Here is a 54,410-nt window from a genome sequence, read left to right as displayed (position 1 = left end):
GCCCGACCTGCTGACCGCGCTCTGCTCGGCCTGGGCGGTGCTGCATCTGCGGGACGATTCGGCCGCGATGAGCGAGGACGGCCAAGGCCAGATCACCATGCCCGTCTGGCTGCCCTATCTCAGCCGGATGGGCAGCGTCGCGATGGGCGTACCCGCGCTGGTCGTGAACATCCTGCCCTTTGCCGCCTCGCTCGACCCCGCCGAGGGGTTGGAGACCACGATCAGGCGCCTCGCGACCGGGTTGCGCCGCCTGCGCCGCCACGGCCGCTACCGGATCGAGCAGATCGGCGCGGATTGGAGCCTTGGCAAGTCCGAGCGCTTCTTCTTCTCGCCCCTGATCAATGTCCTGCCCTTCGACCCCGCCCGCTTCACGGGCTGCGAGACCCGGCGCCACGTGCTTTCGAACGGGCCGGGCGACGGGTTCAACATCACCATTCGCGGCGATGCCGGGGCGGGCGGGCTGGAGCTGCGCGTCGACGCCGATCCGGCCCTGACCCCGCGCGCGGATTTCGCCCGGCATCGCGCGACCCTGCCCCGCTTCCTGCGCGCAGCACTTCAGGCCGGGGCCGGCGACCGTCCGGCCGGCCGCCTGATCCCGGCGCTGGAGACCTTGTGAGCGGGGATCGCAGATTTTTCACGGAATGCGTTTTTTCCCCTTGCGCCTCCCGGCGCGGTCCCATAAATGACCGCTCACCGGCGGCGACGAGCCAAGGGTATGGAGTGCGGGCGTAGCTCAGGGGTAGAGCATAACCTTGCCAAGGTTAGGGTCGTGAGTTCGAATCTCATCGCCCGCTCCAATATCTTCCCTCGCGGAAGAAAACGAAAAGCGGCCTTCGGGCCGCTTTTGTTTTTCAACGGCTTCACCATCGAAACCATCGTCACACGGGTCTTGACCCGACCCATGCGCCTGCGCTTAACCTAGGCTCGTATGGCAGGAACGGACCCCCGCAGGTCCGCGTTTCGCAAGACGAGGTGCGCCATGACCGCCGTAGATCGCATGATTCAATCCAAGCTTGACCAGCTTCAGGTGCCGCTGAGCGTCCGCCTTCCATCGGGCGAGAAGATCGGCCGCAAGGATGCCCCGGTCGAGGTCGTCTTCCACGACCTGACGGCGCTCGGCCAGCTCGCATCGGGCAATCTGGGCGGGCTGGGGGCCGATATCGTCTCGGGCCGGGTTTCGATCCAGGGGGGGATGCGCGATCTGATGCAGGTCGTCGCGGCCCTCGTCCCGGACGAAGGGCAGCCCCAGCGCCCCCGCCTCTGGCAGCGGGTCTGGTGGAGCCTCGGCTCCGTCCTGCACCACAGCCGCGCCCGCGATGCGGCGCAGATCCGGTTCCACTATGACGTCTCGGACGAATTCTACCAGATCTGGCTCGATCCGCTGCGGGTCTATTCCTGTGCCTATTTCCGCGACCCGAACATGAACCTCGCCCAGGCGCAGGTCGCCAAGCTTGACCATATCTGCCGCAAGCTCGATCTGCGCCCCGGCGAGCGTTTCGTCGATATCGGCGCCGGCTGGGGTGGGTTGCTGTTCCACGCGGCCGAGAATTACGGCGTGGACGCGACCGGAATCACCCTGTCGCAGAACCAGTTCGATCACGTCTCGCGGTTGATCGAGGAAAAGGGGCTGGGGGACCGGGTTCGCGTCCTCCTTTGCGACTATCGCGACCTGACGCCCGACCAGCCCTTCGACAAGCTCGCCTCGGTCGGCATGTTCGAGCATGTCGGGCGCGCCAATATGGCAACCTATTGCCGCCGCATCCATGACCTCTTGCGACCGGGCGGCATGGCGCTGAACCACGGCATCAGCGTGACCGGCCTTGACGAGGCGATGGTCGGCGGGGGGCTTGGCGACTTCATCGAGAAATACATCTTTCCGGGCGGAGAACTGATCCATGTCAGCCAGGCCATCCGGCAACTCTCGCAAGCCGGCCTCGAGATGGTCGATACCGAGAACCTGCGCCCGCATTACGCCCGCACGCTCTGGTGCTGGTCCGACCGGCTCGAGGCGCATCTGCCCGAGGCCGAGACCGTGCTGCAAAAGACCCTCGCCCCCGAGCGCGCGGCCGAGGTTCTGCGCGCCTTCCGCCTCTACCTCGCCGGCTGCGCGCTGGCCTTCGAGGAAAGCTGGACGGCGCTTTACCAGATCCTGCTGACCCGCCCGGACGGAGTGGGCGCGGCCTCCGACCTGCCAGGGACCGGCTCCTCCTATCCGTTCCGCCGCGACTATATCTATACGTCCTCACCCGGCTGAGTTCGCGAAACGCCGTCTTGCACCCCGCCGCCGAAGCAGCTAAACCCGCTGCCAATGCTACGGCAACGGCGGGTTGGCGGAGAGGTTACGCAGCGGATTGCAAATCCGTGAAGACCGGTTCGATTCCGGTACCCGCCTCCACTTCCCTTATTTCCGTCCCGACGTCCCACCTAGCATCGCGACGACCGATGACGCGGTGAAGGCTGTCCCTTCCGCGCCTGCTGACCCCCTACTCCACCGGGCGGATCAGCTTGCGCTCCAAAATGCGCAGGACGTTGGCGAGGTCGTGGCCGCGTTTCAGGATGCGGCCGTCCATGGCGATGACGGCATATTGGCCCTGCGCGGCGCGCAACTTCGGGCGCTTCTCGATCCGGTAGAGCGGATGCTCGGCCGCGCGGCGGAAGATCGAGAAGACCGCGACTTCGCGCAGGAAGGACATGGCATAGTCGCGCCACTCTCCTGCGGCGACCATCCGGCCATAGACCGACAGGATGAGCCCAAGCTCGGACCGGTCGAAGGCGACCCGGTCATGCTGCGAGGAAATGCCGGAGGGCGCATTCATCATGAAGGAATGGTGACACCTCGCTGCCCCGCGATCAATCGAAAACGCGCGGCCTCAGGCCCGGCGCCGGCCCGCCATCCGCGACAAGGTGCCGTCGCGCCACATGCCCTCGTGCAGCCCGACCATCACGACATGACCGGCGATCAGCGCCAGCAAAAGCCAGGCCAGCTCGCCATGCAGCGCATCGCCAAGCCCGACCATCCAGCCGATCGGGGGCTGCTGCGCGGCGAAAATCTGGAAGCCGAAGGGGGCGAAGGGGCGCTCGGAGCCATAGGCGCGCAAAAGCGCAAGAAAGGGCACCAGCGCCATCGCCGCATAAAGGGCGAGATGACCAAGACGCGCGGCAAGGCCCAGAAGCCCCGCGCCATGGCCGGGACGGTTGCGGCGGTTCGCGAAAGCCCAGACCACCCGCAGCAGGATCAGCAGGAAGAGGACCGTCCCCACCTTCTGATGCGAGCCGACGAAGAAGGAAACCAGCGGCGTGCGCCCGAGGGCAAGGCGCAGCCCCATGCCCAGGAACTGCCACAGCACCAGCGCCGCAATCGACCAATGCAGAAGCCGGGTGAGCCGCCCGTAGCGATCCGAAGTATCGCGCAAAGGCAGGCTCTCGGTGCTGTTTTGTCCCTGCGCCATGCGCCCCGTCCCTAAAGTTGACTAAATCTGTCCGCCACCGTAAGCCGGGCGACGCAACCGGGACAAGGGTCCGGCAGCCCATCTCACGCCAATTTGGTCTACCGAAAGTGCATGTCATGTCTTGTCTTTTGCCTCCAGCAACGCCGAACTGGGTTGAAATGACAAGCACCACCCCCGCGCCGAAAATCTGCCTGCCCCTGACCGAGGCGCAGGAGGGGCTTTGGTTCGCGCAGGCGCTGGACCCGGCCAATCCGCTGCTGAATACGGGGCAATATCTGGACCTCGTGGGGCCGCTCGACCGGGACGCGCTGGCCCGCGCCGTCAGCCTGACCATTGCCGAGACGCCCGCGCTGAGCCTGCGTTTCGTCGATCATGGCGACGGCCCGAGGCAGGAGGCGGGGCTGCCGCCGATGCTGGGCTTTGCCGATCTCTGCTCGCAGCCCAATCCGATGGGGCAGGCGCTGGCCCTGATGCAAAGCGACAGCAACCGTCCGCTGCGGCTGGCCGAGGAGCCGGCGGCGGCCTTTACCCTCTTCATGGTCGCGCCGGACCGGCACCTGCTTTACGAGCGGATCCACCATCTCGCGACCGACGGCTACGGGATGGTGCTGGTCACGAACCGGATTGCCGCCCATTACGCCGCGCTGACGGCTGGTGCAGCGCCCCCCGAGCCCTTCGGCCCGCTGACCCTCGCGACCGAGGAGGACGCGGCCTATCTCGCCTCGCCGCGCCGGGCCGCGGATCGCGACTGGTGGCATGGCGAGCTTGCCGGCCTGCCCGAGGTCACGGGGCCTGCCGGGGGCCGGGCGGTCAGCGACCACAGTTTCCATCGCGACTCGCGCCAGATGCCCCGCGACCTGCTGGCCGCGCTGAGCGCCTATTCGACCCAGCATCGCCTTGGCTGGCCGGATGTGCTGAACGCGCTTTGCGGCGCCTATCTTGCGCGCTGGACCGGGGGCGAGGTAGTGATCGGCCTGCCCTTCATGGCGCGCATGGGCCGCAAGATCGCGCAGCTTCCCTGCATGGCGATGAACGTCCTGCCCTTCCGCCTTGCCCCGGACGAGGACCAGCCTTTGCCGGAATGGCTGGCCGCGCAGTCGCGCCGCATGGCGCGGGCGCGTCGCCACGGGCTTTACCGCAGCGAGCATCTGCGCCGCGAACTGGGCCTGATCGGCATGACCCGGCGGCTTTACGGCCCGATCGTCAATGTGCAGCCCTTCGACCGCCCGCCGGAATTTCCGGGGATCGAGACGCGGCTCAATATCCTCTCGGCCGGCATGGTCGATGACCTGACCCTAACCTTCCGTGGCGACCCGGAGGCGGGGATGCTGTTCGAGGTCGACGCCAACCCCGCGCTCTATTCCGCCGAGGAGGTCGCGGCACATGGCGCGCGCATCCTCTCGTTTCTCGCCACCGCACTCGGGGCCGGAAGCCTTGCGGCGGTGCCGACCGCAAGCCCCACCGAGATCGCCGGGATCGAGGTGCGGCGCCGTGCCGCCCGGCACGAGGTTCCCAACACGACGCTGACCGCCCTGATCGCCGGGACAATCGCCCGGACCCCGGATGCGCCCGCCGTCAGCTTCGGCGACCGGACCCTCAGCTTCGCGGCGCTGGACCGGCAAAGCCAGGCGCTGGCGCGAAAGCTTCAGGATCTGGGCGCGGGCCCGGACGGGATCGTCGCGGTGGCGCTCGAACGCTCGCTGGAACTGCCGGTGGCGTTGCTGGCCTGCATTCAGGCGGGGGCGGCCTATCTGCCGCTCGACCCCGATCACCCGCCCGAACGCATCGCGGGGATCCTTGCACAGGCGCAACCGGTTGCTGTGCTGACCAGCGCGGATCTTGCCGATCTTTTCCCGGCGGATGCCCCTCTCCTCCTGACCGGGGACTGGCCGCAGCAAGGCCGCGCCGAGGGAAGCGCGGGGCCGGGCGATCTGGCCTATGTCATCTTCACCTCCGGCTCGACCGGCGCGCCCAAAGGCGTCGCGATCGAGCATCGGGCGATCGTGAACCGGCTGATCTGGATGCAGGCGCGCTACGGCGTCGATGCCAGCGACCGCATCCTGCAAAAGACCCCCGCGACCTTCGATGTCTCGGTGTGGGAGTTCTTCCTGCCGATGATCGCCGGGGCAGAGCTGGTCATGGCACCGCCCGGCGCGCATCGCGACCCGGCGGCCATTGCGCGGCTGATCCGGGATCGCGGGATCACGACGGCGCATTTCGTTCCCTCGATGCTCTCGGCCTTCCTCGCCTCGCCCGCCTCGCAGGGGCTAACGCTCAGCCGCGTCTTCTGCTCGGGCGAGGAATTGACGGCGGACCAGCGCGACCGCTTCCACGCGCGGATCGGGGCGGAGTTGCACAACCTCTATGGCCCGACCGAAGCCGCAGTCGATGTCAGCGAATGGGCCGCGACGCCCGAGGACCGATCGAACCCCATCCCGATCGGCTTTCCGGTCTGGAACACCTCGCTCGAAGTGCTGGACGACCGGCTGCGGCCGGTCCCCGCCGGGCTTGCCGGGCATCTTTATCTGGGCGGCGTGCAGCTTGCCCGCGGTTATCTGGGCCGCCCCGACCTGACCGAGGAGCGTTTCGTCACCGTCGCGGGTCGTCGCCTCTATGCGACCGGGGATCTGGCTCGGCTCCGGCCTGATGGGGCGACGGTCTATCTGGGCCGTTCGGACCATCAGGTGAAGATCCGCGGCCTGCGCATCGAGCTGGGCGAGATCGAGGCCGCGATCATGGCCACCGGCCTTGCCCGCGAGGCGGTCGCCATCGCGCGCGAGGATCATGGCGGAGACAAACGGATCGTCGCCTATCTGGTCCCGGCCGAGGGTTGGCAGCCCGGCCTCGTCAACGAGCGGCTGGCGACGACGCTGCCCGTCTATATGATCCCGCAGGCGGAGGTCGCGCTGGAGGCGCTGCCGGTGACCGCGAATGGCAAGCTTGACCGCAAGGCCCTGCCCGCCCCGGATTTCGATGCCACGGGACGCGCGGCCGACAGCCCGACCGAACGCCGCCTTGCCCGGCTTTACGCGGAAATCCTGCATCTCTCTGCCCCTGCCCCGGCCGAGGCTGATTTCTTCGCGCTCGGGGGCGACTCGCTCAGCGCGGTGCGCCTCGCGCAGGCGATCGAGGCGGAAACCGGGCGCGATCCCGGCCTTGGGACGATCTTCGAGCATCCGGTATTGGCCGCGCTGGCCAATGCGCTTGACCAGCATGTGCCGCAGGGCGACGGCCTTGGCCCGGTCCTGCTGCTGGCCGAGGGGAACGCGGATGCAGCACCCCTTTTCCTGATCCATCCGGCGGGCGGCCTCGGCTGGGGCTACCGCAGGCTCGCGCGTGCGCTGGCCCCCGGCCGGCGGGTCTATGGCCTCCAACATCCGGGCCTCGATCCCGAGGTGGCGATACCCGACGACCTCGCGGGCCTTGCCGAGGACTACGCCGCGCGTATCCTTGCCCTTGCTCCGGGTGGGGCGGTCCATCTGGCCGGCTGGTCGGTGGGCGGCATCCTCGCGCAGGAGATCGCGGTCAACCTCACCGCGCTAGGCCACAAGCCCGGCCTTGTCGCGCTGCTCGACAGCTATCCCTGCGACGTCTGGCGGGATGAGCCAGAACCGGACCCCGCCGCCGCGCTTCGGGCGCTCCTCGCCATCGCGGGCCACGACCCCGAGGCGCATCGCGACCTGACGACGCCCGAGGCGGTGGTGAGCTTCCTGCGACAGGGCGGCTCGGCGCTGGGGTCGCTGCCGGAATCGGTGCTGCATGGCGTGGTGCGGGTGGTGACCGGGACGAACCGGCTGATCCGCAACCACCATCACCGCCGCTATGAGGGCGTGCTGACCCATTTCCGCGCCGCCCGCGACCATCAGGACCGCGACCTTCAGGCCGCGATGTGGGAACCCTATGCGGCCGCGGTCGATACCGTCGAGGTGCCCTTCCTCCATGCCGAGATGGTCTCGCCCGAGGCGGTCGCGATGATCGCGCCCGAGATGGCCCGGCGGCTCAGCTAGCCGCGAAAGGCAGCGCCAGCGGGAAAGAGCCGGCCAGCGTCTCGATATGGACATGGCCCGCCAGCACATGCGGATCGGCGCGATGGCCGGGATGCCGGGCCAGATCGGCGATAAAATTCATTGTCGCGGGCGCCGGCCCGTCCGGCGGCGGACCCGATGAGCCGCTGCGCTTCTCGCGGTCGCCAAGCGCGACCAGCAGAGGCAGCGAGGCCGGGGCGGCCGCGGCGGCGATGCGGCGCATCAGGGCCTCATCCCACCAGATTGAGGGGCTGATCGCGGCATAGCGCGCGAAGGCCTCTGGCCGGGTCAGCAGCGCATAAAGCGTGAAGAGCCCGCCGAAGCTGTGCCCCCAGAGCGTGCGCCGCGCCGGATCGACCGGCAGGCCCGCCTCGGCCTCGGTCCGCAGAATCCCGGTCAGCCGGTCGTGAAAGATCTTCGCGCCGCCGACCGTCCGGGTCGCATCCACGTGATCGGGGCGCAGGCCATCCCCCGGCCCATCGGGCGGGGTAAAGTCCAGAATCCGCTGGGTCCGGGCGAACTGCCGCTCGGTATCATGGCCGATACCGACGATTGCCAGACCGGGGACCAGCGCCAGATGTTCGGGCGTCAGGAAATCGAAGGCGGCATTGCCGTCCAGCATGTAGAGCAGCGGATAGCCCGCAGCGGGCGGCGGGGCTTTCGGCATCGCGATCAGCAGCCGATAGCCCGAACCGGTCGCCACCGTCTTTTGCGTCAGGCTATGGGTCGGCGCGCCGGTCTGCAAAATCCGCAGCAAGGCCGGGCGACGGGCGTGATCCGGCCCCACGCGGCCATGAACAGCAGGATCGGGTTGCGACATTTCAGAACCATCGATTAGTTGACAAGGGCAGTCAGGAATATAGGTTGCGCGCTCAGCGACGCCAGCCGAAAAATCGGTCAGCCCGCCGCGCCCCCGCCCCTGTTCCAGAGACGCCCATGCAACTGCCCCGCCTTCTCATCGCCGTTCTCGGCCTCGCCGCCGCGCTGCTGGGTCAGGCCGGCGCGGCACAGGCCGACATCACCGTTACCGACATCCTCGGGCGCGAGGTTACCCTTGACCAGCCCGCCCATCGCATCGTGCTGGGCGAGGGGCGGCATCTCTCGGTCCTCGGGCTGATCCATGATGATCCGGTCGCGCTGGTCGCGGGCTGGCGGCTCGACAAGCCGCTGGACGAGCCGACGATGGCAGCCTATGGCGCGAAATTCCCGGCCATCGACCAGATCCGCCCGGTGGGCGCCGGCAATCGCGGCCTTTCGGTCGAAAGCGTGATCGCCCTCGACCCCGATCTGGTGGTGCTGAGCCTGATCGACGAGAAGGACACGGCGATGAAGGTCGCCGAAGCGCAGCTTGCCGCCGCCGGCATCCCGGTCGCCTATGTCGATTTCTTCTCGCATCCGCAGGAAAACTCGATCCCCAGCCTTCGCATCCTGGGCCAACTGACAGGAGCGGAGGCGAGGGCCGAGGAGTTTGCCGAGTTCTACGACACCCGCCTCAACCGCATCCGCGAGCGGCTAGCCGATCCGGCGATTCCCCGGCCGCGCGTCTTTTTCCACGTCCATGCCGCGCCGGTGAATTGCTGTTCGACCGTGGGCACGGGCGTTTTCAATGATTTCATCACCACCGCGGGCGGCCAGAATATCGGTGCCGATCTGGTCAAGGGTGTGCTGGGCAACAGCTCGCTGGAATTCCTGATCGGCGCCGACCCCGACATCTATATCGCCACCGGCGGCACCCATATGGCGGCGCGGGGCGGGCTGGTTCTGGGCTCGGGCGTCGATGCGAAAACCGCCGGGGCGAGCTTTGACAAGCTGATCTCGGCCCCCGGCTTCGCCTCGCTGCGCGCGGTCGAAGAAGGGCGCGCCGCCGGGGTCTGGCATCTGTTCAACGACTCGCCAGTCCATATCGCGCTGATCGAATACCTCGCCAAGACCTTCCACCCCGATCTTTTCGCCGATATCGACCCGGCCGCGACGCTGGCCGAGATCGAGGCCCGCTTCGCCCCGGTCAGCGTGCCGGGAACCTGGTGGGTCAGGCAGGAACCATGACCGAAGCGACGCTCGCCCTCTATCACCGGCAAGGCCGGCGCCATGCGGCGCTGGTCGGCGCGCTGGTTCTGGCGGCGCTGGCCGCGCTGCTGCTGGACCTCGTCACCGGCCCCTCAGGCCTGCCCTTGTCGCAGACGCTCAGCACACTGGCCGGGGCCGAGGCTGGACGCGCCGCGCAGGTCATCGTCTGGGACGTGCGCCTGCCGGTCGCGGTCATGGCGCTGCTGGTCGGGGCGGCGCTGGCGCTGGCCGGGGCCGAGATGCAGACGGTCTTGGAAAACCCACTGGCCGAGCCCTTCACGCTCGGCGTCTCCTCGGCCGCCGCATTGGGTGCGGCGACCGCCATCGTCCTCGGCCTGACCCTGCCCGGCCTTCCCCCGGTCTGGAGCGTCTCGGCCAATGCCTTCGTCTTCGCGGTCGGCGCGCTCATGCTGCTGCAACTTCTCGGCCGCCTCAGGGGCGGCGGGCCCGAGGTGCTGGTGCTGTTCGGCGTGGCGCTGAACTTCACCGCCGCCGCGCTGCTGGCGCTGGTGCAATTCGTGGCCTCGGCCGATGCGCTGCAACAACTGGTCTTCTGGTCGATGGGCAGCCTTGCCGCGACGCAATGGCCGGGTGTCCTGCTGATCGCGGCGATCCTTGCTGCAACCGTGCCCTTCTCGTTCGGCGCCGCATGGCGGCTGACCGCGCTGCGGCTGGGCGAGGATCAGGCCCGCAGCTTCGGCGTCGACGTGACCGCGCTGCGGCGCTGGACATTGCTGCGGGTCAGTCTGCTTTCGGCGGCCGCCGTGTCGATGGTGGGGGTGATCGGCTTCGTCGGGCTGGCCGGGCCGCATATCGCGCGAATGCTGGTGGGCGAGAACCACCGCGTCTTCCTGCCGGCTAGCGTGCTGACCGGGGCGCTGGTCATGTCGCTGGCCTCGACGCTTTCCAAGACCGTGGTGCCGGGCGTGCTGCTGCCGGTCGGGCTGGTCACGTCGCTGATCGGCCTGCCGATCTTTTTCGCGCTGATCCTGCGCGGGCGGCGGCGCGGATGAACGAGGGGCTTTCCGTCACCGACATATCGGTCCGCTATGGCAGCCGCCCGGTGCTGTCCGGGCTGACCCTGCCCCGCATGTTGCCGGGCGAGGTCACGGTCCTTGCCGGACCCAACGCGGCAGGGAAATCGACCCTGCTGCGCGCCATTGCCCAGATCGCCCCCTATCAGGGCAGCGTCACGCTGGACGGCCGCGACCTTCGGCACCTGCCCGCGACCGAACGGGCCGGGCTGATCGGCTTCATGCCCCAGACCCTGCCCTCCGCCACCTCGCTCATCGCGCTCGAGGCGATCATCGCCGCCCTGCGCGCCGGGCGCACCCTGCCCGCGCGCGAGGCGGATCACGCGGCCATGTCGATCATGGAAAAGCTGGGCATCGCGGCCCTCGCGCTGGAACCGATCGAGGCGCTCTCGGGCGGGCAGCGCCAGATGGTCAGCCTTGCGCAGGCCATCGTCCGCGATCCGCGCCTGCTGCTGCTGGACGAGCCGACCAGCGCCCTCGACCTCGCCCGTCAGGTCCGGCTTCTGTCCGAGCTTCGCCGCCTTGCGGCCGAGGGGCGGATCGTCGCCGCCGTTCTCCACGACCTCGCGCTGGCGGCGCAGTGGGCCGACCGGATCGTGCTGATCCATGACGGCCATGTCCATACGCATGGCCGCCCCGAGGAGGTGCTGACCCCCCGCCTTCTGGCCGAGGTCTACGGCGTCAGCGCAAGGGTCGAGCGCTGCTCGAAAGGCCGGCTGATGGTGCTGATAGACGGAGAGATCGCCTGATCTCAGTTCGCCCGCTGGCGAGAGCGGAAGGGCAGCGGCGCGACGGGAATCCCGTCCTCCAGCAGCTTCTTCGCGTCGTCGAGCCTCGCCTCGCCGTGGATCGCGCGCGAGGGGACCGCCCCCTCATGCATCGCCCGCGCCTCCTCGGCGAAGGACATGCCGACATAGTCCGAGTTTTCCTCGACATGGCGGCGCAGTTTCTCCAGCGCGGCCTCCTGCTCGTTTCTCGGGGAATGCAGGTCGCGGTCAGGGCGCGGCGAGGTGGCGACGCCGGGCGCCATCAGGACCTTTTCGACCGCGACGGAACCGCAATGGGTGCAGGCAACCTGCCCCGCCTTCCTCAGGGTCTCGAAACCCTCGGAGGAGCGGAACCAGCCGTCAAACTCATGCTCATTGTCGCAGCGCAGATCATAGCGGATCATTTTTCGTTCCTTTCCCGCCAGATATCGGATCTGGCAGGGTCTTTCGCAAGGCCACCCCGCGCAAGGTCGAGGATTCGTGCGACGAGCGGTTGCGGATTCCCGGCGCGCGACAACAGCATCTCGCGCGCCCCCTTGCCCATCCGGTGCTGCCGGCGGGCATCCCCGGCCAGCGCGGCAAGCCGGCGGGGCAGATCCTCGGCCGTGCAGGCCTCGGCGGCGCCCGCCGCGTCCAGATCGGCATAATCCGCCGCATGGTTCGCGACATGGGGGCCGTGCAGGATCGCGCAGCGCCAGCCCGCCGGCTCCCACGGCGTATGGCCGCCATGGTCCGAGAACGAGCCGCAGGTGATGCAGATCCCCGAGGCCGCATACCAATCCGCCATCTCGCCCAGCGTATCGGCCAGCAGAACGGGTGTATCGAGCCCGCCGCCCTCGCTCCTGCGGCGAAAATCGACCCCCTTCTCGCGCAGCAATGCCGCGACCGCACCGCCGCGCACCGGATGGCGCGGCGCAAGGATCAGCCGCAGGCCGGGAACCTCGGCCCGCGCCGCAAGATAGGCGTCGATCATGGCCGCATCCTCGCCCTCATGGGTCGAGGCGGCCAGCACGGTCAGGGCGCGCGCCGGGCTGTCCGCCGGCGGCTCGACCCGCGCGGGGTCCAGAAGCTTCAGGTTCAACCGCGTGCCCACCGCCTCCTCCGGCAGCCCCAGCCGCAAAAGCCGCGCCTCGCTCTCGGCATCCTGGGCCGAAAGCAGGTCGATCCGCTCCAGCATCGGCCTGATCAGCCGGGGCAGCTTCGCCCAGCGCTCGGCCGAGCGCGCCGAAATCCGCGCGCCGACCACGACCTGCGCCACGCCAAGTTCGGCCGTCATCGCCGAACGGTTGGGCCAAAGCTCGTTCTCGACCGTGACCAGAACGGCAGGCTCCACCCGGTCGAGAAAGCGCCGCACCGCCTGCGGCAGGTCAAGGGGCGCCAGCATCGCGGTATGGCCCAGCTTTCGCGCCAGCGCCCGCCCGGTCGTGCTGTTCGTGGTAACGACGACCCGCGCCTCGGCCGCAAGCGCGGCGACCAGCGAACGCGCCGAGGTCAGTTCCCCAACACTCGCCGCATGCAGCCATATGCTGCCCGGAACCACCTCCGGCCCGGTCAGGGCCAGACGCTCGCGCCAATCGGCACCGGAAAGCGGCGCGGCCAGCCGCAATGCCGCGCCCGCAAGAGCTGTCGCCCCGCGCCAGATCATCGCCGGTGTTCCAGTTTCGGTGTCAGGGCGCGCCTCCGATCGGATCGAAGCCAGCCTAACCCCGCCTCCCGCGGGGATCAACGCAGGGCAGACTCGGCAGCCGACCGGATCGCCCGGATGTTCTCGCCATAGGGCGCGCTGTTCGAAACCGAGCCGCCCTTGAATACGGCGGAGCCCGCGACCAGCACGTCGGCGCCCGCCTCGACGACCAGCGGCGCGGTGGTCGGATCGACGCCGCCATCGATCTCGATATGAACGGGACGGTCGCCAATCATCGCGCGCAGGGCGCGGACCTTCTCGATCTGGCTTTTGATGAACTTCTGCCCGCCAAAGCCGGGGTTCACGGTCATGACGCAGATCAGGTCCAGATCGTCGATCAGCCCCTTCGCCGCCTCGGCCGGAGTGCCGGGGTTCAGCGCCAGCCCCGCCTTGGCGCCACTCGCCCGGATCGCCTGCAAGGTGCGGTGGATATGCGGCCCGGCCTCAAGATGCGCGGTGATGAAATCCGCCCCCGATTCCGCGAAGGCGTCGATATACTGGTCGACGGGCGCGATCATCAGGTGGACGTCCATGACGCCCCGGATATGCGGGCGGATCGCCTTGCAGGTGGCGGGGCCAAAGGTGATGTTCGGGACGAAATGCCCGTCCATCACATCGACATGGACCCAGTCGGCGCCCTGATCCTCAACGGCGCGGATCTCCTGTCCGAAATTGGCGAAATCGGCGGAAAGGATCGAGGGGGCGATCTTGATGCTGCGGTCGAAGCTCATGGCACGTCCTTCCTGCGGCTGCCGTCAATGTCGAGCCCGCCGGAAAAGACGCGGCTCGCGCGGATATCGGCCTCCGTTATCGTGGAAAGCGTTTGGGCGTCAACCACGGCCCCCGCGGAAAAAAGCCGGTTCGCCTGACGTAACTTCGCCCGGTCCAGCGCATTGCGGATGCTGCGGGCATTGGCGAAATGCGGCTGGGCACGGCGCAGCCGGACATATTCCTCCATCGCTTCCGCCCCCGCCGTATCGAACGCATATCCCTGCCCCTCAAGCATGGTGCCCGCGATGCGGCCAAGCTCGTCGTCGGTATAGTCGGGAAACTCGATGTGATGGGCGATGCGCGACCGGAAGCCCGGATTGGCGGCAAAGAAGCGGTCCATCCGGTCGGCATAGCCCGCCATGATCACCACCAGATCGTCGCGATTGTTCTCCATCACCTGCAACAGGATCTCGATCGCCTCCTGCCCGTAATCGCGCTCGTTATCGGGCTTGTAGAGGTAATAGGCCTCGTCGATGAACAGGACGCCCCCCATGGCGCGCTTCAGCACTTCCTTGGTCTTGGGCGCGGTATGGCCGATATACTGCCCGACCAGATCGTCCCGCGTGACCGAGACGAGATGCCCCTTCCTCACATAGCCCAGCCGGTGCAGCAGCCCGGCCATCTTCAGCGCCACCGTCGTCTTGCCGGTGCCGGGATTGCCGGTGAAGGACATGTGCAGCACCGGCGCCTCATGCGCCAGCCCAAGATCGCGCCGCGCCCGGTCGACCAGCAGCAATGCCGCCGTTTCCCTGATCCGCTCCTTCACCGGCGCCAGCCCGATCAGCTCGCGATCCAGCTCGTCCAGGATCTCGCGCACGCCCGAGGATTCATATTCGGCCTGCAGATCCACGGTCTGCGGCTTTCCGGTTGCCAGCGTCTCGCCCACATCGCCATCCATCGGGCTTTTCTCCGTTTTCCAAATACCCTCGGGGGGTCCGGGGGGCCGAAAGCCCCCCGGCTCTGCCTCAGCCGGTCAGCTCATGGGTATAGCGGATATGCCGGCCATCAGCTTCCATCCGCCATGTCCTGAACGACGGCTCGGTCTTCGGGCGATTGACGATGAAGGACATCATCACCGTCTCCCATCCGCGGGTGCTGTCGAAGGCGTTGATGCGGATATAGGCGTCGCCATGCGCCTTTCGGCAGGCGTCCAGCTCCATCATCACGCCCTTTGCGTCCTTCAGGTCGAACATCGGATTGCCCCACATCTCCCAATAGGTATTGCGGGGATGGGGTTCGTCCGTGAACTCGATCCCGACCGCCCAATCGCGCCTCAGGATATATTCCACCTGATCGCGGACCTGCTCGTCGGTCAGGTCGGGCAGGAACGAGAAACAGCCTTGGGTGATACGCATCTTTTCTCTCCTCAGCTGACGGATGCGGTCGGAACGAAGTCCGAGGTGTCGGTGGAGGTGTAGTTGAAGGTGATGTTCCCCCAGGTATCCAGCGCGGCCTCCAGCGGCTTGCACCATTTCGCGGCCTTGCGCAGGACTTCCGGGCCTTCGGTCGCGATGTCGACGCCCTCGTTGCGGGCGAGGACCATCGCCTCCAGCGCCACGCGGTTCGCGGTCGCCCCGGCCTGAATGCCCATCGGATGCCCGATGGTGCCGCCGCCGAATTGCAGAACCACATCATCGCCAAACAGGTCGATCAGCTGGTGCATCTGCCCGGCATGGATCCCGCCCGAGGCGACAGGCATGGTCTTTTTCAGGTTGGCCCAGTCCTGCTCGAAGAAGATGCCGCGCGGCAGGTCGACCTCGTTCACCGTCTCGCGGCAGACATTATAGAAGCCCTGCACGGTCATCGGGTCGCCCTCCAGCTTGCCGACGGCGGTGCCGCAATGCAGGTGGTCCACCCCCGCCATGCGCAGCCATTTCGCGATCACGCGGAAGCTGATGCCGTGGTTCTTCTGGCGGGTATAGGTGCCGTGGCCTGCGCGGTGCATGTGCAGGATCATGTCATTCTGCCGGCACCAGTTCGAGATCGACTGGATCGCCGTCCACCCCACGATCAGGTCGACCATGACGATGACCGAGCCAAGCTCCTTGGCCAATTCGGCGCGGCGATACATCTCCTCCATCGTGCCGGCGGTGATGTTCAGGTAATGGCCCTTGACCTCGCCGGTGACGGCGGTGGCCTTGTTCACCGCCTCCATGCAATAAAGGAAGCGGTCGCGCCAATGCATGAAGGGCTGCGAGTTGATGTTCTCGTCATCCTTCATGAAGTCGAGGCCGCCCTTCAGCCCCTCATAGACCACCCGGCCATAGTTCTTGCCCGAAAGCCCCAGCTTCGGCTTGGTCGTCGCGCCCAGCAGCGGACGGCCGAACTTGTCCAGCCGCTCGCGCTCGACCACGATACCGGTGGGGGGACCGGCAAAGGTCTTCATATAGGCCACCGGGAAGCGCATGTCCTCGAGGCGCGCGGCCTTCAGCGGCTTGAAGCTGAAGACGTTGCCGATGATCGAGGCGGTGACGTTCGCGATCGAGCCTTCCTCGAACAGGATCAGGTCATAGGCGACATAGCAGAAATACTGCCCCGGCGTGCCGGGCACCGGCTCGACCTTGTAGGCCTTGGCGCGATACTGGTCGCAGGCGGTCAGCCGATCGGTCCAGACCACCGTCCATGTCGCGGTCGAGCTTTCGCCAGCAACGGCAGCTGCCGCCTCGATGGGGTCCACGCCCTCCTGCGGCGTGATGCGAAACAAGGCCAGGACATCGGTGTCCTTCGGCTCGTAATCGCCGTCCCAATAGCCCATCTGGGCATATTTCAGCACGCCCGCGGCATAGCGCTTCTTCTTGTCGGTGATTTCGGATTTGCTCATCTCGTTCATAGCGTCCTCCCGTTAAGCGGCGCGCGCGCCGGTGATTGCCGGGTCCAACGCCCCCGACGCGTAGCGTCTGGCCATCTCGTCCATCGGGATGACCCTGATCTTGCCGGCATGGCCCGCCGTGCCGAAGCGTTCGAACCGGTCGCGGCACAAGGCGGTCAGTTCCTCCATGGCGGGGACCATGAATTTCCTCGGATCGAACTCCTCCGGGCGCTCGCGGGCGACCTTGCGGAAATGGCCGGTCATGGCCATGCGGCAATCGGTGTCGATATTGACCTTGCGGACGCCGTGGCGGATGCCGCGCTCGATCTCCTCGACCGGGACGCCATAGGTCTGGGGCATCTCGCCCCCCGCCCCGTTGATCAGATCCTGCAGATATTGCGGCACGCTGGAGGAGCCATGCATCACCAGATGCGTGCCGGGCAGACGGTGGTGGATCGCCTCGATCACATGCATCGCCAGAATGTCGCCATCGGGCTTGCGGCTGAACTTGTAGGCGCCGTGGCTGGTACCGCAGGCGATCGCCAGCGCGTCGCAGCGCGTGCGCTGGACGAAATCCACCGCCTGATCGGGGTCGGTCAGAAGCTGGCTGTGATCCAGCTTGCCCTCGGCGCCCGAACCATCCTCGGCCGCCGCCTCGCCGGTTTCCAGCGACCCCAGCACACCCAGCTCGCCCTCGACCGATGCCCCGACCGCATGGGCGGCTTCCGAGACCTTGGCCGTCACCGCGACGTTGTAGTCGTAATCGGCGGGGGTCTTCATGTCCTCGAGCAGCGAGCCGTCCATCATCACGCTGGTGAAGCCGTGCCGGATCGCCGACATGCAGGTGGCAAGGTTGTTGCCGTGGTCCTGATGCAGGCAGATCGGAATGGTCGGGTTCATCTCGGCCAAGGCCTCGACCATGCGGCGCAGCATGATGTCGCCGGCATAGGACCGCGCGCCGCGGCTGGCCTGCAGGATCACCGGGGCGTCGGTCTGCGCCGCCGCCTTCAGGATCGCGAGCCCCTGTTCCATATTGTTGATGTTGAAGGCGGGCACGCCATAGCCATGTTCGGCGGCGTGGTCGAGAAGCTGTCGCAGCGTGATGAGGGCCATCACTTTCCTCCCTGGATCAGTTGATGGGCAAGCTCCGCCGTAGCCTCGGCGGTGATGCCGAAATGGCGGTAAAGCGCGGGGGCCGGGGCGGATGCGCCAAAGCCCGTCATGCCGATGAAGCCGTCGCCGGGGCGCAGGAAAAGCCCGTCCCAGCCCTGCCGGATCAGCGCCTCGATCCCGACGCGGGGGGCGGTGCCCAGCACCGCCTCGCGCTCGGCCTCCGGGCGGGCGGCGAAAAGCTCGAACGAGGGGGCCGAGACCACCGCCGCCCGTATCCCCTGCCCGGCAAGAAGCTCGGCGGCGGCCAGCGCGATCTCGACCTCGGAGCCGGTGGCGATCAGCGTCGCGTCGCGCGGCCCGTCAGTCCCGCGCAGCAGATAAGCCCCCTGCCTGGTCAGGTTTTCGGTTGCACCGTCCCGAACGGTCGGCAGGTTTTGCCGCGACAGGCACAGGACCGAGGGGGTCCGGGGCGTGGTCAAGGCGATCTCCCATGCCTCGGCAGTCTCGATTGCGTCGGCGGGGCGAAAGACCAGCAGGTTCGGGATGGCGCGCAATGCCGCGACATGCTCGACCGGCTGGTGAGTCGGCCCGTCCTCGCCCAGCCCGATGCTGTCATGGGTCATCACATGGACGACCGGCACCCCCATCAGCGCCCCCAGCCGGATCGCCGGGCGGGAATAGTCGCTGAAGGCCAGGAACGTGCCGCCATAGGGGATCAGCCCGCCATGCAGCGCGATGCCGTTCATCGCCGCCGCCATGCCATGCTCGCGGATGCCATAGTGGATATAGCGCCCCGAGCGATCCTCGGCAGTCACGGCAGTCATGCCCTTGGTCCGGGTATTGTTCGATCCGGTCAGGTCGGCCGAGCCGCCGATGGTGTTCGGCAGGACCGCGTTCACCACCTCCAGCGCCATTTCGCTGGACTTGCGGGTCGCGACCTTGGGCCGTTCCTCGGCCAGCCTTGCGCAGTGATCCGCGGTGGCACGGCGCAGCGCGTCGGCGTCGGGCGCGGCCAGCATGGCAGTAAACATCGGCCTCAGAGGGGAACGGGTCAGCCGCTCCTGCCATGCCGACCGCGCCGCTGCCCCTCGCGCCGAGACCGCGCGCCAGGATTCGGGGATATCCGGCGGCAACGCGAAGGGATCGTGGGTCCATCCCAGATGCTCACGGGCGGCCGCGATTTCAGCCGCGCCCAAGGGTGCGCCATGGACATCGTGACTGCCCTGCTTGTTCGGTGCGCCAAAGCCGATCACCGTGCGGCAGGCGATCAGTGAGGGGCGCGCGTCCCCCTGCGCGGCCTCGATCGCCGCCGCGACCGCCTCACGGTCATGGCCGTCGACGGCCTGCACATGCCAGTTCGATGCCGCGAACCGCGCCTTCTGGTCGGTCGAGGTCGAAAGCCCGGTCCCGCCGTCGATGGTGATGCGGTTGTCGTCCCAGAGGACGATCAGCCGTCCCAGCCGCTGGTGGCCCGCGAAGTCGATCGCCTCCTGGCTGATCCCCTCCATCAGGCAGCCATCGCCGCAGATGACATAGGTGCGGTGATCGACCAGATCGTCGCCGAAGCGCGCATTCATCATCCGCTCGGCCAAAGCCATGCCGACGGCGGTGGCGATCCCCTGCCCAAGCGGGCCGGTCGTCGTCTCGATCCCCTTGGCATGGCCGTATTCGGGATGGCCGGCGGTGCGCGAGCCGAGCTGGCGGAAGGCCCGCAACTCCTCCATCGGCATGTCGTCATAGCCGAGCAAGTGGTTGATCGCATAGACCAGCATCGAGCCATGGCCCGCCGACATCACGAAACGGTCGCGGTCGGGCCATTTGTCATCCGCCGGGTCGATGCGCATGAAGCGGTTGAAGAGGACCGCCGCCACATCGGCCATCCCCATCGGCGCGCCGGGATGGCCGGATTTCGCGGCCTCGACCGCATCCATCGCCAAGACCCGGATCGCGGTCGCCATGCGGGCTTCGGCGTCGGTTTCCATGCGCGTCATCTGGTTCATGGTGGCCCCTCCCTCAGGCGCGTTTCGCTTCGCTGACCATCCGCGTGACCATCGGCGTCAGGATCAGTTGCATCGCCAGATCCATGCGCGGACCCGGAATGACGATGGAATTCGCCCGGCTCATCCACGAGCCCTGGATCATCGTCGTCAGATAGGGAAAATCGATCCCGCGAGGATTGCGGAAGCGGATCACGACAAGGCTTTCGTCCGGCGTTGGGATCCAGCGCGCGATGAACGGGTTCGAGGTATCGACCACCGGCACGCGCTGGAAGTTGATGTCGGTATGGGTGAATTGCGGGCAGATCACATGCACATAGGCGTGCATCCGGCGCAGGATCACATCGGTCACGGCCTCGGTCGAATAACCCCGGCTGGCCTTGTCGCGGTGGATCTTCTGGATCCATTCGAGGTTGATGACCGGCACCACCCCGATCTTCAGATCCGCCTGCCCGGCAATGTCGATGCCGTCGCTGCGGACCGCGCCATGCAGCCCCTCATAGAAGAGCAGGTCCGAGCCAGGCTCGAACGCGGCCCAGGGGGTGAAGGTGCCGGGCGCCTGACCCCAGGTCTCGGCCTCGCGGTCGTCGTGGATATAGTGACGGGTGCGGCCGGTGCCGGTTTCGCCATAGTCGCGAAAGACCGATTCCAGCGTCTCCAGCTCATTCGCGTCGATGCTGAAATGGCTGAAGGTATGGTCCCCGGCCTCGGTCCGCCGGGCCAGCTCTGCCTTCATCGCGGCGCGGTCATAGCGGTGGAAGGCATCGCCCTCGATCGAGACCGCGTTGATGCCCTCGCGCCGGAAGATCTGGTCGAAAGTGTTCTTGATCGTGGTCGTGCCAGCGCCGGAAGAGCCGGTGACGGAAATGATGGGATGTCGCTTGCTCATGGTCTCGCTCTCACGCTCGGAATAGGCCGCGGTTGCCGAAAAGGGCCGAGATCTCGGTCTCAGGCAGGTCGTGATAGGCGGCGATGCGCGCCACCTTTTCGGCGGAACCGAAGACGAAGGGCGTGCGCTGGTGCAGCGCCCGGACATGCTGGTCAAGGATCGGCTCGCAACTGTCGGTTGCTCGCCCGCCCGCCTGTTCGACAAGGAAGGCGATGGGACCGCATTCATAGAGCATCCTGAGCCGGCCCCGCTCATAGCCCTTGCGGCCGTCGGACGGATAGAGGAACACCCCGCCCCGAATAAGGATCCGATGGGTCTCGGCCACCAGAGAGGCGATCCAGCGCATGTTGAAATTCGTCTCGCGCGGGCCTTCGATGCCAGCGAGGCAATCGTCGATATAGGCCCGGACCGGCCGCGACCAATGGCGGTAGTTCGAGGCATTGATCGCAAATTCGAAGGAACAGTCCGGCATCACCTGCCGGGGCGTCACGAGGCGGAAGACATTGGTTTCCGGCTCGAGCGCGTAATGCTGCACCCCGTCGCCGAAGCTGACCATCATCGCGCAGCGCGGGCCATAGATGATATAGCCTCCGGCAAGCTGCTGGCTGACCGGGCGCAGGAAGCTGGCCTCGGCCGTCGCCTCGGCCGGATAGATCGAGAAGATCGTGCCGATCGAGATATTCGCGTCGATATTCGACGAGCCGTCGAGCGGGTCGATCGCGACCGCAAGCGTGCCTTGCGGGTCCAGTTCCAGCGCCTCCTCCTGCTCCTCCGAGGCGAGCCAGCGCACCCCGGCGCCGGCCAGCGCCTTGCAAAACAGGTCATCCGCGATGACGTCGAGAGCTTTCTGGCCGTCCCCGTCGCTGTTCGTCCCGACCAGCCGGCCGAGGTCGCCACCGCGCCGGATCAGTTGCTCCAGCGCGCCACCCGACGCGGCAAGGGCCTGCATGACGGGCAGAAAAGCGGACGGAATGGATGCGGCATCGATGTTTGTGGCGGTCATCGGCCCCTCCCTTGGCGCGGTTCCCGTCTTCTTGTTGACATGCCAGGACTTTCGGGAACATTTAATAATACAAAACGTCTCTTCAGGATTTCCGAATGTCGCGCATCGATGCCGCCACCTTGCGCCAGTTCCGCGCCTTTCGCGCGGTGGTTGAGACCGGCTCGCTGACCGCTGCCGCCGGCGACCTTGGTCTGAGCCCGCCGGCGGTTCATGGCCAGCTTCGCACGCTCGAGGATCTGCTTTCCGCGCCTCTGGTCATCCGGGGCGAGCATGGCGCCTTCCTGCCCACCGAGGAGGGCAAGGCGGTGCTGGAGGCAGAGGCCCAGATCGCCGTGGCGCTGGATGCCTGCGCCCGCCGGATCGCCGCGCTGCAAAGCGGCCATATCGGCAGCGTCTCGCTGGGCGTGGTCTCGACCGGCAAATATTTCGCCCCCCGCCTCGTCGCGGAACTGCGCCAGAGGCTACCCGAGGTCGAGGTTGCGCTGCGCATCGGCAACCGCGATGCCGTGGTCCAATGGCTGACCGCCCGCGCGGTCGATCTGGCCATCATGGGCCGCCCGCCGCGCAGTCCCGCCGTCATCGCCGAGCCGGTCGGCCCCCATCCCCATGTCATCGTCGCCCCGCCCGACCATCCGCTGGCCGCGGCCGATCCCGCCCTGCCGCAAGACCTGCTTGCCGAAACCTTCCTCGCGCGCGAGCGCGGCTCAGGCACGCGGATCCTGATGACCCGGTTCCTCGACCGGATCGGCGACGGCACGCCCTGGCGCATGGTCGAGATGGGCACGAACGAGACGATCAAGCAGGCCGTGATCGCCGGCCTCGGGATCGCGCTGATCTCGCTTCATACCGTGACCGAGGAACTGCGCTCCGGGCGGCTGGTCTCGGTCCGGGCGATCGGGCTGCCGATCCAGCGCAGCTGGTTCCTGATCCGGCGCGAGGATACCGCGCTTTCGCCCGCCGGGCAGCGGGTGCATGACCATATCCGCGACCGGAAAGGCTCGTTCCTGCCGCAGGTCTGACCGCGGCCCCTTGGGGTTTTTTCCGCAGGGCTTATATTGGTGGCAACGCGCGTCGCCGAGCGGCCGGATCGCGCCCACCATTCCGAAGGAAAAATTGATGGCTCAGACAAAGGACCTTTCCTGGGACGACTGCGTGTTGCCCTTTCAACTGGAAGCCTCGGGCGTGCGCGGGCGGATGGCCCGGCTGGGTCCGACCCTCGAACATATCCTGTCGCGGCACGAATATCCGGTCGCGGTCAGCGCCATGGTGGCAGAGCTTGTCACCCTGACCGCCCTGATCGGCCCGACGATCAAGCTGCGCTGGAAGTTGTCGCTGCAGGTGCGCGGCAATGGCGCGATCCGCACGATCGCGACCGACTATTACGCGCCCGAGACCGAGGGCGGCCCCGCCCGCATCCGCGCCTGGGCCAGCTTCGACGCGGACCGGCTGGTCTCGGACCAGCCTGCCTTCGACCAGATCGGGCAGGGCTATTTCGCGGTGCTGATCGACCAGGGCGAGGGCATGACCCCCTATCAGGGCATGACGCCTCTTTCCGGCGGCTCGCTCTCGTCCTGCGCGCAGACCTATTTCGAGCAGTCCGAGCAGCTTCCGACCCGGTTCGAGCTGACCGTCGGCCGTTCGCGGCTGGCCGGGGACAGCGCCGAACATTGGCGGGCGGGCGGCGTCATGCTGCAAACCCTGCCCGCACAGGCGCAGTTCATCCCCGAGGACGGGCAGGAGCTCGAAACGGCCGACATCCTGCAAGGCGCGCAATCCGAGGACTGGACCCGCGCCAATATGCTGATGTCCACGGTCGAGGCGATCGAGCTGGTCGATGCCAGCGTGCCACTGCCCAATCTGGTGTTCCGCCTGTTCCACGAGGAAGAGCCGAGCGCCTTCGAGCGGCAGAACCTGCATTTCGGCTGCTCCTGCACCCCTGACCGCGTGCGCGGCACCTTGTCGATCTATTCGGCCAAGGACATCGCCCATATGACGAACGAGGACGGCATCGTCACCGCCGATTGCCAGTTCTGCGGCGCGCATTACGAGTTCGACCCGCGCAGCCTCGGCTTCGAGGCGACGGTGGACGCGCAGGGAAAGCCCCTGCCGCCCGCCCGGCAAGCGGCGCAGTAAGATGCTGAACGCGCCGCAAACCCTGCTGCGCGATCGGCTGATCGGGGCGCTGTCGGTTCCGGCGGCGCCCTCGTCCGACTATGACTTCGAGGTCGTTCCACCTGCCGAGACGCCTTTGCGTCCCGCAGGCGTCCTTGCCGCCTTTGACGGGCGGGGCCGGCTGATCCTGACCAAGCGCGCCAGCAGCCTGCGCCACCATCCCGGCCAGATCTCGCTGCCGGGCGGCAAGGTCGAGCCCGACGATGCCGACGAGACCGCCGCGGCGCTGCGCGAGGCGCATGAGGAGATCGGCCTCGACCCCGCGCAGGTCGAGGTTCTGGGTACCCTGCCCGCGCATCGCACCGTCACGAACTTCGCCATGATGCCGGTCGTCGGCCTCGTGCGTGGCAATTTCGTGCCGCGTCCCGAGGCGGGCGAGGTCGAGGAGGTCTTTGCCGTCCCCTTCGCCCATATCGCCGATCCCGCGAATTACCGGGTCGAGCGGCGGCGCTGGCTGGGCGGCTGGCGGTCCTATTACGTAGCCCCCTACGGCCCCTATTACATCTGGGGCGCGACGGCCCGCGTGCTGCATTCCCTTGCCCTGCGGCTTGCGGCATGACGCGGCTTGATCACCCCTTCCTGCGCGACCCTGCCTTGCAGCAGGTTCTTGCCGCGCTGACCCGCGACGGCCATCGGGCACTGATCGTCGGGGGCGCGGTCAGGAACGCGCTTCTGGGCGAGCCGATTGCCGATGTGGACATCGCGACCTCGGCCCCGCCCGAGGAGACGCGCCGGCTGGCCGAGGCGGCGGGGCTGCGCGCGGTCCCCACGGGCGTCGATCATGGCACGATCACCGTCGTCGCCGATGGCAAAGGCTTCGAGGTCACGAGTTTTCGCCGCGATGTCGAGACCGATGGCCGCCGCGCCGTCGTGGCCTTTTCCGACCGGATCGAGGATGATGCCGAGCGGCGCGACTTCACCATGAACGCGCTTTACGCGGATGCCTCGGGCGAGGTGCTGGACCCGGTGGGCGGTCTGCCCGACCTCGCCGCGCGGCGGCTGCGCTTTGTCGGCGATCCTGAGGCCCGGATCACCGAGGATTACCTGCGCATCCTGCGTTTTTTCCGCTTTCAGGCCCGCTATGGCGCGAAGGGCGCGGCCGACCCCGCCGCGCTTGCCGCCTGCACCGCGCTGGCAGAGGGGCTCGACCGCATCTCGAAAGAGCGGATCGGGGCCGAGATGCGCAAGCTCCTCGCCGCGCCCGATCCGACCGAGGCCGTGGCGCTGATGGATCAGGCGGGCATTCTTGCCCGCATCCTGCCCGGCGCGGATGCGCGCGCCCTGCCCGGACTGGTCGCGGCGGAACGCGAGGCGGAAGAGACCCCGAATTGGCAGACAAGGCTTGCCCTGCTGGCCCCTGCCGACGCCTTGCGCGATCTGCGCCTGTCCCGTGACGAGGCCCGGCTCCATGACCGCATCACCGCGGCCACGCAGCTCGACCCTGCCGAGGCGGGCTTCCGTCATGGCGCCGCCATCGCCCGCCCGGCCGCGCTGATCCGCCGGGCGCGGGGCATGGCCCTTGCCCCCGACTGGCAGGAGCGCATAGCCCGCGCGGCCGAGGCCCGCCTGCCCCTTGCCGCCGCCGACCTGATGCCCGCCCTTTCCGGCCCCGCCCTTGGCGAGGCCCTGCGCCGGGCCGAGGATGCCTTTGTCGCCAGCGATTTCGCCCTGCCCCGCGATGCCTTGCTGCGCATCGCACTGGAACGACAGGACGCCATGAAAGGTTGATGCGAGATGCATGAATATTTCGCCCGCATGATCGACGCCTTCCGCCCGGCTGACGGCCCGCCGCCCCGCAAGCTGCTGGCCTTCTTCCGCTGGTGCCTGTCTGGCGCCTGGCCGGGGCTGACGCTGGCCGCGATCACCTCGGCGCTTGGCGGTGCCGCGGATGTGCTTTCCGCCGTGCTGCTGGGCTGGGTGGTCGATGCGGTGGTCGTCACCCCTGCCGACCAGATCTGGACCGAGCATGGCGGCCTCCTCGCCGGTTTCGCGATCTTCTTCCTGATCGTCCGCCCCGCGATCTTCGGCCTTTCGACGGCCAGTTCCAGCGTCATCATCGGGCCGAACGTGCTGCCTCTGGTCCTGTCGCGGCTGCATCGCTGGACGATGGGCCATTCCGTGACCTTCTTCGACAACGACTTCGCCGGGCGGATTGCACAAAAGCAGATGCAGACGGCGCGCGCGGTCACGGATGTCGCCTCCGAAATGGTGAACGTGGTGGCTTTCGCGCTGGCCTCGGTGCTGGGTTCGGCTGCGTTCCTCGTCTCGATCGACGGCTGGGGGGCCTTGGCGCTGCTGGTCTGGCTCGCTTCCTATTTCCTGCTGATCCGCTTTTTCCTGCCGCGCATCCGCGTCACCTCGGCCAGCCGCGCGTCGGCCCGCGCCATGGTCACGGGGCAGGTCGTCGACACCATCACCAACATCAAGACCGTCAAGCTTTTCGCCCATGCCGACCACGAGGATCGCGCCGCGCTTGGCGCGATGGCCGGCTTCCGCGAGCGGGCGCTGGATTTCGGGCGCGTCAGCTCGTGGTTCCGGCTGTCGCTGATGGCGATTGCCGGCGCGCTGCCGGTCATCCTTGTCGGCGGCACCATGCTGCTCTGGCGCGAAGGGATGGCCACGGCAGGCGACATCGCGGCGGCGGGGGCGATCGCGATGCGCCTTGCGCAGATGACCGGCTGGGTCAGCATGGCGCTGATGGGCGTCTGGGGCTCGATCGGCGAGGTCGAGGACGGGATGCAGACCCTGTCGCCGCCCCACAGCCTGACCGATGCGCCCGATGCGCTGGTGCTGGGCCGGGTCTCGGGGCGCGTCGATTTCGACCATGTCGATTTCACCTATGGCCGGGAGGAGGGCGGCATTCGCGACCTCGACCTGCATATCGCTCCGGCCGAGAAGCTGGGGATCGTCGGCGCCTCGGGCGCGGGCAAGTCCACCATGGTCTCGCTGCTGCTCAGGCTCTACGACGTCGAGCGCGGCGCGGTCCTGATCGACGGCCACGACATCCGGCAGGTGACGCAGGAAAGCCTGCGCCAGAACATCGCCATGGTCACGCAGGAGACCGCGATGTTCAACCGCTCGGCGCGCGATAACATCCTCTATGGCCGCCCGGACGCGACGATGGAGGAGGTGATCGCCGCCGCCAAGGCCGCCGAGGCGCATGACTTCATCCTGAACCTGCGCGACCATGCCGGGCGCAAGGGCTATGACGCCCATCTGGGCGAGCGCGGGGTGAAGCTTTCGGGCGGGCAGCGCCAGCGCATCGCCTTGGCCCGCGCCCTGCTGAGGGACGCGCCCATCCTTGTGCTGGACGAGGCGACGAGCGCGCTCGACAGCGAGGTCGAGGCGCAGGTTCAGGCCGCGCTGCATCGCGCCATGCAGGGCAAGACGGTCATCGCCATCGCCCACCGCCTCTCGACCATTGCCGAGCTTGACCGCATCGTCGTGCTGGAGCAGGGACGTATCGTCGAGCAGGGCAGCCACGCCGACCTGCTGGCGCGGGACGGCACCTATGCCCGCTATTGGAACCGCCAGTCCGGCGGCTTCCTCGGCACCGATGACGACGACGCGACGGAGGCCGCGGCATGACGATCTGGACCGTCGAGCGGCTGGGCCGCAAGGGCGACGGCGTGGCCTTGGCCGAGGGCGCGCGGGCACTGGCCGCCCTGACCCTGCCCGGCGAGGTGATCGAGGGCGAGGCAGAGGACGGACGCCTTGCGGCCCCGCGCATCGTCACGCCCTCCGACACGCGCGTTCGCCCGCCCTGCCAGCATTACCGCGCCTGCGGCGGCTGCACGCTGATGCATGGCTCGGACGCTTTCGTGCGCGACTGGAAGGTCGGCGTCGTGACCGAGGCGCTGCGGGCGCAGGGCTTGGCCGCGCCGATCGCGGGCGTCCATGTCTCGCCACCCCGGTCGCGCCGGCGGGCAGTGCTGTCGGGACGCCGGACCAAGAAGGGCGCATTGCTGGGCTTTCACGCGCGCGCGTCCGAGATCATCGTCGACATCGCCGATTGCCATGTGCTGCGTCCCGCCATCCAGTCCGCGCTGCCGCTGCTGCGCCGGATCGTCATTGCCGGCGCTTCCCGCGCGGGCGAGCTGTCGCTGGCCGTGACCGAGACGGCGGCGGGGCTCGACGTCGCGGTCTCGGGCGGGAAACCCATGGACCCCGCCCTGCTCGAGGCGCTGGCCGCCCTCGCGGCCGAGGGTGACCTCGCCCGGCTGGCCTGGGGTGACGAGGCCATCATCCGCCGCCCGCCCGCGATCCCCTTTGGCCGTGCGCAGGTCGTGCCGCCCCCGGCCGCCTTCCTTCAGGCCACCGCCGAGGGCGAGGCGGCGCTCGTCGCGGCCACGCGGGACATCACCAAGGGGGCGGGGCGTATCCTCGACCTCTTCGCGGGCTGCGGGACGTTCACCCTGCCTCTGGCCGAAACGGCCGAGATCCATGCGGTCGAGGGTCTTGCCGCACCGCTTCGGGCGCTGGAGGCCGGTGCCAAGCACGCCACCGGTTTGCGGCGAATCACGACCGAGATTCGCGACCTTGCGCGGCGCCCGCTTCTGCCCGACGAACTGGCTTATGACGCGATCGTGATCGACCCGCCGCGCGCCGGGGCCGAGGCGCAGGCGCGTCAGATCGCGCTGTCATCCGTGCCGAAAATTGCATGGATCAGCTGCGATCCGGTCAGTTTTGCAAGGGACGCACGGATTCTGGCCGAGAAAAACTTCGCGATTGCGCGGCTTTACATCGTGGACCAGTTCCGCTGGTCACCCCATGTCGAAACCGTGGCGGAATTTCGCCGAAGCTAGCGAGAATTCGCCGACTGTGCTATTCCATGCCCAAACAAACGTGCGCAGGCACTTAGAGGGCAGTGATGGTAAGGGCAATTCGCGCAGGGATCGCGGTGGTCACGCTTTTCTTGCTGGCCAGTTGCGGCGGCGACAGTGCGCAGCCGCACAACAAGTTCAAATCCTATAGCGGTCCCCCGGTGACGCAGGTTGTCGTCAAGAAGGGGGAGCGCAAGATGTACATGGTCAGCGGACGCACCGTCCTTGCCAGCTATGACATCAACCTCGGCAACCAGCCGGTGGGCGCCAAGCAGTTCGAGGGCGATGGCCGCACGCCCGAGGGCATGTATTTCATCGACCGCAAGAATCCGCGCAGCCGCTATCATCTCTCGGTCGGGATTTCCTATCCTGCGGCCAAGGATATCGCCTATGCCGCGTCGATGGGGCTGCGCCCCGGTGGGGACATCATGATCCACGGGCTTGGACCCGACGGGCGGGCGCTGAACCGGCCGGACTGGACCGCCGGCTGCATCGCCGTCAGCGACGAGGAGATCGAGGACATCTTCGCCATGCTGAGCCCCGGCGTCCCGGTCTTCATCTATCCCTGACACTTCCAGCCACGGAATGCAGAAGGCCCCGGCAATCCCGGGGCCTTCTGGTTTCTGGAGGAAGGCGGGTGGGCCATGCGGCCCTGCCCTTACAGTCCCGGCGCCGAAGCCATCGCGAAGCCGCCGCCCGAGACCGGCGCGGCCATCGTGCCCGATCCGGTCAGCAGCACCCACCAGATCTTGCCCGACGGCTCCTGGAACCAGCCGATGCCGAAATCGGTGACGCGCGGGTCCATGATGACGTCGCGGGTGTCGCGGGTCTGCATCCATGCGTTGAGCGTGGTGACCTCGTTCTCGTAGGTCTCCGAGATGTTCTCGCCGATCAGGTGGCCCATATACCCCTGCCGCCGGATCCGGTCGAGCGGCGAGGAGCCGTCCGAGCCGAAGTGCCAGGCGCGGTTCTGCGCCGACATGTCGCGGGCATGGGCTTTGGCCGCCTGATCCAGCATCGGGTTCTGCGCCACCGGCGGGGCGCCGACATTGGCGCGAAGCTGGTTGATCTGCCCGGCAAGGCGGGCGGGGATCTGCGCCTCTTCCTTGGGCGTGATCTTGTAGGCCACGGGGATCGGCTGGCCGTCGGGGCCAAGTTGCGGGCCCTGCTTCTGGCAGGCCGTCAGCGCAAGCACCGAAACAAGCGCAATGGTTGCAAATTTCATCATGTTGGTTCTGTCCCGGAGAAACTTTTGCGACAGCCATACAAAAGCGAGCGGCGGCCTTCAAACCCAAGATTGCGTGAGCGCAACAGCCTGAGGCCCTGTTGCGACAATGACGCTTGTTTGAATTGCATGGCCGCCTTCGGGGGCGTAATTCCCCGCTCAGCACGACCTCATCGCAAATCGGGCAGAGAAGGCCGCTGAAGGCGGTCCGGGACATATTCAGGAGCGACAGATGATCACGTCGAAAAATCCGGTCTCGCGCCGGAAATTTCTAACCACGTCAATGGCAGTCGGGGCAGCGGGCCTTGCCGCGCCGGCCATCGCACAGCAGATCGACCCCTATACCGGCCAGCCCCTGCAGGGCACCGCCGGCGGCGCCACCCCGGATGCGGGCATGGTGCAATACGACAATACCCAGGATTCGCGCCGGAACATCTCCAGCTTCCGCATGCAGGACTGGCAGCCCTATTTCAGCAATCTCACGAATGGCGCGATCCTGGTCGACCTGACCTCGCGCGCGCTGCATTACTGGTCCGAGGATCAGACGGTCTACAAGCTTTTCCCGACCTCGGTTCCGGTCAGCGCCGACCTGACCCGCACCGGCCGGACCGAGATTATCAAGAAGGTGAAGGGTCCGACCTGGTCGCCCACACCCGAGATGAAGAAGCGCAACCCGGAATGGCCGGATTTCGTGCCCGCCGGGCCGGACAACCCGCTGGGCACCCATGCGCTGTGGCTGAGCTGGCAGTATTACCGCATCCACGGCACGCATGACACGCGCAAGATCGGCCGCAAATCCTCGAACGGCTGCATCGGGCTTTACAACGAGCATATCCAGCAGCTCTACGACCTGACCACGATCGGGACGCAAGTTCTGTTGATCTAGGACCGGAACAGGAAAGGCCCCCGACGGGGGCCTTTTTCGTTTCCGCTCAGATCCAGCCGCCGAGGTTTTCCCCGATCAGCGCCGTCAGCATGTCGAGATGCGCGGCCTCGGCGTTCAGGCAGGGGATATAGGTGAATTCCTCGCCCCCGGCATGGATGAACGCCTCGCGGATCTCGCCCTGGATCTCCTCCAGCGTCTCGACGCAATCGGCCGAGAAGGCGGGCGAGATGACGGCGATGCGGGTGATGCCGCGCTTGGCCAGTTCCGCGACATGCTCGACGGTATAGGGGCGCAGCCACTCCTCCTTGCCGAAGACCGACTGGAAGGTCGTGTCGATCCTGTCCCGGTCCCAGCCCAGCCGCTCGCAAAGCAGGCGCGAGGTCTTCTGGCACTGGCAATGATAGGGGTCGCCCTCCAGCAGATAGCGTTTCGGCATCCCGTGATAGCTTGCGACCAGCTTCGCAGGCTGGCTGCCGCCAAGGGCGCGTTCGACCGATCCGGCCAGCGCGGCGATATAGTCGGGCCGGTCGAAATAGGGCGCGACGGTCCGGGCGCTCGGCTGCCATTTCTGATCCATCAACGCCCGGAAGAACTGGTCATTCGCGGTGGCCGAGGTCGCGCCCGCATATTGCGGATAAAGCGGCAGGAACAGGATGCGGTCACAGCCCGCCTTGACCATCCGCTCGACCACGGATGCGGTCGAGGGATTACCATAACGCATGCAGAAATCGACCATGACCCGGTCGCCCCAAAGCGCCTCTGCCCTTTCGCGAAGGCCCGCCACCTGCTCTTTGGTGATGGTCATCAACGGGCTTTCATTCGCCTCGTTGTTCCAGATGCTGCGGTAATTCGCGCCCGAGCTGAAGGGCCGCTTGGTCAGAATGATCCCCTGCAGGATCGGCTGCCATTTCCAGCGCGGCAGGTCGATGACCCGCTTGTCCGAGAGAAACTCGTTCAGATAGCGCCGCATCGACCAGTAATCGGTCGCGTCCGGTGTGCCCAGATTGGCGACAAGGACGCCGATCCGGCGCGGCGGAATGTCTGGATGGTCTGCGGGCGCGTGGGGCGGACGGGTCATTCCTGCGGCTTCCTCATGCTGGCGAGTGCGTCGGCCAGAGGCATCTTTGCCGAACCCGGCCGGAGCGGTTTCTGCTGGCTCTGATCCGGCGCCCATCCGGTCAGGAAAATCAGGTCGAAGGTCGCGCGGACCCGGCCCGGATTCTCGGGGTCGGGATGGGTTTCGTCATAGATCTGCGCGGCGCGGACCAGAACCTCGCGGCGGGTCGGGTGGCGCAGGCGGCCTGCCAGCGCATTCCCCTCGCCCATGCCGCGCAGGTCATGGGCAAGATGGAGCAGGTTGCGATAGCTGACATGGCGCGTGATCTGGTCGGCCACCGGAAGGGCAAGGCCGGCCCGGCCCGGCAAGGCACCAAACTCGCGGATCTCGGCCATCGGTAGGACGCGGGGCGAGAGGCCGCCCGTGACCTCGACCTCGGCGCGGGTCAGCGCCTCGCGCAACTCATTGAGGCTGCGCCCGCCGGGGCAGGCGGCGATGAACAGCCCGTCGGGGCGAAGCGCGCGGGCGCATTGCACGATCTGCCCGACCGGATCCTCGGCCCAGTGCAGCGCCATGGCGTGGATGACCAGATCATGCGCGCCCGGTTCAAGCTGCAACTCGGCGCTGTCCGGCACGATCCGCGCCGAGGGCATGGCCGCGGCCCAGAAGGCAGGCTGCCCGGTCACCACGGCGATGTTTTTAAACCTTCTGTTTACCTCTGCGAGCCTATCCTCGATCTCGTCCGCGACGAGTTGATGCAGGAAATCGACAAACCCTGAACGCCCGGCGCGGGCACGGTTGCGCTCAAGCGCGGCACGATCGGTCAATCCAGGGACGGAGCTTTGGCGGGCAGGTATCATGGAGGCGCACAATAGGGGGCTTCGCGGCCTGATGAAAGGCGCATTGCGGCTGGTCTATCCGCCGCAATGCCTGTGCTGCGGCGACGCGGTGGCCGAGGAGGGCGCGCTTTGCGCCGCCTGCTGGGCCGAGGCGGATTTCATCGCGGGCGCCTGCTGCTCGCGCTGCGGTGCGCCGCTGCCCGATGCCGGGCTCAAAGAGGAGGAGGACGAGCTTCTGCTTTGTGACGACTGCCTTCGCCTGCCCCGGCCGTGGCTGCGCGGGCGCGCCGCGCTGGTCTATCGCGGCACGGGCCGCAAGCTTTTGTTGATGCTGAAGCATGGCGACCGGCCCGACCTCGCCCCGGCCCTTGGGGATTGGGTCGCGCGCGCCGCCGGACCGCTGGTGCGTCCCGACATGGTGGTGGTGCCGGTGCCGGTGCATCTGCGCCGCCTCGCGCGGCGGAAATACAATCAGGCGGCGCTGCTGGCCGAGCGGGTCGCAAGGGTTCATCGCCTCACCCACCTGCCCCATGCCCTGATCCGCCGGCGCAACACGCCGATGCAGGATCATGGCAGCGTCGGGGACCGGTTCGCGAATGTCGCCGATGCGATGCGGATCGGCGCGCGCGCCGGGATCGAGGGGCGGGCCGTGCTGCTGGTCGATGACGTCATGGCCTCGGGCGCGACGCTGGCCGAGGCGGCGGAGGTGCTGCGCCAGGCCGGATCGGGTCCGGTTTCGGTCGTGGTTCTGGCGCGCGCCGTCAAGGATACCTAGATAGGTGTGGAAACCGAAAACCGCGAAAGCAGAACGATGCCCAAGGTCGAGATCTATACCACCCCCACCTGCCCCTATTGCATGGCCGCCAAGGCGCTGCTGTCGCGCAAGGGGATCACCTTCGAGGAAACCGATGTCAGCCGCGACCCCGACCTGCGCGTCGCGATGACCCAGCGTGCCGGCGGGCGCCGCACGGTGCCGCAGATCTTCATCGACGGGCAGCATGTCGGCGGCAGCGACGACATCCACCTGCTGGACCGTCAGGGCAAGCTGGACGACCTGCTCGGCATCTCAGCATGACAGAGGCGCCGGTCACGGCAGGGCTGATCCAGCTTTGCGTCTCTGATGACCCGGAGCGCAACCTGCCGCAGACCCGCGCCCTGATTCGCGAGGCCGCCGGGCGAGGCGCGGATTTCGTGCTGACGCCCGAGGCCAGCAATATCCTCAACGCCGATCGCGAGACGCAGGAGCGTGTCCTGCGCACCGAGGATGACGACCCGACCCTCGCCGCGCTGCGGGCGGAGGCGCGCGACCTCGGAATCTGGCTGCTGATCGGCTCGCTCTCGCTGAAGACCCGCGACGCGGCGGATACCCGATTTGCGAATCGCAGCTTCCTGATCGCCCCGGATGGAGGGATCAGGGCGCGTTATGACAAGCTCCACATGTTCGACGTGACCGTGTCCGAGGCGGAAAGCTATCGCGAATCCGCGGCCTTCCGGCCCGGAGACGTGGCGGTTCTGGCGCAGGGGCCGTGGCCGGTCGGGATGACGGTTTGCTATGACCTGCGCTTTCCCCATCTCTACCGCGACCTCGCCAAGGCCGGTGCGCATATCCTGACCGTGCCCGCGGCCTTCAACGACACCACCGGCGCCGCCCATTGGGAGGTGCTGCTGCGCGCCCGTGCGATCGAGACCGGCAGCTATGTTCTTGCCCCGGCCCAATGCGGGACGCATGAGAATCACCTGTGCCCCGGCCGCAAGCCGCGCCGGAGCCATGGCCATTCGCTGGCCGTCGATCCCTGGGGCAAGGTGATCGCCGATGGCGGCACCGAACCCGGCGTCACGCTGGTATCACTTGACCCGGCCGCGATAGTCGGGGCACGTTCCCGAATTCCCTCCCTGACCCACGACCGGGTGTATTCGGGACCATGAGAGACCAATGCCAGGCAAGCCCCTATCCACTCAGACGTCCGGCGCGGAGCTTTCCGCCGATTCGCTGGCGGCGAGCCTGTTCTCGGAAGTGTTCATCGCCGACCAGCTCGCCCGCGACCTGATCGGGAAATCGCTGCCAAAGGGCATGCAGATCTCGCATTTTTCGGTCCTGAACCTGCTCGCGCATCTGGGGGTCGAACGCAGCCCGGCCGAACTGGCCGAGGCCTTCCATGTCACCCGTGGGGCGATGACCAACACGTTGTCGCGGCTGGAATGGGCGGGGCATATCCATATCCGCCCCGATTGGGACGATGCGCGGCGCAAGTTCGTCTCGATTAGCCCGGCGGGGCGGGCGGCGCGTGATGCGGCGCTGGCGGCCTTCATGCCGCGGATCGCCGATGTGGTGCGCGACATCGGATCGGACCGGGTGCGCGCGGCGCTGCCGGTGCTGCGGCTGCTGAGAAAGCAGCTTGAGGAGGCGCTGGCGCAGGACGGCCGCTGAGCCGCGCGTGGCAAGCGTCGCCGGGGTATTTGGAAAACGGTGAAAGCCTTCAGGCCGCGCGCAGGGCCGTCATCGCGTAATTGACCGAAAGGTCGCGATGGGAGAGCGACCAGCTCCATCCCAGCGGGTTGAAGACCATGCCGCAGCGGTCGACGATATCGAGGCCAGCGGCCTCGGTCATGGCGGCGAGTTCGTCCGGGGTGATGAAGCGGCGCCAGTCATGCGTGCCCTTGGGCAGCCAGCGCATCACCCATTCCGCCCCGATGATGGCCGCGGCGAAGCTGCGGGCGGTGCGGTTCAGGGTCGATTGGATCAGCATGCCGCCGGGCCGGACCAGATCGCGGCAGGTGGCGATGAATTCCGAGGGTTCGGCGACATGCTCGACGATCTCGAGCGCGATGACCACGTCATAGCTGAGGCCTTCGGCCGCCAACGCCTCGGAGGTGGTGGCGCGATAGTCGATCGGCAGTCCCTGCTGCGCCGCGTGGAGTGACGCAACGCGGATATTGCCTTCGGCGGCATCCGCACCGGTAACGGTCGCGCCGAGCCGGGCCAAGGGTTCCGACATCAGACCACCGCCGCAGCCGATATCGAGGATCGAGAGCCCCTCGAAGGGCGAGGCCGCGTCGCGGTTGCGACCGAACTGCGCGGCGATCTGGCCGGTGACATATTCCAGCCGCGTCGGGTTGAGCATGTGCAGGGGTTTGAACTTGCCCTGCGGATCCCACCATTCGGCGGCCATCGCCTCGAATTTCGCGACCTCGGCCGGGTCGATGCTGCTGGTTTGCGGTCTTTCGTTCATCTGGCCGTCCTTCGTATGGCGGGCGCCTGCCGGGCGTTATATAGTCGTCGCATGGACAGATTGGCAGGGCAAATCGGCGGCCCCCCCTCGCCGGGCAAGCTGCATCCGATGGTCGAGCCTTTCGACCAGCGCCAGATCGACGTTGGCGACGGCCATGTTATCCATGTCGAGCAGAGCGGCAATCCCCGCGGAGTTCCCGTCATTGTGCTGCATGGCGGGCCGGGGGGCGGATGCAGCCCCTATATGCGGCGTTTCTTCGATCCGAAGCATTACCGCGCCGTCCTGTTCGATCAGCGCGGTTGCGGCCGGTCCCGGCCCCATGCCGAGGTTTCCGCCAATACCACCCGTCATCTGATCGGGGATATCGAGCGGATCCGCAGCGAACTGGGCATCGACCGCGCCATCCTGTTCGGCGGAAGCTGGGGCGCCACCCTCTCGGTCGCCTATGCCGAGGCCCATCCCGAAGCCGTCCTGGCGCTGGTCCTGCGCGGGGTCTTTCTGGGGCGGCGCGCGGAACTCGACTGGTTCTATGGCGGTGGCGTCGCGCGGTTTTTCCCCGACCGCTGGGCGGAGTTCCAGAGGCAGATCCCGGAAGCCGAACGCGACGACCTGATCATGGCCTATCATCGGCGGCTGTTCAGCGGCGACCGCGGACAGGAGATCCGCTATTCCCTGCCCTGGCTGCAATGGGAAAACGCGCTGGCCGGGCTGGAAATCTCGGGCGCGGGCCATGCTCCGCCAGATTACGCCCGTGCCTTTGCGAGGCTGGAGAACCATTATTTCGCACATGGCTGCTTCCTCGAGGAAGGCCAGCTTCTGCGCGACCGGCACCGGATCGAGCATTTGCCCGCCTTCATCGTGCAGGGCCGCTATGACATGGTCTGCCCGCCGCAGACCGCCTGGGAACTGGCCAAGGACTGGGACCGGGCCGAATTGCGGCTGGTCCCCGCCTCGGGTCATGCGCTGAGCGAGCCGCGAATCGCCACGGAACTGGTGCGCGTCATGGATGGTTTGCGTGATGCGGCCCAACGGGACGGCCGCGTCGCCTGACGGGGAAACATGCTGTTCCTGACCTTCCTGCTGGCCTGCGCGGCTGCCGCCGCGACTGGCCTGATTTTCCAGCCGGGGCCCTGGTATGAGGGGTTGCGCAAGCCCAGCTTCACACCGCCGAACCGGGTCTTTCCGGTCGCATGGACCGCGCTTTACCTGCTGATCGCATGGGCCGGCGCGCGGCTGGCGGTCCTGCCCGGATCGGAGATGGCGATGGCCCTCTGGGCCGCGCAAATCGCGCTCAACACCTTATGGACCCCGGTATTTTTCGGCGCGCATCGCGTCGGCTGGGGGATGGCGGTGATCGCGGTCCTGTGGCTGACGGTCGCCTGCCTTGTCGTCTCGGCCTTCCGCCTCGACATCTGGGCGGGGCTACTGCTGCTGCCATACCTTGGCTGGCTCGGCCTCGCCGCGGCGCTGAATCTGGAGGTCTGGCGGCTGAACCGCTGAGGAATCGCTTTTCCTTGCAATTCGCGCAAGACCCGCCTATATGACGCTTCAACAGCGGCGCAGGTGTCCAAAGCCTGCCCACCGATAAGTTGTGCGGGCCGCTTGAGCCCGCTTTTTTGTTTTTTGGGATAGCGATCATGACCGACCTCATCGCCAAGACCGCCATCGACCGGCGACTGGCCGAGATCATCTCCCCGGTCATCGAGGATCTGGGGTTCGAACTGGTGCGCATCCGCCTTCAGGGCGGCAAGACCGCGACGCTGCAGATCATGGCCGACCGGCCGGAGGGCGGGATCAATGTCGACGACTGCGCCGATATCTCGACCGCGGTCAGCGCCGTGCTGGATGTCGAGGATCCGCTCGAGGACAATTACCACCTCGAGGTCTCGAGCCCCGGCATCGACCGTCCGCTGACGCGGATGAAGGATTTCGAGACGTTCGAGGGCTATGAGGCCCGGCTGGAAACCAACCAGCCGATCGACGGGCGCAAGCGCTTCAAGGGTGTCCTTGCGGGCATCGAGGGTGACGAGGTTCTGCTGAACATCGAGGAAGCGGGCGAGATTCAGACCATCGGACTGAATTTCGACTGGCTCTCGGATGCGAAGCTGGTCCTGACCGACGATTTGATCGCCGAGATGCTTCGGCAAAAGAAGGAAGCGGGCGTCCAGATCGAGAATCTCGACGAAACCGCCTTTGACGAGATCGAAACAGAATCCGGCGAAACGAACGCCGACGCGAAGGAGTGAGGAATGGCCATTACCTCTGCCAACCAGCTTGAACTCTTGCAGACCGCCGAGGCGGTCGCGCGCGAGAAGATGATCGACCCCGATCTGGTGATCGAGGCGATGGAGGACAGCCTGGCCCGCGCCGCCAAGTCGCGCTATGGCAGCGAAATGGACATTCGCGTCCATATCGACCGCAAGACCGGAAACGCCACCTTCACCCGCGTCCGCACCGTGGTCGAAGATGACGAGGTCGAGAACTATCAGGCGCAACTGACCGTCAAGCAGGCCCAGCCCTATCTGGACGATCCCAAGGTCGGCGACGAGATCGTCGATCAGGTTCCGCCGGTCGAACTGGGCCGCATCGCCGCGCAATCCGCCAAGCAGGTAATCCTGCAACGCGTCCGCGAGGCCGAGCGTGACCGCCAGTATGAGGAATTCAAGGACCGCGCCGGTACCATCATCAACGGCGTCGTCAAGCGCGAGGAATATGGCAACATCATCGTCGATGTGGGCCGTGGCGAAGCCATCCTGCGCCGCAACGAGAAGATCGGCCGCGAGAGCTATCGCCCGAACGACCGCATCCGCGCCTATGTCAAGGACGTGCGCCGCGAAAGCCGTGGCCCGCAGATCTTCCTGTCGCGCACCGATCCGCAGTTCATGGCCGAGCTGTTCAAGATGGAAGTGCCGGAGATCTATGACGGCGTGATCGAGATCAAGGCCTGCGCCCGCGATCCGGGGTCGCGCGCCAAGATCGCCGTGATCAGCTATGACAACTCGATCGACCCGGTCGGCGCCTGCGTCGGTATGCGCGGCAGCCGCGTTCAGGCCGTGGTGGGCGAGCTTCAGGGCGAGAAAATCGACATCATCCCGTGGTCGGAAGATCAGGCGACCTTCCTTGTGAACGCGCTGCAACCGGCCGAAGTGGCAAAAGTTGTTTTCGACGAGGACGCCTCGCGTATTGAAGTTGTCGTCCCCGATGAACAACTAAGCCTTGCGATCGGCCGTCGCGGTCAGAACGTGCGTCTGGCCTCGCAGCTGACCGGTCTGGATATCGACATCCTGACCGAGGAAGAAGAATCGAAGCGCCGTCAGGCCGAGTTCAATGCCCGCACGAAGCTGTTCGTCGATGCGCTGGATCTGGACGAGTTCTTTGCCCAGCTTCTGGTCGCCGAGGGCTTCACCAACCTCGAAGAGGTCGCCTATGTCGACCTGGACGAGCTGACCTCGATCGAGGGCGTGGACGAGGGCACGGCGGAAGAGCTGCAGACCCGCGCCCGCGAGCATCTGGAGGCGGCGAACCGCGCCGCGCTGGAGAACGCCCGCGCCCTTGGAGCCGAGGACAGCCTGATCGAGTTCGAGGGCCTGACGCCCCAGATGGTCGAGGCGCTGGCCAAGGACGGCGTGAAGACGCTGGAAGACTTTGCGACCTGCGCCGACTGGGAACTGGCCGGCGGCTGGACCACCGAAAACGGGCAGCGCAAGAAGGACGAAGGCATTCTTGAGCCTTTCGACGTCTCGCTGGAAGAAGCGCAAACGATGGTGATGACCGCCCGCGTCATGCTGGGTTGGGTCGATCCGACCGAAATGGAGCCCGCTGCCGAAGAGGCCGGGGAAACCGAAGACAAGGAGGCCGGGGTGTAACGCCCCGGGAGGCTGATGACACGCGGGGGCCAGACAAAGGACCGCGAGACGCCCGAACGGCGCTGCATCGTGACGGGCGAGACCCAACCCAAGGCGGGGCTGATCCGCTTTGTGGCTGGCCCCGACGCGATCGTCGTGCCCGACATTGCCGAGAAGCTGCCCGGACGCGGCTTCTGGGTGATCGCCGACAGAAAGGCCTTGGACAAGGCCGCGGCAAAGGGCATGTTCTCGCGCGGGGCAAAGGCGCAGGTCTCTGCCCCGCCGGAATTGCTCGAGATGATCGAGGCAGGGCTTGCGAAACGCGTGGTCGACACGCTTTCCCTGGCCCGAAAGGCCGGTCTGGCAGTGGCCGGCTTCGAGAAGGTCAAGGACTGGCTGGCAGGCGGCAAGGCAAAAGTCCTGCTGCAGGCCAGTGACGGATCGGACCGCGGAAAAGGCAAGCTCTGGACACCTCCCGGCGGGCGGTGGTTCGGCTGCCTGACCGCATCAGAATTGGGTTTGTCCTTTGGGCGTGATCATGTCATACACAGCGCGCTTGCGCCGGGGCGCCTGACCGACATGTTGATCAGGGACGCGAGCAGACTGACGGGTCTGCGTGGGCATGACGGCGGCGCATCCGCCGAGAAGGAATGAATAGCGGAATGAGCGATACTGACGGAAAGAAACCCCTGGGTCTTGGTGGCGGCACTGGTCGTTCGGGCCAGGTGAAGCAAAGCTTCAGCCACGGTCGGACCCATAACGTGGTCGTCGAGACCAAGCGCAAGCGCGTCGTCGTGCCGGGCAAATCCGGTCCGGCAACGGGCGGTTCGCGCTCGGGCTCTTCTTCCGCGATCGGCGGCGATCCCTCCAGGCGCCCCGCCGGCATTTCTGATGCCGAGATGGAGCGCCGTCTTGCCGCGCTGAAGGCCGCCAAGGCCCGCGAGGTCGAGGAAGCCGCCCAGCGTGAGGCCGAGGAAAAGGCCCGCGAGGAAGAACGCGAGCGCCGCCGCCTTGAGATCGAGGCGAAGGAACGCGAGGATCGCGAGCGCGAGGAAGCCCTCCGGCTGAAAGCCGAGGAGGACGAGCGCCGCGCCCGCGAGGCCGAGCTGCGCGCCCAGAAGAAGGCCGAGGTCACGAAGCCCAAATCCGCCACCGACGCGCGTCCCTCCCCGGCCGATCGCGCCGCAGCGGAAGCCGCGGCCGCGCGGGCCGAGACCAAGGGCGTCACCTCCACCGCACCGCGCAAGACCGAGCGTGACCGCGATCCGCGCAGTGGCGCCGACGATCGCAACAACGACCGCAACAAGGGCCGCGACGACAACCGCCGCACCGGCAAGCTGTCGCTGACGCAGGCGATGGACGGCGAAGGCGGCCGCCAGCGGTCGCTGGCCGCGATGAAGCGCAAGCAGGAGAAAGCCCGGCAGAAAGCCATGGGCGGTCATCAGCGCGCCGAAAAGCAGGTCCGCGAAGTGCAGCTGCCCGAGACCATCCTGGTGTCGGAACTGGCGAACCGGATGGCCGAGCGCACGCCCGATGTCATCAAGTCGCTGATGCGCATGGGCCTGATGGTCACGGCGAACCAGGCCGTCGATGCCGACACCGCCGAGCTGGTGATCGACGAATTCGGCCACCGCGCGGTCCGCGTCTCGGATGCGGACGTGGAACAGGTCATCGACCAGGTCGAGGACAAGGCCGAGGATCTGCGCCCGCGCCCGCCGGTCGTCACGATCATGGGCCATGTCGACCACGGCAAGACCTCGCTTCTGGATGCGATCCGCAAGGCGAACGTCGTCTCGGGCGAGGCTGGCGGCATCACGCAGCATATCGGCGCCTATCAGGTGAAGACCGAATCCGGCGCGCTGCTGACCTTCCTCGACACGCCCGGCCACGCGGCGTTCACCTCGATGCGTGCCCGTGGCGCGCAGGTGACCGATATCGTCGTGCTGGTCGTTGCCGCTGATGACGCGGTCATGCCGCAGACGATCGAGGCGATCAACCACGCCAAGGCCGCCAAGGTGCCGATGATCGTCGCGATCAACAAGGTCGACAAGCCCGGCGCCAATCCGCAGAAGGTCCGCACCGACCTGCTCCAACACGAAGTCGTTGTCGAGGAAATGTCGGGCGAGGTTCAGGACGTGGAGGTTTCGGCCAAGACCGGCCAGGGCCTCGACAACCTGCTGGAGGCCATTGCGCTGCAGGCCGAGATCCTCGAACTGAAGGCCAATCCCGACCGCCCCGCCTCCGGCGCGGTGATCGAGGCCAAGCTGGACGTGGGCCGCGGTCCCGTCGCGACGGTTCTGGTGCAGAACGGCACGCTGAAGCGCGGCGACATCTTCGTCGTCGGCGAGCAGTGGGGCAAGGTCCGCGCCCTGATCAACGACCAGGGCGAGCGCGTCGACGAAGCCGGTCCCTCGGTTCCGGTCGAGGTTCTGGGCCTGAACGGCACGCCCGAGGCGGGCGATGTGCTGAACGTCGTCTCGACCGAGGCACAGGCGCGCGAGATCGCGGATTACCGTATCTCTGCCGCCAAGGACAAACGCGCCGCCGCAGGTGCCGCCATCACGCTTGACCAGATGCTGGCCAAAGCCAAGGCGGACGAGAACGTCGCCGAGCTGCCCGTGGTGGTCAAAGCCGACGTTCAGGGTTCGGCCGAGGCGATCGTCCAGGCTCTGGAGAAGATCGGCAACGAGGAAGTTCGCGTCCGCGTGCTGCATTACGGCGTCGGCGCGATCACCGAATCGGATGTCGGTCTTGCCGAGGCGAGCCACGCGCCGGTTATCGGCTTCAACGTCCGGGCCAATGCCCCGGCGCGGAATGCCGCCAACCAGAAGGGCGTCGAGATCCGCTACTACTCGATCATCTACGACCTCATGGATGACATCAAGGCGGCGGCCTCGGGCCTGCTTTCGGCCGAGGTGCGCGAGACCTTCATCGGCTATGCCGAGATCAAGGAAGTCTTCCGCGTCACCGGCGTGGGCAATGTCGCCGGCTGCCTCGTGACCGAGGGCGTGGCCCGTCGTTCGGCAGGCGTGCGCCTGCTGCGCGACAACGTGGTCGTCCACGAGGGCACGCTGAAGACGCTCAAGCGCTTCAAGGACGAGGTCAAGGAAGTTCAGTCCGGCCAGGAATGCGGCATGGCCTTCGAGAATTACGACGACATCCGCAAGGGCGATGTCATCGAGATCTTCGAGCGCGAGGAAGTGCAGCGCCAGCTGTAACCCGCCGACAAGCGAATGTGATGAGGGCGGATGCGCAGGCATCCGCCCTTTTTCATGCCCGATGGCCGGGCGAGCCGACAAGAAAGCGCAGAAACGCGGACGGGGCCCCCTTTCGGAGGCCCCGTCTTCGCGTTCCTGGCAAGGTTATTTCTCGTCGGCTTATGCCACCGCCGCCACCGGCTTGCCCTCATACGTTTTGGAGCCGACTCTCACAACGATGTTGCCGTTCGGCGCCTGACGTTCAAAGACGCCTTGGACAGAAATGCAGCTGCCGATCGTAATCGTGCGAATCATTTCCGGGCTCCCTCCTACTCCACAGTTTCAACTTTGCCACAAAATCGTTAAGGCTTAACTAGATTTGTGTAACAGATCGGCAGATTAGAAAATCTGGGTTCCAGAGCTGTTGTGCAGAAACCTCATATCCAGTCTCTCAGGACCGGAATCAAGGGGATATCGGCCGGAGGCATAGGGTAATCGGTCAAATTTTCCGATTTGACCCATGCGAGCCTCTGCCCCTCCTGTGGAATCGGGACACCCTCCCATCTGCGGCAGGCATATAGCGGCATTAGCAAATGGAATGACTCGTAGCTGTGGCTGGCGAATGTCAGCGGCGCGAGGCAGGAGTTCCAGGTTCGGATCCCCAGTTCCTCCTCAAGCTCGCGGATCAGCGCGGCCTCGGGCGTCTCGCCCGCCTCGACCTTGCCGCCGGGAAATTCCCACAGGCCCGCGAGGGACTTGCCCTCGGGGCGCTGTGCCAGCAGCACGCGGCCGTCCCGGTCGATCAGGGCGACGGCCGCGACAAGGACGATCTTCATGAACGGTAATCGGCGTTGATGTCGATATAGCCATGCGTCAGATCGCAGGTCCAGACCGTGCGCTTCGAGCGCCCAAGCCCCAGATCCACGCCGATGACAAGGTTGTCGCGCTTCATGTAGGCGCTGGCCTTCTCCTCGTCATAGCCGGGGGCGCGCCAGCCCTTCTCGGCCAGGACCATGTCGCCGAAGCGGATGGTCAGCAGGTCGCGATCGGCTTCTGCGCCCGACTTCCCGACCGCCATCACCACCCGGCCCCAATTGGCGTCCTCGCCCGCAATCGCCGTCTTGACCAGCGGCGAGTTGGCGATCGCCATGGCGACCTTATGCGCGTCAGCGGGGCTCGCGGCGCCCGTCACCCGGACCTCGACGAATTTCGTCGCGCCCTCGCCGTCCTTCACCACCTGCTGCGCGAGGTCCAGCATGACCTTCCCCAGCGCCTTGACGAAGGCCCGCGCCGGGGCCGAACGCATGTCGGTGATCTCGGCCGCGGGCGATTTCCCGGTCGCGGCAAGAATCAGCGCGTCCGAGGTCGAGGTGTCGCTGTCCACGGTGATCGCATTGAAAGTCCCGGCAAGCTGGGCCTTCAGCAGCCGTTGCAGCAGCGCGGGTGCGATCTTCGCGTCGGTGAACATATAGACCAGCATCGTCGCCATGTCGGGCGCGATCATGCCCGAACCCTTGGCGATGCCGACGATATTGATCTTGCCGCCGTCACCCTCGAAACTTGCCGAGGCGCCCTTGGGGAAGGTGTCGGTGGTCATGATCGCGCGGGCCGCCTCTGCCGCACCCCCGGCGTTCAGATCGGTGACCAGCTGGCCGATCACGGCGGTGATCCGGTCGGCCGGCAAGGGCTCTCCGATCACCCCGGTCGAGGAGGAGAACACCCGGTCCCTGGGAATCGACAGGATCGAGGCGACGCTGCCCGTCACCTTGTCCACCGCCTCCTGCCCGTTCCTGCCGGTAAAGGCATTAGCATTGCCCGAGTTCACGATGATCGCCGCGCCCTGCGCCACGTCCTGCTTCAGCGCCAGCTTTGCCTGACAGTCGAGGATGCTGGCGGCACGGGTCGAGGATCGCGTGAAGGCCCCCGCGATCGCGGTTCCCCGCGCCAGCCTGACCAGCATGACATCGGTGCGGCCCTGATACTTGACCCCCGCCGCGCCCGAGGCGAATTCGACTCCCTCGACGACCGAAAGCTCTGGAAAGCCGGCCGGGGCCAGCGGCGAGACGGCCTTCTCCTTCTTGGCGGGAACGGGTTTGCGCACCGTCTGCGCCAACGCCCGCGCCGCGGCCTCGACCCGCGTTTCGACGGCGGAGGCGCTGCTTTCCGCCGCCTCCTTCAGCTTTTTCAGCTTCCGCTTCAGCTTCTTCAGCTTTTCAGCATCGGAAAGCTTCTTCTCGGGCTTGGCCATGGTCACTCTCCCAGCAGGTCGGTCTTGCCCAGGAGGTCGGGGCTCAGGCCCTCGGTCTTCTCGACCTTGGCATCGGCCACGCGCTTCTCGATCTCGGCCTGGACCTTGTCGCGGCGGATCTGGACGGCAAGCTGGTCCTTGACCTCCTCGAGCTTCGGCGGCTGGACCTCGCGCTGGTCGATCAGCTTGATGACATGCCAGCCGAACTGCGTCTCGACCGGGGCCGAAACCTCGTCCTTCTTCAGCGTCTTCACGACGTCAGAGAAGGGCGCGACCATCTGCTCGGGCTGGAACCAGCCCAGATCGCCCTTGTTCGGGGCCGAACCCGGATCGGTCGATTTCTCGGCCGCGATGGCGCCGAAATCGCCGCCTTCCTGCAACTGCTTCTGGATCGCCTCGGCCTCTTCCTTGGTCTTCACCAAGATGTGTGCGGCGTTATATTCGACCTTCGGCGCGGTCTCGCTGCCGAAAACCTGATCATAGGCGGCCTTCAGCTCTTCCTCGGTCGGTTCGGCGGCGGCGACCTTCTCCAGCACCGATCCGGCAAGGTACGCGCGGCGCTCGATCTCCAGCCCGGCCTGGTCACGCTTGCTCAGCTCCTTGCCGGCGGCCTGCGCCACGGCGGTCTGGCGGATCATCTGGTCAAGCATCAGATCCCACAGGGCAGTATCGGGCAAACCCTGCGTCGTCTGGGCGTCAAGACCCTGCCGCATGGCGATCAGTTGCCCCAGGGTAATCGTCTCACCATTGACGGTCGCGACGACGGTGTCCGCATCCTGGGCAAATGCCGGGGAAATTCCCATCGTGGCAACCAGGGTCGTGGCGGCAAGAAGCGATTTCAGCATGGTTTTCCCTTTCCTGGGAGTGGTTCATTTCCAGCACTTACACGCAGAGTGAACCCGTGCAAGCGTTGACAGTCTGGCATCCGACGCATACATCCGGCCCAACCGAAAATGCGCGCCCGTCGCCATTTTTCCGGCCCATGTGATAGGGCATGGCGAATGGTGGCGGCAAGTGGGCGGAACGTCCCGCGCACCCCCAGATACGCGATTTTGAAGGCTCACATGCTCGGCATTGGAAACTTGGCTAAACTGGTCTTTGGTACGCCGAATGACCGCAAGGTGAAATCTGTGCGCCCGCTGGTCGCGCAGGTGAACGCGCTGGAGGAGAAATTCCGCGCCATGTCCGACGCGGACCTGATCGCCAAGACGCGCGAATTGCAGGGCCGGGCACAGGGCGGCGAAAGCCTCGACACGCTTCTGCCCGAAGCCTTCGCCAACTGCCGCGAGGGCGCGCGCCGCGCGCTTGGCCTGCGCGCCTTCGACACGCAGCTGATGGGCGGGATCTTCCTGCATCAGGGCAATATCGCCGAGATGAAGACGGGCGAGGGCAAAACGCTGGTCGCGACTTTCCCGGCCTATCTGAACGCGCTGGCCGGCAAGGGCGTCCACGTCGTCACCGTCAACGACTATCTCGCCAAGCGCGACGCCGAATGGATGGGCAAGGTCTTTGCCCAGCTCGGCATGACCACGGGCGTCGTCTATCCCTTCCAGCCGGACGAGGAAAAGCGCGCGGCCTATCAGGCCGACGTGACCTATGCGACGAATAACGAGCTGGGCTTCGACTATCTTCGCGACAATATGAAGGGCTCGATCGACCAGATGGTCCAGCGCGGCCATTTCTTCGCCATCGTGGACGAGGTCGATTCGATCCTGATCGACGAGGCGCGGACGCCGCTTATCATCTCCGGCCCCTCGCAGGATCGCAGCGAGCTTTACCGCACCCTCGACGCCTTCATGCCGGAACTGACCGAAGAGCATTTCAAGCTCGACGAAAAGACCCGCAACGCGACCTTCACCGAGGAAGGCAACGAATATCTCGAGAAGCGGCTGCAGGCGGCGGGCGTTCTGCCCGAGGGACAGACGCTCTATGACCCGGAATCGACCACCATCGTCCATCACGCCAACCAGGCGATGCGCGCGCACAAGCTGTTCCACCGTGACCAGCAATATATCGTCCGCGACGGCGAGATCGTGCTGATCGACGAGTTTACCGGCCGGATGATGAAGGGCCGCCGCCTTTCGGACGGGTTGCACCAGGCCATCGAGGCCAAGGAGCGCGTCGAGATCCAGCCCGAGAACGTGACGCTCGCCTCGGTCACCTTCCAGAACTATTTCCGCCTCTACGCCAAGCTTGGCGGCATGACCGGCACCGCCGCGACCGAGGCCGAGGAATTTGCCGAAATCTACAAGCTTGGCGTGGTCGAGGTTCCGACCAACCGCCCGATCCAGCGCATCGACGAACATGACCGCGTCTATCGCACCGCCGCCGAGAAATACGCAGCCGTCCTCGAGGCGATCAAGGAAGCCCATGCCAAGGGTCAGCCGATGCTTGTCGGCACGACCTCGATCGAGAAGTCCGAGATGCTCTCGCAGATGCTCGATCAGGCCGGCATCGCGCATAATGTCCTGAACGCCCGCCAGCACGAGGCCGAGGCCTATATCGTGGCCGAGGCGGGCAAGCTCGGCGCGGTGACGATCGCCACCAACATGGCCGGCCGCGGCACCGACATCCAGCTGGGCGGCAATGTCGAGATGAAGGTGATGCAGGCGCTCGCCGCCGATCCCGAGGCGAACCCGGACGAACTCCGCGCCCGGATCGAGGAAGAGCATGCCAATGACAAGCAGGCCGTGCTGGACGCCGGCGGGCTCTTCGTGCTGGCGACCGAGCGGCATGAAAGCCGCCGCATCGACAACCAGCTTCGCGGCCGCTCGGGCCGTCAGGGCGACCCCGGCCGGTCGCTGTTCTTCCTGTCGCTGGAAGATGACCTGATGCGCATCTTCGGCTCCGAACGGCTGGACAAGGTGCTCTCGACGCTGGGCATGAAGGATGGCGAAGCGATCATCCACCCCTGGGTCAACAAGTCGCTGGAGCGCGCCCAGGCGAAGGTCGAGGGCCGCAACTTCGACATCCGCAAGCAATTGCTGAAATTCGACGATGTGATGAACGACCAGCGCAAGGCGATCTTCAGCCAGCGCCTTGAGATCATGCATACCGAGGAAGTGGCCGAGGTCGCCGCCGACATGCGCGCGCAGGTCATCGACGATCTGGTGGACGAATACCTGCCGCCGCGCTCCTACGCCGAGCAGTGGAAGACCGACGACCTGAAGACCGCGATCATCGACCGGCTGAACATGGACCTGCCGGTCAAGGACTGGGCGGCCGAGGACGGCGTCGATCAGCAAACCATGCGCGAGCGTATCCAGGAATCCACCGACGCCTACATGACCCAGAAAGCCGAGCAGTTCGGCGACGAGAACATGCGCCAAATCGAGAAGCAGGTCCTGCTGCAGCAGATCGACGCGAAATGGCGCGAACATCTGGTGACGCTCGAGCATCTGCGCTCGGTCGTGGGCTTCCGGGGCTACGCACAGCGCGATCCGCTCTCGGAATACAAGACCGAGGCCTTCCAGCTGTTCGAGACCATGCTCGACGGGCTGCGCTTCGACGTGACCCAGCAACTCGCCCGCATCCGCCCGCTGACCGATGCCGAGCGCGAGGAAATGATGCGCGACTACCAGCGCCAGCAGGCGGATGCACAGGCACAGATGCATCCCGAGCATGAGGAGGCCGAGGGAGGCGAGATTTCAGCCCGTGTCGCCGGCTTTGACGAAACGGACCCCACGACCTGGGGCAACCCCTCGCGCAACGATCCTTGCCCCTGCGGCTCGGGCCAGAAGTTCAAGCACTGCCACGGCGCGTTGGCCTAACGCGCCGCAGCGCCCTGTTCCTCCGCGCGCCGAGAGCGGCAAGCTCGGCATGGGTATTTAGGAAACGGTGAAGATCGGGCGCGGCGCCTGTCTTCACCGTTTTTCAAATACCCAACAGCTAGGTCTCTAGACAAGGCGGCGCTGGTCAGTCAGGCACCAGCATGTAGCCCGTTCCGCGCACCGTCTGGAGATAGCGCGGCTCGCGCGGGTCGCGTTCGATCTTTCGGCGTAGGCGGGTGATCTGGACGTCGATGGCGCGTTCGGAGTTTTCGCTCAGCTCATCAGCCGGATTGCGACCGAGATCATCGATCAACTCGCTTCTGCTTACCGGCTGCCGCGGCGTGTCGGCCAGGCGCCTGAGCAAAGCCTGCTCGGTTCCGGTCAGGCGCAGGGGATTCTCGCCATGCCAGAGTTCGCCCTTGTCGGCGTCATAGCGTAGCGCGCCGAGGGACAGGAATTTCGGACCCTTGGCCTCGGCCACGGGTATCCGGCGCAAGATCGCCGCGATTCGCAGCAACAACTCGCGCGGCTCGAAGGGTTTCGCGAGGTAGTCATCTGCGCCGCTTTCCAGCCCCTCGATCCGATCGCCGGTCTCGCCCTTGGCGGTCAGCAGCAGGATCGGGGTCTGACCACGCTTGCGCAGGTCGCGGGTGAGCGAGAATCCGTCCTCACCCGGCATCATCACGTCGAGGACGATCAAGTCGAAGTCGAGGCCCGAGAGCAGTCTGCGCGCATGGGCTGCGTCGCGCGCGGTGGTGACGAGGAAGTCATTGCGGATCAGGAAGCGGCGCAGGAGGCTGCGGATGCGCTCATCATCATCCACCACGAGGATATGCGCCGAAAGTGTGTCTGGGCTGGTCATTTCGATTCCGGCAGGTCCCTCATGGCCTTGAACTGCCGCAGGGTATCACGGTCCATCATCGCCTCAAGCACCTGTCGAAAGCCCGCCACCGCCTGGGGGCCGGCGCTGCGATAGGCCGCGCGCATCCGGGCCCGCTGGGTTTCGGAGAGGCGGCGTTCCAGCGCGGCACCCTTTTCGGTCAGGAAAAGCTGCCTTTCGCGCCGGTCGCGCCGGCCGATCCGGCTTTCCACCAGGCCGTCATCGATCAGGGTCCGCAGGACACGGTTCAGCGATTGCTTGGTCACGCCAAGGACATCCAGCAGCGCGGTGACGGTCAGGCCGGGATCGCGATTGACAAAGTGCAGCGCGCGGTGATGCGCCCTTCCGTAATCCATGTCCGAGAGGATCAGGTCAGGATCGGAGGTGAAGGCGCGATAGGCGAAGAACATCGCCTCGATCCCGCGGCGAAGCTGGTCGTCGGTCAGGAAGAGCAGGTTCTCGCCACCAACAGGCGCGATGCTGACTTTGTTCTGCATGGTTTCCCCGTAGCGCATGGCTCTTATTACGTCAGACTTGTTGACTTTCCAATCACCAATGGATAGCGAGAACCCTGAGTTGCGCAACTTTATATGCGGACATTGGCAATACAGCGCAACAATCCGAAAACAGACCGGCCGGAGGACAATATGGCAGGCGCTTACGACGATCGTGATGGCAAAATCTGGATGGATGGGAAAATCGTGGACTGGCGCGACGCCAAGGTTCACATCCTGACCCACGCGCTGCATTACGCAAGCTCGGTATTCGAGGGCGAGCGCTGCTACAGCGGCAAGATCTTCAAAGGTCACGAGCATTCGCTGCGGCTGATCGAATCGGCACGGCTTCTCGACATGGAATCGCCCTATACCGCCGAGGAGATCGACCGCGCCAAGGAAGAGGTGCTGAAGGCGAATGGTTTCACCGACGCCTATGTCCGTGCGGTGATGTGGCGCGGCTCGGGCGATGACATGGGCGTCTCGGCAGCACGCAACCCGGTCCGCATGGCCGTGGCCGCGTGGGAATGGGGCAGCTATTACGGCGACGCGAAATGGCAGGGCGCCAAACTCGACGTCGCGAAATGGAAGCGGCCCAGCCCGGAGACGATCCCGACCGCGGCGAAGGCTGCCGGCCTCTACATGATCTGCACCATGTCGAAACATGCCGCCGAGGCCAAGGGCTGCTCGGACGCGCTGTTCATGGATTATCGCGGCTATGTCGCCGAGGCGACCGGCGCCAATATCTTCTTCGTCAAGGATGGCGAGGTTCACACTCCGCTGGCCGACGCCTTCCTGAACGGCATCACGCGCCAGACCATCATCCAGCTTTTCAAGGACAAGGGCGTGCCGGTGCATGAGCGCCACATCCTGCCCGAGGAGCTGACAGGCTTCCAGGAATGCTTCCTGACCGGGACCGCCGCCGAGGTCACGCCCGTGGCCCAGATCGGTGATGACTGGCATTTCGAGGTCGGTCCGGTCACCCGCGACATCGCCGCGGAATACGAGAAGCTGGTCCGCGTCTGATCGCGCTGACGGAATGAAAAGGACCGGCCGCGCCATGGGGTGCGGCCGGTCTTTTCATGGGGCCTGCCCCGGTCAGGTCAGGCGGCCACGCTCGATGCGGACAAACTCGCTGATGCGGCGTCCGCCCTGGTCGTCCACTTTCCGCGGGCGCGCAAGCAGGCTGACGACAGCGGGATGGGTGCCCGATTCGCGCTCCTGCCGGGTGAAGTTCTGGACGCGGCCTGCACCCGTCTCGTGTTGCTTGTCTGCAATATGCCTGGTCATTTCCGAACCTCCGCTTCCGGAGGTCATATCCTAGCACAGGCGCGCCGCGAGATCACCTGTTCAGGCGGCCTTGATGCCCGGCGCGGCGGAAAGCATCGCATGGAGCGCGACCGGATCGTCATTTGCGCGCAGCTTTGCGCGCAGATCCTGATCGCGCAGCGTGCGCGAGACCAGCGCCAGCGCCTTCAGGTGGTCGACGCCGGAATTCTTGGGGGCGAGCAGGGCAAAGATCAGGTCGACCGGCTGGCGGTCCACGGCGTCAAAATCCAGCGGCTTTTCCAGACGCAGGAACAGGCCGACGACGCGGTCCAGACCGTGAAGGCGGGCATGGGGCAGCGCGACGCCGTGACCGACTCCGGTCGGGCCCAGCGATTCCCGCTCCTGCAGGGCGTCCAGGGTTTGAGCGGCGTCAACGCCATAGACGCTGCGCGCCTGCTCGGCGATCTCCTGGAACAAACGCTTCTTGCTGGTGCTTTGCGTCATCGTCCGCACAGCGGAGGGTGAGAGAATGTCGCTGATCTGCATATCGCCCGAAATTATCCAAGTCCCGGTCACGAAAATCGTGGCCGGGACAATTCATTCAACAAGACTGCTCCTGGGGCAGTCTAACGCAAGTTGCGGGGGTCGATCCAGCCCACGTTGCCGTCGTCACGGCGGTGGACCACATTGACGCCCCCATGTTTCTCGTTGCGGAACACCAGCAACGGCGAGCCGGCCAGCTCCATCTGCATCACGGCCTCACCAACGGAAAGCGTGGGAACGCGCGTTTCCATCTCGGCGATGATGACGGGCTGCAGGCCATCTTCCTGCGATTCCCACTCATCCTCGTCAGCGGCCAGCACATACATGCCCGCCTGCTCAAAGGCAACCGGCTCGACCCGGTCCTTGTGGTGATCCTTCAGGCGGCGCTTGTAGCGGCGAAGCTGCTTGTCCATCCGCTCCTTGCACTGTTCGAAGGCGGCATAGATCTCGGTCGATGCACCCTTGGCCTGAACGTTCAGCCCGGTCGAGAGATGCACGACGGCGTCACAGATGAATTCATGCGCATTGCGGGAAAAAATGACGGTCGCATCGGTGGGGCGCTGCGAATATTTGTCGATCGTCTCGCCCAGCTGGGTTTTCACATGCGTCGAGAGAGCATCTCCGACGTCGATCTGTTTTCCGCTGATCTGATAGCGCATGTTGGTCCGTCCTTTCGGTTGCCCGGCCTTGACTGCACGCCGCCCCAACGGCGGAGCCGTCCGGGTTTGGGGGGATCTGCCGATCCCGCCTCATATACATTTGGTGACAGTGGAGGGGTCCTGTCAACGGGCGCAAGATGTCGCACCCACCGGCACCGGCATCAGTTCATGCGGAAGGTTTCGCCCAGATAGACGCGGCGCACCTGGGGATCGTCGACGATCTCTGCCGTGGTGCCGGATTTCAGCACATGGCCGTCATGCAAGATATAGGCGCGGTCGACGATCTCGAGCGTTTCGCGAACATTGTGGTCGGTGATCAGGACACCGATTCCGCGCCGCTTCAGGTCATGGACCAGCCCCCTGATCTCGCCCACGGCGATGGGATCGACGCCGGCAAAGGGTTCATCGAGAAGCAGATAGGCGGGATTGGCGGCAAGGCACCGCGCGATCTCGACCCGCCGCCGCTCGCCTCCCGACAGCGCCATCGCCGCGGCATTGCGCAGATGCTCGATCGAGAACTCGCCCAGCAGGGTCTCCAGCCGGTCGCGGCGGTGATGCGCGTCGCGGCAGACCAGTTCAAGGACGGCGGCGATGTTCTGCTCGACCGTCAGGCCGCGAAAGATCGACATCTCCTGCGGCAGATAGCCGATGCCCATTTGCGCGCGCCGATACATCGGCAGCGCGGTGGCGTCCTGGCCGTCGATCGTGACCTGCCCCGAATCGGGCGCGACCAGCCCGGCGATGCAATAGAAGCAGGTCGTCTTGCCCGAGCCGTTCGGCCCCAGCAGCGCCACGACCTCGCCCCGGTCGAGGGTCATTTCCACATCACGGATCACCGGGCGGCTGCGATAGGATTTGCGCAGGCCGCGGACCCGCAGCCCCGCGCCGGGCGATTCGGATTGGCTGGTCATCGGTTCTGCTCCGGCTGGAGGACGCTGCGCACGCGGCCCGAGGCATTGGCCCGGCCCGTGGCCAGATCGACCGTCACCGTCTCGCCCGCAAGGACGTTTTGCCCCTGCGTCAGCAGGACATCGCCCCGGAGGACGACATTCCCTGATTCGACGTCATAATCGGCGGTCTTCGCCTCGGCCGCGTCCTCGCCGCTGACCATGGTGACATTCCCCTCGGCCTTGAGCGCGCTGATCTTGCGGGCATCCTGCCCGGCATAGGTCACGGTGACGCGGTCGGCGGAAAGCCGCATCGCGCCCTGCCCGATCAGCACATTGCCGGAAAACACCGCCAATCCCGTCTTCTGGTCGACCTGCAGGGTATCGGCCGTGACCTCGACCGGGGCGCTCACGTCCTGCGCATTGCCGAATCCGGTGCTCTGGGCGGATGCGCCATGCGCCATCATCAGCGCCAGCGACAGGGACAAAGGCAGCAGGCCTGAGCGGATCATCGGATTTCCTTTCTGCCGAGGGGCCGCACGGGGCCTGTCGCGGCCGGGTGGGTCAGGCGCGTCATGGCCGGTATATCAAGCGGACTCCGCCCTTCAAATCAAGAACGTGATCCGGGTTGCCCGGCGAAACCGGTCGCAATTCCATCGCGCCGGCGGTCAGATCGCCGAACGGGGCCAGAACATTGACCTCGCGATCGGCGGCCAGCGTGCCCTCGGTGGTCGAGGCATGGAACTCGGGCGCGGTGACGATCCAGCCATCCGCGGTG

General features: G+C 66.4%; 53 protein-coding genes, 2 tRNA genes and 1 pseudogene (1 of these 56 running past the window's edge). 28 read left to right on the top strand and 28 right to left on the bottom strand.

The features are described from left to right. From VNQ78_RS14495 to VNQ78_RS14480, 4 genes are all read left to right on the top strand, one after another. Window positions 1-616 carry the 3' end of a condensation domain-containing protein gene (locus VNQ78_RS14495; protein ID WP_325690993.1) on the top strand. Its footprint begins 743 nt before the window's first position, so only the last 616 of its 1,359 coding nucleotides appear in the window; its start codon lies beyond the left edge, outside the window; its stop codon occupies window positions 614-616. A gap of 106 nt (window positions 617-722) precedes the next feature. After that, window positions 723-797 (top strand) — tRNA-Gly (locus tag VNQ78_RS14490). Window positions 798-979: 182 nt separating this feature from the next. Then, window positions 980-2,254 (top strand): class I SAM-dependent methyltransferase, encoded by a 1,275-nt coding sequence (locus tag VNQ78_RS14485; protein ID WP_325690990.1) that lies wholly within the window; start codon window positions 980-982, stop codon window positions 2,252-2,254. Between the two features lie 67 nt (window positions 2,255-2,321). Next, window positions 2,322-2,395 (top strand) — tRNA-Cys (locus VNQ78_RS14480). A gap of 88 nt (window positions 2,396-2,483) precedes the next feature. Here the strand turns inward: VNQ78_RS14480 and VNQ78_RS14475 are convergent. Both VNQ78_RS14475 and VNQ78_RS14470 read right to left on the bottom strand, forming a co-directional pair. Next, window positions 2,484-2,819 (bottom strand): DUF2794 domain-containing protein, encoded by a 336-nt coding sequence (locus tag VNQ78_RS14475; RefSeq protein ID WP_414694079.1) that lies wholly within the window; start codon window positions 2,817-2,819, stop codon window positions 2,484-2,486. 51 nt (window positions 2,820-2,870) lie between these two features. Next, window positions 2,871-3,449 carry a cytochrome b gene (locus VNQ78_RS14470; protein WP_325690988.1) on the bottom strand — a complete coding sequence of 193 codons (579 nt, stop codon included), beginning with the start codon at window positions 3,447-3,449 and terminating at the stop codon, window positions 2,871-2,873. A gap of 158 nt (window positions 3,450-3,607) precedes the next feature. Here VNQ78_RS14470 and VNQ78_RS14465 point away from each other — a divergent pair, with 158 nt between their 5' ends. Further along, window positions 3,608-7,456: an amino acid adenylation domain-containing protein gene (locus tag VNQ78_RS14465; RefSeq protein WP_325690986.1), complete on the top strand. Its 3,849-nt coding sequence runs from the start codon at window positions 3,608-3,610 to the stop codon at window positions 7,454-7,456. On the opposite strand, the gene VNQ78_RS14460 is transcribed toward VNQ78_RS14465, so the two are convergent. Beyond that, on the bottom strand, window positions 7,449-8,294 hold the full coding sequence (locus VNQ78_RS14460) for an alpha/beta hydrolase (RefSeq protein ID WP_325690984.1): 846 nt from the start codon (window positions 8,292-8,294) through the stop codon (window positions 7,449-7,451). The two genes, VNQ78_RS14465 and VNQ78_RS14460, sit on opposite strands and share 8 nt — an antisense overlap. A 116-nt stretch (window positions 8,295-8,410) precedes the next feature. On the opposite strand from VNQ78_RS14460, the gene VNQ78_RS14455 reads away from it, so the two are divergent. Genes VNQ78_RS14455 through VNQ78_RS14445 form a run of 3 tightly spaced genes read left to right on the top strand, consistent with a single transcriptional unit; the run spans window position 8,411 to window position 11,324 of the window. Further along, window positions 8,411-9,520 carry an ABC transporter substrate-binding protein gene (locus tag VNQ78_RS14455; protein ID WP_325690982.1) on the top strand — a complete coding sequence of 370 codons (1,110 nt, stop codon included), beginning with the start codon at window positions 8,411-8,413 and terminating at the stop codon, window positions 9,518-9,520. Continuing rightward, window positions 9,517-10,554 (top strand): iron ABC transporter permease, encoded by a 1,038-nt coding sequence (locus VNQ78_RS14450; RefSeq protein ID WP_325690980.1) that lies wholly within the window; start codon window positions 9,517-9,519, stop codon window positions 10,552-10,554. The genes VNQ78_RS14455 and VNQ78_RS14450 overlap by 4 nt, the downstream gene beginning before the upstream one ends. Then, window positions 10,551-11,324: an ABC transporter ATP-binding protein gene (locus VNQ78_RS14445; protein WP_325690978.1), complete on the top strand. Its 774-nt coding sequence runs from the start codon at window positions 10,551-10,553 to the stop codon at window positions 11,322-11,324. Before VNQ78_RS14450 ends, VNQ78_RS14445 begins: the two co-directional genes overlap by 4 nt. Window positions 11,325-11,326: 2 nt before the next feature. Here VNQ78_RS14445 and VNQ78_RS14440 read toward each other — a convergent pair whose 3' ends face one another. From VNQ78_RS14440 to VNQ78_RS14395, 10 genes are all read right to left on the bottom strand, one after another. Beyond that, a complete protein-coding gene (locus tag VNQ78_RS14440) occupies window positions 11,327-11,746 on the bottom strand; it encodes a DUF1178 family protein (RefSeq protein ID WP_325690976.1) in 420 nt (139 codons plus the stop codon). Continuing rightward, on the bottom strand, window positions 11,743-12,987 hold the full coding sequence (locus VNQ78_RS14435) for a 3-deoxy-D-manno-octulosonic acid transferase (RefSeq protein WP_325690974.1): 1,245 nt from the start codon (window positions 12,985-12,987) through the stop codon (window positions 11,743-11,745). The genes VNQ78_RS14440 and VNQ78_RS14435 overlap by 4 nt, the downstream gene beginning before the upstream one ends. Before the next feature lie 77 nt (window positions 12,988-13,064). Then, window positions 13,065-13,757 carry a ribulose-phosphate 3-epimerase gene (gene rpe / locus VNQ78_RS14430; protein ID WP_325690972.1) on the bottom strand — a complete coding sequence of 231 codons (693 nt, stop codon included), beginning with the start codon at window positions 13,755-13,757 and terminating at the stop codon, window positions 13,065-13,067. Continuing rightward, window positions 13,754-14,695, bottom strand: coding sequence for a CbbX protein (gene cbbX, locus VNQ78_RS14425; RefSeq protein ID WP_325690970.1), 942 nt, complete (start codon window positions 14,693-14,695; stop codon window positions 13,754-13,756). The genes rpe and cbbX overlap by 4 nt, the downstream gene beginning before the upstream one ends. Before the next feature lie 67 nt (window positions 14,696-14,762). Beyond that, window positions 14,763-15,152: a ribulose bisphosphate carboxylase small subunit gene (locus VNQ78_RS14420; RefSeq protein WP_325690968.1), complete on the bottom strand. Its 390-nt coding sequence runs from the start codon at window positions 15,150-15,152 to the stop codon at window positions 14,763-14,765. 11 nt (window positions 15,153-15,163) lie between these two features. Further along, window positions 15,164-16,627 carry a form I ribulose bisphosphate carboxylase large subunit gene (locus VNQ78_RS14415; protein WP_325690966.1) on the bottom strand — a complete coding sequence of 488 codons (1,464 nt, stop codon included), beginning with the start codon at window positions 16,625-16,627 and terminating at the stop codon, window positions 15,164-15,166. 12 nt (window positions 16,628-16,639) lie between these two features. Beyond that, window positions 16,640-17,719: a class II fructose-bisphosphate aldolase gene (gene fba / locus VNQ78_RS14410; RefSeq protein WP_325690964.1), complete on the bottom strand. Its 1,080-nt coding sequence runs from the start codon at window positions 17,717-17,719 to the stop codon at window positions 16,640-16,642. After that, window positions 17,719-19,719 carry a transketolase gene (gene tkt, locus VNQ78_RS14405; protein WP_325690961.1) on the bottom strand — a complete coding sequence of 667 codons (2,001 nt, stop codon included), beginning with the start codon at window positions 19,717-19,719 and terminating at the stop codon, window positions 17,719-17,721. Before tkt ends, fba begins: the two co-directional genes overlap by 1 nt. A gap of 13 nt (window positions 19,720-19,732) precedes the next feature. After that, window positions 19,733-20,605 (bottom strand): phosphoribulokinase, encoded by an 873-nt coding sequence (locus tag VNQ78_RS14400; protein WP_325690958.1) that lies wholly within the window; start codon window positions 20,603-20,605, stop codon window positions 19,733-19,735. Window positions 20,606-20,615: 10 nt separating this feature from the next. Further along, window positions 20,616-21,608, bottom strand: a complete 993-nt coding sequence (locus VNQ78_RS14395; protein WP_414694076.1) for a class 1 fructose-bisphosphatase — start codon at window positions 21,606-21,608, stop codon at window positions 20,616-20,618. A 95-nt stretch (window positions 21,609-21,703) separates the two neighbouring features. Between VNQ78_RS14395 and cbbR the strand changes: the two genes are divergently transcribed. The 7 genes from cbbR (at window position 21,704) to VNQ78_RS14360 (ending at window position 29,172) form a co-directional block, all read left to right on the top strand. Continuing rightward, window positions 21,704-22,627 carry a LysR family regulator CbbR gene (gene cbbR, locus VNQ78_RS14390; protein ID WP_325690956.1) on the top strand — a complete coding sequence of 308 codons (924 nt, stop codon included), beginning with the start codon at window positions 21,704-21,706 and terminating at the stop codon, window positions 22,625-22,627. A 97-nt stretch (window positions 22,628-22,724) separates the two neighbouring features. Further along, window positions 22,725-23,741, top strand: a complete 1,017-nt coding sequence (locus VNQ78_RS14385; RefSeq protein WP_325690954.1) for an Hsp33 family molecular chaperone HslO — start codon at window positions 22,725-22,727, stop codon at window positions 23,739-23,741. A 1-nt stretch (window position 23,742) separates the two neighbouring features. Next, complete coding sequence (locus tag VNQ78_RS14380) at window positions 23,743-24,339, top strand: CoA pyrophosphatase (protein ID WP_325690952.1); 597 nt, start codon at window positions 23,743-23,745, stop codon at window positions 24,337-24,339. After that, window positions 24,336-25,508, top strand: a complete 1,173-nt coding sequence (locus tag VNQ78_RS14375) for a CCA tRNA nucleotidyltransferase (protein ID WP_325690950.1) — start codon at window positions 24,336-24,338, stop codon at window positions 25,506-25,508. The genes VNQ78_RS14380 and VNQ78_RS14375 overlap by 4 nt, the downstream gene beginning before the upstream one ends. Window positions 25,509-25,514: 6 nt before the next feature. Continuing rightward, a complete protein-coding gene (locus VNQ78_RS14370) occupies window positions 25,515-27,368 on the top strand; it encodes an ABC transporter ATP-binding protein (RefSeq protein ID WP_325690948.1) in 1,854 nt (617 codons plus the stop codon). Further along, window positions 27,365-28,585, top strand: a complete 1,221-nt coding sequence (locus VNQ78_RS14365; RefSeq protein ID WP_325690946.1) for a class I SAM-dependent RNA methyltransferase — start codon at window positions 27,365-27,367, stop codon at window positions 28,583-28,585. Before VNQ78_RS14370 ends, VNQ78_RS14365 begins: the two co-directional genes overlap by 4 nt. A gap of 65 nt (window positions 28,586-28,650) precedes the next feature. Further along, complete coding sequence (locus VNQ78_RS14360) at window positions 28,651-29,172, top strand: L,D-transpeptidase family protein (protein ID WP_325690944.1); 522 nt, start codon at window positions 28,651-28,653, stop codon at window positions 29,170-29,172. 89 nt (window positions 29,173-29,261) lie between these two features. Here the strand turns inward: VNQ78_RS14360 and VNQ78_RS14355 are convergent, their stop codons facing one another. Further along, window positions 29,262-29,831 (bottom strand): CAP domain-containing protein, encoded by a 570-nt coding sequence (locus VNQ78_RS14355; RefSeq protein ID WP_325690942.1) that lies wholly within the window; start codon window positions 29,829-29,831, stop codon window positions 29,262-29,264. 229 nt (window positions 29,832-30,060) lie between these two features. Here VNQ78_RS14355 and VNQ78_RS14350 point away from each other — a divergent pair, with 229 nt between their 5' ends. Continuing rightward, complete coding sequence (locus VNQ78_RS14350) at window positions 30,061-30,714, top strand: L,D-transpeptidase (RefSeq protein WP_325690940.1); 654 nt, start codon at window positions 30,061-30,063, stop codon at window positions 30,712-30,714. Window positions 30,715-30,760: 46 nt separating this feature from the next. Here VNQ78_RS14350 and hemH read toward each other — a convergent pair whose 3' ends face one another. Together hemH and VNQ78_RS14340 are read right to left on the bottom strand one after the other, a co-directional pair. Then, complete coding sequence (hemH, locus tag VNQ78_RS14345) at window positions 30,761-31,792, bottom strand: ferrochelatase (RefSeq protein ID WP_325690938.1); 1,032 nt, start codon at window positions 31,790-31,792, stop codon at window positions 30,761-30,763. Beyond that, a complete protein-coding gene (locus VNQ78_RS14340; protein ID WP_325690935.1) occupies window positions 31,789-32,631 on the bottom strand; it encodes a methyltransferase domain-containing protein in 843 nt (280 codons plus the stop codon). Before VNQ78_RS14340 ends, hemH begins: the two co-directional genes overlap by 4 nt. Here VNQ78_RS14340 and VNQ78_RS14335 point away from each other — a divergent pair. Genes VNQ78_RS14335 through VNQ78_RS14320 form a run of 4 tightly spaced genes read left to right on the top strand, consistent with a single transcriptional unit; the run spans window position 32,630 to window position 35,038 of the window. After that, window positions 32,630-33,385, top strand: coding sequence for a ComF family protein (locus VNQ78_RS14335; protein ID WP_325690933.1), 756 nt, complete (start codon window positions 32,630-32,632; stop codon window positions 33,383-33,385). The two genes, VNQ78_RS14340 and VNQ78_RS14335, sit on opposite strands and share 2 nt — an antisense overlap. Window positions 33,386-33,421: 36 nt before the next feature. Then, window positions 33,422-33,685: a glutaredoxin 3 gene (grxC, locus tag VNQ78_RS14330; RefSeq protein ID WP_325691015.1), complete on the top strand. Its 264-nt coding sequence runs from the start codon at window positions 33,422-33,424 to the stop codon at window positions 33,683-33,685. Continuing rightward, window positions 33,682-34,536 carry a carbon-nitrogen hydrolase family protein gene (locus tag VNQ78_RS14325; protein ID WP_325690931.1) on the top strand — a complete coding sequence of 285 codons (855 nt, stop codon included), beginning with the start codon at window positions 33,682-33,684 and terminating at the stop codon, window positions 34,534-34,536. Before grxC ends, VNQ78_RS14325 begins: the two co-directional genes overlap by 4 nt. A 7-nt stretch (window positions 34,537-34,543) precedes the next feature. Continuing rightward, window positions 34,544-35,038 carry a MarR family winged helix-turn-helix transcriptional regulator gene (locus VNQ78_RS14320; protein WP_325690929.1) on the top strand — a complete coding sequence of 165 codons (495 nt, stop codon included), beginning with the start codon at window positions 34,544-34,546 and terminating at the stop codon, window positions 35,036-35,038. A 49-nt stretch (window positions 35,039-35,087) separates the two neighbouring features. Here the strand turns inward: VNQ78_RS14320 and ubiG are convergent, their stop codons facing one another. After that, window positions 35,088-35,840 (bottom strand): bifunctional 2-polyprenyl-6-hydroxyphenol methylase/3-demethylubiquinol 3-O-methyltransferase UbiG, encoded by a 753-nt coding sequence (gene ubiG / locus VNQ78_RS14315; RefSeq protein ID WP_325690927.1) that lies wholly within the window; start codon window positions 35,838-35,840, stop codon window positions 35,088-35,090. A 51-nt stretch (window positions 35,841-35,891) separates the two neighbouring features. Between ubiG and pip the strand changes: the two genes are divergently transcribed. From pip to infB, 6 genes are all read left to right on the top strand, one after another. Further along, window positions 35,892-36,890: a prolyl aminopeptidase gene (gene pip, locus VNQ78_RS14310; RefSeq protein ID WP_325690925.1), complete on the top strand. Its 999-nt coding sequence runs from the start codon at window positions 35,892-35,894 to the stop codon at window positions 36,888-36,890. 9 nt (window positions 36,891-36,899) lie between these two features. After that, entirely contained in the window at window positions 36,900-37,340 is a 441-nt protein-coding gene (tspO, locus tag VNQ78_RS14305) for a tryptophan-rich sensory protein TspO (RefSeq protein ID WP_325690922.1), read from the top strand. A 137-nt stretch (window positions 37,341-37,477) separates the two neighbouring features. Next, on the top strand, window positions 37,478-38,086 hold the full coding sequence (rimP, locus tag VNQ78_RS14300) for a ribosome maturation factor RimP (protein WP_325690919.1): 609 nt from the start codon (window positions 37,478-37,480) through the stop codon (window positions 38,084-38,086). A gap of 3 nt (window positions 38,087-38,089) precedes the next feature. Beyond that, window positions 38,090-39,706, top strand: a complete 1,617-nt coding sequence (gene nusA, locus VNQ78_RS14295; RefSeq protein WP_325690917.1) for a transcription termination factor NusA — start codon at window positions 38,090-38,092, stop codon at window positions 39,704-39,706. Window positions 39,707-39,721: 15 nt separating this feature from the next. Next, window positions 39,722-40,339, top strand: a complete 618-nt coding sequence (locus tag VNQ78_RS14290) for an RNA-binding protein (RefSeq protein ID WP_325690914.1) — start codon at window positions 39,722-39,724, stop codon at window positions 40,337-40,339. 8 nt (window positions 40,340-40,347) lie between these two features. Next, window positions 40,348-42,903, top strand: a complete 2,556-nt coding sequence (infB, locus tag VNQ78_RS14285; protein ID WP_325690912.1) for a translation initiation factor IF-2 — start codon at window positions 40,348-40,350, stop codon at window positions 42,901-42,903. Window positions 42,904-43,319: 416 nt separating this feature from the next. On the opposite strand, the gene mutT is transcribed toward infB, so the two are convergent. The 3 genes from mutT to VNQ78_RS14270 are packed head-to-tail and all read right to left on the bottom strand — an operon-like array spanning window position 43,320 to window position 45,975. After that, window positions 43,320-43,718, bottom strand: a complete 399-nt coding sequence (gene mutT / locus VNQ78_RS14280; protein ID WP_325690908.1) for an 8-oxo-dGTP diphosphatase MutT — start codon at window positions 43,716-43,718, stop codon at window positions 43,320-43,322. Further along, complete coding sequence (gene argJ / locus VNQ78_RS14275; RefSeq protein WP_325690906.1) at window positions 43,715-45,130, bottom strand: bifunctional glutamate N-acetyltransferase/amino-acid acetyltransferase ArgJ; 1,416 nt, start codon at window positions 45,128-45,130, stop codon at window positions 43,715-43,717. The genes mutT and argJ overlap by 4 nt, the downstream gene beginning before the upstream one ends. A 2-nt stretch (window positions 45,131-45,132) precedes the next feature. Beyond that, entirely contained in the window at window positions 45,133-45,975 is an 843-nt protein-coding gene (locus tag VNQ78_RS14270; RefSeq protein ID WP_325690904.1) for a peptidylprolyl isomerase, read from the bottom strand. Between the two features lie 219 nt (window positions 45,976-46,194). Here VNQ78_RS14270 and secA point away from each other — a divergent pair, with 219 nt between their 5' ends. Then, window positions 46,195-48,900: a preprotein translocase subunit SecA gene (gene secA, locus VNQ78_RS14265; protein WP_325690902.1), complete on the top strand. Its 2,706-nt coding sequence runs from the start codon at window positions 46,195-46,197 to the stop codon at window positions 48,898-48,900. A gap of 145 nt (window positions 48,901-49,045) precedes the next feature. Here secA and VNQ78_RS14260 read toward each other — a convergent pair whose 3' ends face one another. Both VNQ78_RS14260 and VNQ78_RS14255 read right to left on the bottom strand, forming a co-directional pair. Then, window positions 49,046-49,762: a response regulator gene (locus tag VNQ78_RS14260; RefSeq protein WP_325690900.1), complete on the bottom strand. Its 717-nt coding sequence runs from the start codon at window positions 49,760-49,762 to the stop codon at window positions 49,046-49,048. Then, the gene (locus tag VNQ78_RS14255; protein WP_325690898.1) at window positions 49,759-50,277 is read right to left on the bottom strand and encodes a MarR family winged helix-turn-helix transcriptional regulator; all 519 of its coding nucleotides are present in this window, start codon (window positions 50,275-50,277) and stop codon (window positions 49,759-49,761) included. Before VNQ78_RS14255 ends, VNQ78_RS14260 begins: the two co-directional genes overlap by 4 nt. A 150-nt stretch (window positions 50,278-50,427) precedes the next feature. Here VNQ78_RS14255 and VNQ78_RS14250 point away from each other — a divergent pair, with 150 nt between their 5' ends. After that, the gene (locus VNQ78_RS14250) at window positions 50,428-51,300 is read left to right on the top strand and encodes a branched-chain amino acid aminotransferase (RefSeq protein ID WP_325690895.1); all 873 of its coding nucleotides are present in this window, start codon (window positions 50,428-50,430) and stop codon (window positions 51,298-51,300) included. 72 nt (window positions 51,301-51,372) lie between these two features. On the opposite strand, the gene VNQ78_RS14245 is transcribed toward VNQ78_RS14250, so the two are convergent. The 6 genes and pseudogenes from VNQ78_RS14245 to VNQ78_RS14220 all read right to left on the bottom strand — a co-directional run. Further along, window positions 51,373-51,564: a hypothetical protein gene (locus tag VNQ78_RS14245; RefSeq protein ID WP_325690893.1), complete on the bottom strand. Its 192-nt coding sequence runs from the start codon at window positions 51,562-51,564 to the stop codon at window positions 51,373-51,375. Window positions 51,565-51,624: 60 nt separating this feature from the next. Next, window positions 51,625-52,089 carry a PTS sugar transporter subunit IIA gene (locus tag VNQ78_RS14240; protein WP_155094117.1) on the bottom strand — a complete coding sequence of 155 codons (465 nt, stop codon included), beginning with the start codon at window positions 52,087-52,089 and terminating at the stop codon, window positions 51,625-51,627. An 80-nt stretch (window positions 52,090-52,169) separates the two neighbouring features. After that, window positions 52,170-52,745 (bottom strand): ribosome hibernation-promoting factor, HPF/YfiA family, encoded by a 576-nt coding sequence (gene hpf / locus VNQ78_RS14235; RefSeq protein WP_325690891.1) that lies wholly within the window; start codon window positions 52,743-52,745, stop codon window positions 52,170-52,172. A gap of 161 nt (window positions 52,746-52,906) precedes the next feature. Continuing rightward, entirely contained in the window at window positions 52,907-53,656 is a 750-nt protein-coding gene (gene lptB / locus VNQ78_RS14230; protein WP_325690889.1) for an LPS export ABC transporter ATP-binding protein, read from the bottom strand. Then, window positions 53,653-54,144, bottom strand: coding sequence for a lipopolysaccharide transport periplasmic protein LptA (gene lptA, locus VNQ78_RS14225; protein WP_325690887.1), 492 nt, complete (start codon window positions 54,142-54,144; stop codon window positions 53,653-53,655). Before lptA ends, lptB begins: the two co-directional genes overlap by 4 nt. A 61-nt stretch (window positions 54,145-54,205) precedes the next feature. After that, window positions 54,206-54,410: pseudogene (locus VNQ78_RS14220) on the bottom strand (hypothetical protein); the annotation flags it as partial.

Origin of the sequence: Paracoccus sp. (in: a-proteobacteria) (genome assembly GCF_035556475.1) — a bacterium.
Classification (GTDB): Bacteria; Pseudomonadota; Alphaproteobacteria; order Rhodobacterales; family Rhodobacteraceae; genus Paracoccus.
This window is presented reverse-complemented; position numbering and strand designations above follow the sequence as displayed.

What these genes read in the sequence shown, in the direction of transcription:
- VNQ78_RS14470 (WP_325690988.1), bottom strand. Translation starts at nt 3,449, where the DNA reads ATGGCGCAGGGACAAAACAGCACCGAGAGCCTGCCTTTGCGCGATACT.
- tspO (WP_325690922.1), top strand. Translation starts at nt 36,900, where the DNA reads ATGCTGTTCCTGACCTTCCTGCTGGCCTGCGCGGCTGCCGCCGCGACT.
- VNQ78_RS14455 (WP_325690982.1), top strand. Translation starts at nt 8,411, where the DNA reads ATGCAACTGCCCCGCCTTCTCATCGCCGTTCTCGGCCTCGCCGCCGCG.
- VNQ78_RS14370 (WP_325690948.1), top strand. Translation starts at nt 25,515, where the DNA reads ATGCATGAATATTTCGCCCGCATGATCGACGCCTTCCGCCCGGCTGAC.
- VNQ78_RS14465 (WP_325690986.1), top strand. Translation starts at nt 3,608, where the DNA reads ATGACAAGCACCACCCCCGCGCCGAAAATCTGCCTGCCCCTGACCGAG.
- cbbR (WP_325690956.1), top strand. Translation starts at nt 21,704, where the DNA reads ATGTCGCGCATCGATGCCGCCACCTTGCGCCAGTTCCGCGCCTTTCGC.
- VNQ78_RS14340 (WP_325690935.1), bottom strand. Translation starts at nt 32,631, where the DNA reads ATGATACCTGCCCGCCAAAGCTCCGTCCCTGGATTGACCGATCGTGCC.
- argJ (WP_325690906.1), bottom strand. Translation starts at nt 45,130, where the DNA reads ATGGCCAAGCCCGAGAAGAAGCTTTCCGATGCTGAAAAGCTGAAGAAG.
- VNQ78_RS14435 (WP_325690974.1), bottom strand. Translation starts at nt 12,987, where the DNA reads ATGATCTGGCGCGGGGCGACAGCTCTTGCGGGCGCGGCATTGCGGCTG.
- hpf (WP_325690891.1), bottom strand. Translation starts at nt 52,745, where the DNA reads ATGCGCTATCAGATCAGCGGAAAACAGATCGACGTCGGAGATGCTCTC.
- VNQ78_RS14415 (WP_325690966.1), bottom strand. Translation starts at nt 16,627, where the DNA reads ATGAACGAGATGAGCAAATCCGAAATCACCGACAAGAAGAAGCGCTAT.
- VNQ78_RS14290 (WP_325690914.1), top strand. Translation starts at nt 39,722, where the DNA reads ATGACACGCGGGGGCCAGACAAAGGACCGCGAGACGCCCGAACGGCGC.
- VNQ78_RS14450 (WP_325690980.1), top strand. Translation starts at nt 9,517, where the DNA reads ATGACCGAAGCGACGCTCGCCCTCTATCACCGGCAAGGCCGGCGCCAT.
- rpe (WP_325690972.1), bottom strand. Translation starts at nt 13,757, where the DNA reads ATGAGCTTCGACCGCAGCATCAAGATCGCCCCCTCGATCCTTTCCGCC.
- lptA (WP_325690887.1), bottom strand. Translation starts at nt 54,144, where the DNA reads ATGATCCGCTCAGGCCTGCTGCCTTTGTCCCTGTCGCTGGCGCTGATG.
- tkt (WP_325690961.1), bottom strand. Translation starts at nt 19,719, where the DNA reads ATGAACCAGATGACGCGCATGGAAACCGACGCCGAAGCCCGCATGGCG.
- VNQ78_RS14395 (WP_414694076.1), bottom strand. Translation starts at nt 21,608, where the DNA reads ATGACCGCCACAAACATCGATGCCGCATCCATTCCGTCCGCTTTTCTG.
- VNQ78_RS14385 (WP_325690954.1), top strand. Translation starts at nt 22,725, where the DNA reads ATGGCTCAGACAAAGGACCTTTCCTGGGACGACTGCGTGTTGCCCTTT.
- VNQ78_RS14445 (WP_325690978.1), top strand. Translation starts at nt 10,551, where the DNA reads ATGAACGAGGGGCTTTCCGTCACCGACATATCGGTCCGCTATGGCAGC.
- rimP (WP_325690919.1), top strand. Translation starts at nt 37,478, where the DNA reads ATGACCGACCTCATCGCCAAGACCGCCATCGACCGGCGACTGGCCGAG.
- mutT (WP_325690908.1), bottom strand. Translation starts at nt 43,718, where the DNA reads ATGAAGATCGTCCTTGTCGCGGCCGTCGCCCTGATCGACCGGGACGGC.
- ubiG (WP_325690927.1), bottom strand. Translation starts at nt 35,840, where the DNA reads ATGAACGAAAGACCGCAAACCAGCAGCATCGACCCGGCCGAGGTCGCG.
- VNQ78_RS14245 (WP_325690893.1), bottom strand. Translation starts at nt 51,564, where the DNA reads ATGACCAGGCATATTGCAGACAAGCAACACGAGACGGGTGCAGGCCGC.
- VNQ78_RS14260 (WP_325690900.1), bottom strand. Translation starts at nt 49,762, where the DNA reads ATGACCAGCCCAGACACACTTTCGGCGCATATCCTCGTGGTGGATGAT.
- VNQ78_RS14255 (WP_325690898.1), bottom strand. Translation starts at nt 50,277, where the DNA reads ATGCAGAACAAAGTCAGCATCGCGCCTGTTGGTGGCGAGAACCTGCTC.
- secA (WP_325690902.1), top strand. Translation starts at nt 46,195, where the DNA reads ATGCTCGGCATTGGAAACTTGGCTAAACTGGTCTTTGGTACGCCGAAT.
- infB (WP_325690912.1), top strand. Translation starts at nt 40,348, where the DNA reads ATGAGCGATACTGACGGAAAGAAACCCCTGGGTCTTGGTGGCGGCACT.
- hemH (WP_325690938.1), bottom strand. Translation starts at nt 31,792, where the DNA reads ATGACCCGTCCGCCCCACGCGCCCGCAGACCATCCAGACATTCCGCCG.
- VNQ78_RS14475 (WP_414694079.1), bottom strand. Translation starts at nt 2,819, where the DNA reads ATGATGAATGCGCCCTCCGGCATTTCCTCGCAGCATGACCGGGTCGCC.
- VNQ78_RS14365 (WP_325690946.1), top strand. Translation starts at nt 27,365, where the DNA reads ATGACGATCTGGACCGTCGAGCGGCTGGGCCGCAAGGGCGACGGCGTG.
- VNQ78_RS14350 (WP_325690940.1), top strand. Translation starts at nt 30,061, where the DNA reads ATGATCACGTCGAAAAATCCGGTCTCGCGCCGGAAATTTCTAACCACG.
- VNQ78_RS14250 (WP_325690895.1), top strand. Translation starts at nt 50,428, where the DNA reads ATGGCAGGCGCTTACGACGATCGTGATGGCAAAATCTGGATGGATGGG.
- VNQ78_RS14360 (WP_325690944.1), top strand. Translation starts at nt 28,651, where the DNA reads ATGGTAAGGGCAATTCGCGCAGGGATCGCGGTGGTCACGCTTTTCTTG.
- VNQ78_RS14400 (WP_325690958.1), bottom strand. Translation starts at nt 20,605, where the DNA reads ATGAGCAAGCGACATCCCATCATTTCCGTCACCGGCTCTTCCGGCGCT.
- VNQ78_RS14335 (WP_325690933.1), top strand. Translation starts at nt 32,630, where the DNA reads ATGGAGGCGCACAATAGGGGGCTTCGCGGCCTGATGAAAGGCGCATTG.
- VNQ78_RS14320 (WP_325690929.1), top strand. Translation starts at nt 34,544, where the DNA reads ATGCCAGGCAAGCCCCTATCCACTCAGACGTCCGGCGCGGAGCTTTCC.
- nusA (WP_325690917.1), top strand. Translation starts at nt 38,090, where the DNA reads ATGGCCATTACCTCTGCCAACCAGCTTGAACTCTTGCAGACCGCCGAG.
- VNQ78_RS14380 (WP_325690952.1), top strand. Translation starts at nt 23,743, where the DNA reads ATGCTGAACGCGCCGCAAACCCTGCTGCGCGATCGGCTGATCGGGGCG.
- VNQ78_RS14355 (WP_325690942.1), bottom strand. Translation starts at nt 29,831, where the DNA reads ATGATGAAATTTGCAACCATTGCGCTTGTTTCGGTGCTTGCGCTGACG.
- VNQ78_RS14420 (WP_325690968.1), bottom strand. Translation starts at nt 15,152, where the DNA reads ATGCGTATCACCCAAGGCTGTTTCTCGTTCCTGCCCGACCTGACCGAC.
- VNQ78_RS14375 (WP_325690950.1), top strand. Translation starts at nt 24,336, where the DNA reads ATGACGCGGCTTGATCACCCCTTCCTGCGCGACCCTGCCTTGCAGCAG.
- VNQ78_RS14325 (WP_325690931.1), top strand. Translation starts at nt 33,682, where the DNA reads ATGACAGAGGCGCCGGTCACGGCAGGGCTGATCCAGCTTTGCGTCTCT.
- lptB (WP_325690889.1), bottom strand. Translation starts at nt 53,656, where the DNA reads ATGACCAGCCAATCCGAATCGCCCGGCGCGGGGCTGCGGGTCCGCGGC.
- grxC (WP_325691015.1), top strand. Translation starts at nt 33,422, where the DNA reads ATGCCCAAGGTCGAGATCTATACCACCCCCACCTGCCCCTATTGCATG.
- VNQ78_RS14270 (WP_325690904.1), bottom strand. Translation starts at nt 45,975, where the DNA reads ATGCTGAAATCGCTTCTTGCCGCCACGACCCTGGTTGCCACGATGGGA.
- VNQ78_RS14440 (WP_325690976.1), bottom strand. Translation starts at nt 11,746, where the DNA reads ATGATCCGCTATGATCTGCGCTGCGACAATGAGCATGAGTTTGACGGC.
- fba (WP_325690964.1), bottom strand. Translation starts at nt 17,719, where the DNA reads ATGGCCCTCATCACGCTGCGACAGCTTCTCGACCACGCCGCCGAACAT.
- pip (WP_325690925.1), top strand. Translation starts at nt 35,892, where the DNA reads ATGGACAGATTGGCAGGGCAAATCGGCGGCCCCCCCTCGCCGGGCAAG.
- VNQ78_RS14240 (WP_155094117.1), bottom strand. Translation starts at nt 52,089, where the DNA reads ATGCAGATCAGCGACATTCTCTCACCCTCCGCTGTGCGGACGATGACG.
- cbbX (WP_325690970.1), bottom strand. Translation starts at nt 14,695, where the DNA reads ATGGATGGCGATGTGGGCGAGACGCTGGCAACCGGAAAGCCGCAGACC.
- VNQ78_RS14460 (WP_325690984.1), bottom strand. Translation starts at nt 8,294, where the DNA reads ATGTCGCAACCCGATCCTGCTGTTCATGGCCGCGTGGGGCCGGATCAC.
- VNQ78_RS14485 (WP_325690990.1), top strand. Translation starts at nt 980, where the DNA reads ATGACCGCCGTAGATCGCATGATTCAATCCAAGCTTGACCAGCTTCAG.